Source organism: Mesorhizobium sp. M1399, from assembly GCF_040317735.1.
Classification (GTDB): Bacteria; Pseudomonadota; Alphaproteobacteria; order Rhizobiales; family Rhizobiaceae; genus Mesorhizobium.
The window spans coordinates 113421-170799 of record NZ_JAMYKZ010000005.1 but is presented as its reverse complement, the minus strand read 5'-3'; the positions used below and the strand labels follow the sequence as shown (position 1 = coordinate 170799).

At 62.7% G+C, this 57379-nt stretch carries 49 protein-coding genes and 1 tRNA gene (2 of these 50 only partly in view); 23 read left to right on the top strand and 27 right to left on the bottom strand.

The annotated features are described in order from the left end of the window. On the top strand, nucleotides 1–387 hold the 3' portion of the coding sequence (locus tag NKH05_RS10140; protein ID WP_023718401.1) for a DUF1254 domain-containing protein. Its footprint begins 162 nt before the window's first position; the window shows 387 of its 549 coding nt (coding positions 163–549); its start codon lies off the left edge, out of view; the stop codon is at nucleotides 385–387. Nucleotides 388–401: 14 nt separating this feature from the next. Here the strand turns inward: NKH05_RS10140 and NKH05_RS10135 are convergent, their stop codons facing one another. Beyond that, a complete protein-coding gene (locus NKH05_RS10135) occupies nucleotides 402–593 on the bottom strand; it encodes a hypothetical protein (RefSeq protein ID WP_031193791.1) in 192 nt (63 codons plus the stop codon). Nucleotides 594–780: 187 nt separating this feature from the next. Between NKH05_RS10135 and NKH05_RS10130 the strand changes: the two genes are divergently transcribed. Next, nucleotides 781–1791 carry a DUF2336 domain-containing protein gene (locus NKH05_RS10130; protein WP_023718402.1) on the top strand — a complete coding sequence of 337 codons (1011 nt, stop codon included), beginning with the start codon at nucleotides 781–783 and terminating at the stop codon, nucleotides 1789–1791. Between the two features lie 4 nt (nucleotides 1792–1795). On the opposite strand, the gene NKH05_RS10125 is transcribed toward NKH05_RS10130, so the two are convergent. From NKH05_RS10125 to NKH05_RS10115, 3 genes are all read right to left on the bottom strand, one after another. Continuing rightward, a complete protein-coding gene (locus NKH05_RS10125; protein WP_023718403.1) occupies nucleotides 1796–2143 on the bottom strand; it encodes a DUF1491 family protein in 348 nt (115 codons plus the stop codon). Nucleotides 2144–2237: 94 nt separating this feature from the next. Then, complete coding sequence (locus tag NKH05_RS10120; RefSeq protein WP_023718404.1) at nucleotides 2238–3005, bottom strand: peptidoglycan-binding domain-containing protein; 768 nt, start codon at nucleotides 3003–3005, stop codon at nucleotides 2238–2240. Then, nucleotides 2980–4725: an ATP-binding protein gene (locus NKH05_RS10115; protein WP_352588876.1), complete on the bottom strand. Its 1746-nt coding sequence runs from the start codon at nucleotides 4723–4725 to the stop codon at nucleotides 2980–2982. Before NKH05_RS10115 ends, NKH05_RS10120 begins: the two co-directional genes overlap by 26 nt. A gap of 518 nt (nucleotides 4726–5243) precedes the next feature. On the opposite strand from NKH05_RS10115, the gene NKH05_RS10110 reads away from it, so the two are divergent. Further along, nucleotides 5244–5612, top strand: a complete 369-nt coding sequence (locus NKH05_RS10110; RefSeq protein WP_352494881.1) for a DUF5330 domain-containing protein — start codon at nucleotides 5244–5246, stop codon at nucleotides 5610–5612. Between the two features lie 113 nt (nucleotides 5613–5725). Then, on the top strand, nucleotides 5726–6154 hold the full coding sequence (locus NKH05_RS10105) for a SufE family protein (RefSeq protein ID WP_023718407.1): 429 nt from the start codon (nucleotides 5726–5728) through the stop codon (nucleotides 6152–6154). Between the two features lie 113 nt (nucleotides 6155–6267). Here NKH05_RS10105 and NKH05_RS10100 read toward each other — a convergent pair whose 3' ends face one another. Both NKH05_RS10100 and NKH05_RS10095 read right to left on the bottom strand, forming a co-directional pair. Then, complete coding sequence (locus tag NKH05_RS10100) at nucleotides 6268–6693, bottom strand: Ros/MucR family transcriptional regulator (protein WP_023677844.1); 426 nt, start codon at nucleotides 6691–6693, stop codon at nucleotides 6268–6270. 413 nt (nucleotides 6694–7106) lie between these two features. Next, a complete protein-coding gene (locus tag NKH05_RS10095) occupies nucleotides 7107–7478 on the bottom strand; it encodes an SH3 domain-containing protein (RefSeq protein ID WP_353025348.1) in 372 nt (123 codons plus the stop codon). A gap of 115 nt (nucleotides 7479–7593) precedes the next feature. Between NKH05_RS10095 and NKH05_RS10090 the strand changes: the two genes are divergently transcribed. The 3 genes from NKH05_RS10090 (at nucleotide 7594) to NKH05_RS10080 (ending at nucleotide 10937) form a co-directional block, all read left to right on the top strand. Beyond that, on the top strand, nucleotides 7594–9705 hold the full coding sequence (locus NKH05_RS10090) for a S9 family peptidase (protein WP_352588760.1): 2112 nt from the start codon (nucleotides 7594–7596) through the stop codon (nucleotides 9703–9705). A gap of 79 nt (nucleotides 9706–9784) precedes the next feature. After that, a complete protein-coding gene (locus NKH05_RS10085) occupies nucleotides 9785–10411 on the top strand; it encodes a LysE family translocator (protein ID WP_352483644.1) in 627 nt (208 codons plus the stop codon). 142 nt (nucleotides 10412–10553) lie between these two features. Further along, a complete protein-coding gene (locus NKH05_RS10080) occupies nucleotides 10554–10937 on the top strand; it encodes an SET domain-containing protein (protein ID WP_023718410.1) in 384 nt (127 codons plus the stop codon). 12 nt (nucleotides 10938–10949) lie between these two features. Here NKH05_RS10080 and NKH05_RS10075 read toward each other — a convergent pair whose 3' ends face one another. From NKH05_RS10075 to NKH05_RS10060, 4 genes are all read right to left on the bottom strand, one after another. Further along, nucleotides 10950–11900 (bottom strand): cytochrome c, encoded by a 951-nt coding sequence (locus NKH05_RS10075; RefSeq protein WP_023718411.1) that lies wholly within the window; start codon nucleotides 11898–11900, stop codon nucleotides 10950–10952. A gap of 9 nt (nucleotides 11901–11909) precedes the next feature. Beyond that, complete coding sequence (locus tag NKH05_RS10070; protein WP_023718412.1) at nucleotides 11910–12353, bottom strand: c-type cytochrome; 444 nt, start codon at nucleotides 12351–12353, stop codon at nucleotides 11910–11912. 174 nt (nucleotides 12354–12527) lie between these two features. Continuing rightward, entirely contained in the window at nucleotides 12528–13124 is a 597-nt protein-coding gene (locus NKH05_RS10065) for a superoxide dismutase (protein WP_023718413.1), read from the bottom strand. A gap of 108 nt (nucleotides 13125–13232) precedes the next feature. Then, nucleotides 13233–14111, bottom strand: coding sequence for a branched-chain amino acid aminotransferase (locus NKH05_RS10060; RefSeq protein WP_023718414.1), 879 nt, complete (start codon nucleotides 14109–14111; stop codon nucleotides 13233–13235). A 151-nt stretch (nucleotides 14112–14262) separates the two neighbouring features. Between NKH05_RS10060 and NKH05_RS10055 the strand changes: the two genes are divergently transcribed. Next, a complete protein-coding gene (locus tag NKH05_RS10055; RefSeq protein WP_352856193.1) occupies nucleotides 14263–14925 on the top strand; it encodes a haloacid dehalogenase type II in 663 nt (220 codons plus the stop codon). 174 nt (nucleotides 14926–15099) lie between these two features. Further along, nucleotides 15100–15924: a L,D-transpeptidase gene (locus NKH05_RS10050; protein ID WP_352856192.1), complete on the top strand. Its 825-nt coding sequence runs from the start codon at nucleotides 15100–15102 to the stop codon at nucleotides 15922–15924. 341 nt (nucleotides 15925–16265) lie between these two features. On the opposite strand, the gene NKH05_RS10045 is transcribed toward NKH05_RS10050, so the two are convergent. Further along, on the bottom strand, nucleotides 16266–17756 hold the full coding sequence (locus NKH05_RS10045) for a gamma-glutamylcyclotransferase (RefSeq protein ID WP_352856190.1): 1491 nt from the start codon (nucleotides 17754–17756) through the stop codon (nucleotides 16266–16268). A gap of 347 nt (nucleotides 17757–18103) precedes the next feature. Further along, entirely contained in the window at nucleotides 18104–19642 is a 1539-nt protein-coding gene (locus NKH05_RS10040) for a helicase HerA-like C-terminal domain-containing protein (protein WP_353025346.1), read from the bottom strand. 276 nt (nucleotides 19643–19918) lie between these two features. Between NKH05_RS10040 and NKH05_RS10035 the strand changes: the two genes are divergently transcribed. The 4 genes from NKH05_RS10035 (at nucleotide 19919) to NKH05_RS10020 (ending at nucleotide 24162) form a co-directional block, all read left to right on the top strand. After that, nucleotides 19919–21361 (top strand): methylmalonyl-CoA mutase subunit beta, encoded by a 1443-nt coding sequence (locus NKH05_RS10035; RefSeq protein WP_353025344.1) that lies wholly within the window; start codon nucleotides 19919–19921, stop codon nucleotides 21359–21361. After that, on the top strand, nucleotides 21358–23481 hold the full coding sequence (gene scpA / locus NKH05_RS10030) for a methylmalonyl-CoA mutase (protein WP_353025343.1): 2124 nt from the start codon (nucleotides 21358–21360) through the stop codon (nucleotides 23479–23481). The genes NKH05_RS10035 and scpA overlap by 4 nt, the downstream gene beginning before the upstream one ends. A 73-nt stretch (nucleotides 23482–23554) precedes the next feature. Next, a complete protein-coding gene (locus NKH05_RS10025; RefSeq protein WP_023718425.1) occupies nucleotides 23555–23776 on the top strand; it encodes an AbrB/MazE/SpoVT family DNA-binding domain-containing protein in 222 nt (73 codons plus the stop codon). Further along, a complete protein-coding gene (locus NKH05_RS10020; protein WP_023718426.1) occupies nucleotides 23773–24162 on the top strand; it encodes a type II toxin-antitoxin system death-on-curing family toxin in 390 nt (129 codons plus the stop codon). Before NKH05_RS10025 ends, NKH05_RS10020 begins: the two co-directional genes overlap by 4 nt. On the opposite strand, the gene NKH05_RS10015 is transcribed toward NKH05_RS10020, so the two are convergent. Continuing rightward, on the bottom strand, nucleotides 24159–24632 hold the full coding sequence (locus NKH05_RS10015; RefSeq protein ID WP_023718427.1) for a GreA/GreB family elongation factor: 474 nt from the start codon (nucleotides 24630–24632) through the stop codon (nucleotides 24159–24161). The two genes, NKH05_RS10020 and NKH05_RS10015, sit on opposite strands and share 4 nt — an antisense overlap. Nucleotides 24633–24754: 122 nt before the next feature. Between NKH05_RS10015 and NKH05_RS10010 the strand changes: the two genes are divergently transcribed. Next, nucleotides 24755–26131 carry a TIGR03808 family TAT-translocated repetitive protein gene (locus NKH05_RS10010; RefSeq protein ID WP_352494815.1) on the top strand — a complete coding sequence of 459 codons (1377 nt, stop codon included), beginning with the start codon at nucleotides 24755–24757 and terminating at the stop codon, nucleotides 26129–26131. Here NKH05_RS10010 and NKH05_RS10005 read toward each other — a convergent pair. Together NKH05_RS10005 and NKH05_RS10000 are read right to left on the bottom strand one after the other, a co-directional pair. Further along, nucleotides 26124–27128, bottom strand: coding sequence for an asparaginase (locus NKH05_RS10005; RefSeq protein ID WP_352856801.1), 1005 nt, complete (start codon nucleotides 27126–27128; stop codon nucleotides 26124–26126). The two genes, NKH05_RS10010 and NKH05_RS10005, sit on opposite strands and share 8 nt — an antisense overlap. Before the next feature lie 130 nt (nucleotides 27129–27258). Continuing rightward, complete coding sequence (locus tag NKH05_RS10000) at nucleotides 27259–28425, bottom strand: acetyl-CoA acetyltransferase (RefSeq protein ID WP_352483649.1); 1167 nt, start codon at nucleotides 28423–28425, stop codon at nucleotides 27259–27261. Here NKH05_RS10000 and NKH05_RS09995 point away from each other — a divergent pair. From NKH05_RS09995 to betB, 6 genes are read left to right on the top strand one after another with little or no spacing between them, the layout of a single operon-like run. Then, entirely contained in the window at nucleotides 28424–28603 is a 180-nt protein-coding gene (locus tag NKH05_RS09995) for a hypothetical protein (protein WP_352483650.1), read from the top strand. The two genes, NKH05_RS10000 and NKH05_RS09995, sit on opposite strands and share 2 nt — an antisense overlap. A gap of 43 nt (nucleotides 28604–28646) precedes the next feature. Next, complete coding sequence (gene betI, locus NKH05_RS09990; protein ID WP_023718431.1) at nucleotides 28647–29237, top strand: choline-binding transcriptional repressor BetI; 591 nt, start codon at nucleotides 28647–28649, stop codon at nucleotides 29235–29237. Next, nucleotides 29234–30763, top strand: a complete 1530-nt coding sequence (betC, locus tag NKH05_RS09985) for a choline-sulfatase (protein ID WP_023718432.1) — start codon at nucleotides 29234–29236, stop codon at nucleotides 30761–30763. The genes betI and betC overlap by 4 nt, the downstream gene beginning before the upstream one ends. Beyond that, the gene (locus NKH05_RS09980; RefSeq protein ID WP_023718433.1) at nucleotides 30763–31770 is read left to right on the top strand and encodes a threonine/serine dehydratase family protein; all 1008 of its coding nucleotides are present in this window, start codon (nucleotides 30763–30765) and stop codon (nucleotides 31768–31770) included. The genes betC and NKH05_RS09980 overlap by 1 nt, the downstream gene beginning before the upstream one ends. Nucleotides 31771–31773: 3 nt before the next feature. Continuing rightward, a complete protein-coding gene (betA, locus tag NKH05_RS09975) occupies nucleotides 31774–33426 on the top strand; it encodes a choline dehydrogenase (protein ID WP_023718434.1) in 1653 nt (550 codons plus the stop codon). Nucleotides 33427–33483: 57 nt separating this feature from the next. Then, a complete protein-coding gene (gene betB, locus NKH05_RS09970) occupies nucleotides 33484–34947 on the top strand; it encodes a betaine-aldehyde dehydrogenase (protein ID WP_023718435.1) in 1464 nt (487 codons plus the stop codon). Here betB and NKH05_RS09965 read toward each other — a convergent pair. Together NKH05_RS09965 and NKH05_RS09960 are read right to left on the bottom strand one after the other, a co-directional pair. Beyond that, a complete protein-coding gene (locus tag NKH05_RS09965; RefSeq protein WP_352848163.1) occupies nucleotides 34911–37181 on the bottom strand; it encodes an AGE family epimerase/isomerase in 2271 nt (756 codons plus the stop codon). The genes betB and NKH05_RS09965 overlap by 37 nt on opposite strands. Before the next feature lie 15 nt (nucleotides 37182–37196). Continuing rightward, nucleotides 37197–38711 carry a phosphomannomutase/phosphoglucomutase gene (locus NKH05_RS09960; protein ID WP_502899438.1) on the bottom strand — a complete coding sequence of 505 codons (1515 nt, stop codon included), beginning with the start codon at nucleotides 38709–38711 and terminating at the stop codon, nucleotides 37197–37199. A gap of 205 nt (nucleotides 38712–38916) precedes the next feature. On the opposite strand from NKH05_RS09960, the gene NKH05_RS09955 reads away from it, so the two are divergent. Next, nucleotides 38917–38993, top strand: a tRNA-Pro gene (locus NKH05_RS09955). A gap of 70 nt (nucleotides 38994–39063) precedes the next feature. Here the strand turns inward: NKH05_RS09955 and NKH05_RS09950 are convergent. The 4 genes from NKH05_RS09950 to NKH05_RS09935 all read right to left on the bottom strand — a co-directional run bounded on the left by NKH05_RS09950 (nucleotide 39064) and on the right by NKH05_RS09935 (nucleotide 44478). Then, nucleotides 39064–40683 carry an ABC transporter ATP-binding protein gene (locus NKH05_RS09950; protein ID WP_023718438.1) on the bottom strand — a complete coding sequence of 540 codons (1620 nt, stop codon included), beginning with the start codon at nucleotides 40681–40683 and terminating at the stop codon, nucleotides 39064–39066. A 1-nt stretch (nucleotide 40684) separates the two neighbouring features. Further along, nucleotides 40685–41803 (bottom strand): ABC transporter permease, encoded by a 1119-nt coding sequence (locus NKH05_RS09945; RefSeq protein WP_023718439.1) that lies wholly within the window; start codon nucleotides 41801–41803, stop codon nucleotides 40685–40687. Beyond that, nucleotides 41796–42719, bottom strand: a complete 924-nt coding sequence (locus NKH05_RS09940; RefSeq protein WP_023718440.1) for an ABC transporter permease subunit — start codon at nucleotides 42717–42719, stop codon at nucleotides 41796–41798. The genes NKH05_RS09945 and NKH05_RS09940 overlap by 8 nt, the downstream gene beginning before the upstream one ends. Before the next feature lie 166 nt (nucleotides 42720–42885). Beyond that, the gene (locus NKH05_RS09935; protein WP_023718441.1) at nucleotides 42886–44478 is read right to left on the bottom strand and encodes a peptide ABC transporter substrate-binding protein; all 1593 of its coding nucleotides are present in this window, start codon (nucleotides 44476–44478) and stop codon (nucleotides 42886–42888) included. A 373-nt stretch (nucleotides 44479–44851) separates the two neighbouring features. Here NKH05_RS09935 and NKH05_RS09930 point away from each other — a divergent pair, with 373 nt between their 5' ends. Then, on the top strand, nucleotides 44852–45331 hold the full coding sequence (locus tag NKH05_RS09930) for a TadE family protein (protein WP_084642568.1): 480 nt from the start codon (nucleotides 44852–44854) through the stop codon (nucleotides 45329–45331). A 1-nt stretch (nucleotide 45332) separates the two neighbouring features. Beyond that, the gene (locus NKH05_RS09925; RefSeq protein ID WP_023718443.1) at nucleotides 45333–47117 is read left to right on the top strand and encodes a pilus assembly protein TadG-related protein; all 1785 of its coding nucleotides are present in this window, start codon (nucleotides 45333–45335) and stop codon (nucleotides 47115–47117) included. Between the two features lie 13 nt (nucleotides 47118–47130). Here the strand turns inward: NKH05_RS09925 and bglA are convergent, their stop codons facing one another. From bglA to glgB, 6 genes are all read right to left on the bottom strand, one after another. After that, entirely contained in the window at nucleotides 47131–48759 is a 1629-nt protein-coding gene (bglA, locus tag NKH05_RS09920; RefSeq protein WP_023718444.1) for a beta-galactosidase BglA, read from the bottom strand. After that, nucleotides 48749–50752, bottom strand: a complete 2004-nt coding sequence (gene glgX / locus NKH05_RS09915) for a glycogen debranching protein GlgX (RefSeq protein WP_352856949.1) — start codon at nucleotides 50750–50752, stop codon at nucleotides 48749–48751. The genes bglA and glgX overlap by 11 nt, the downstream gene beginning before the upstream one ends. Before the next feature lie 253 nt (nucleotides 50753–51005). Next, nucleotides 51006–52634 carry an alpha-D-glucose phosphate-specific phosphoglucomutase gene (locus NKH05_RS09910; protein WP_353025341.1) on the bottom strand — a complete coding sequence of 543 codons (1629 nt, stop codon included), beginning with the start codon at nucleotides 52632–52634 and terminating at the stop codon, nucleotides 51006–51008. A 3-nt stretch (nucleotides 52635–52637) separates the two neighbouring features. Beyond that, nucleotides 52638–54083, bottom strand: coding sequence for a glycogen synthase GlgA (gene glgA / locus NKH05_RS09905; RefSeq protein WP_352856951.1), 1446 nt, complete (start codon nucleotides 54081–54083; stop codon nucleotides 52638–52640). A 3-nt stretch (nucleotides 54084–54086) separates the two neighbouring features. Then, nucleotides 54087–55352: a glucose-1-phosphate adenylyltransferase gene (gene glgC / locus NKH05_RS09900; protein ID WP_023718448.1), complete on the bottom strand. Its 1266-nt coding sequence runs from the start codon at nucleotides 55350–55352 to the stop codon at nucleotides 54087–54089. Nucleotides 55353–55387: 35 nt separating this feature from the next. Further along, nucleotides 55388–57379 carry the 3' portion of a 1,4-alpha-glucan branching protein GlgB gene (glgB, locus tag NKH05_RS09895; protein ID WP_352483653.1) on the bottom strand. 222 nt of this gene lie beyond the right edge of the window, so 1992 of the gene's 2214 nt are visible here — the last part of the coding sequence; its start codon lies beyond the right edge, outside the window; it ends in the stop codon at nucleotides 55388–55390.

Genomic DNA, 57379 nt, shown 5'->3' with positions numbered 1-57379 from the left:
GGCGGCGCGCCGGTGGTGAAATCGGTCGATCCGCTGTTTTATGCGGCGGCTTGCCGCTTCGACCTTGCCGAGGGGATGGTGCGGGTCAAGGCGCCGGGAAAGGTGCCGTTCTGGTCGATATCGGTCTATGACCGCGGCGGCCACAACATCTACTCGTTCAACGACCGCAGCGCGACCGCAGGCGTGCTCGACACCGTGGTGCTGACGCCGGCGCAGATGATCGAGGTCCGCAAGAATCTTCCCGCGGAACTGCAAGGGGCGATCTTCGTCGAAGCGCCGATAGCGGAAGGCATGTTCGTCATCCGCTCGTTCGTGCCCGACGACAGCTGGAAGCCGATCGTCTCGCGGTTTCTCGAACAGAGTTCCTGCGAACTGCAGGATTTTTAACCCACTTCCGATGCTCAGTGATGCGGTACCGGCAATGTCCCCGAAGGTCCCGGCTTATCGGGGCCGACCGGCCGCGTCTCGCCGGTCAGCGGCCGCTGCTCGTAGCGGACCCCGGGAAAGATGATCACCGCCGCCGGCGTTCCCGCGGTTTGTTGTGCTCGATTGGTTGCCGCCGTTCGCGGCACGAAAGACAGTACCATGCCCATGGTTCGCGTATTCCTCTCGGTTGCCCCGGAGCACAACGCAACGCCTCCATAGTCGATTAAGGAGGCAGTAGGTTAACGGAGCGCTAACGGATCGCCGCTAAATTGATCTTTGTTCTTGGGAAACGCGAAACCGGTACAGCCCGGCAGAGCGCAGTCCAGATCGTGTCGAGTGTCGGGCGTATCCTTCGTGTCAGCTTCGGATTTCAGGCAAATCGCAGCAGGAGCTGAATCGGGAAAGGCCGAGAGGCTGTTCCGCGCCGCGGTGTCGGCGTTCTGTTCGCTCACCCGACCTTCACGCCGCGAGATCGCGCAGCTCGAAGACCTGACGCTGCCGCTTTTCGACAATGTCTCGGTCGAATCGCGCCGCTACGTCGCGGCAGCCCTTTCCGAATGCGAATATGCACCCGCCGCGCTGGTGCGGCGGCTTTGCCAGGAGCGGGTCGATATCGCCGCTCCGCTGCTCATCCGCTCGCGTGCCCTCAGCGACGTCGACCTCATCGCGCTGATCGGGCGCCACGGGCTGCCGCATGCCCGTGCCATTGCCCGCCGCAAGGATCTCAATCAAACGATCGCGGATCTCATCAAAGTGCTCGAAAGGCCGACGCTGGTGCGGTCGCAACAGCAGCCGGAAACAACCGCCAAAGCCGCGTCCGAAAACGCCGAAGTGGTTGCGAGCGATGCCAACAGGCAAGAGGCTTCCGATGCCGCCGAAACAGTACGCCGCCGGTTGCGATCCATGATGCGCGCCGAGAGCGGCACCGCTATCGGTCCGTTCGTCGAGCCGCAAACCTATGTCAAGCTGCGCGAGACCGCGCTGACCGGCAATGCGGCATTCTTCCAGACAGCGCTCGCCGATGCGCTCGAAGTCGATTTTTCAACGGCGCGGACGCTCACCACGAGCCAAAATTACACACCGCTGCTGGCCGCCTTGCGCGCGCTCGACCTCAGCGAAGACAAGGCGTTCCTGATCACGGCCACCATCTATCCGACCGAGTTTCCGCACCCGCAGGCGATCCGCATCTTCCTCGACCGCTACCGCCTGCTGCACCGCGACGCGGCGTTGGACAGGCTCCGCGGCTGGAAGGCCGACACCGTGTCGAAAATCGTTCGCAAGCCCGGGCGCGTCGCCGCAAACGCCGACCTGCGCAAGCCGAACAGCGCCGATGTTGCCGCTGTCCCAAAGGCGCGTCGCGTCTGAAAAGTTACGGCAACTTGACCGAGATAAGCTCCTCAACGGGAATGGCGCCCGCCTCGACCTCGACCACCCAGATATCGGGATCGAATTTCTTCTCGCGCTCCAGCCGCGCGTCGAAGATGGCGGCATCGTCGCCCTCGCCGAGAAGGCTGAAGAAACGGTCGTCCGGCCTGGCCGAATCGTAGCTCGTCTGCGGCGCCGGCCCGAACAGCGCCATCTCCCCCAGCCTGCCCCGCGCCAGCACGAAAACCGCGCCGGCTTCCGTCGCGCCGCGCTTGACCACGGCGGCAAAGCCGCCGGCGCTGAAAACCCGACGCAACAGCGCCGATACCCACAGGTCGGTGGTTACCCGCATGGAGAATTCCTGGCCATGCGGCGGTCCTTACAGCATTGGCCGGAAGACTGTAACCGGTCTTTGCCGAGCGACCGGCGTGCGGCCGTCACGACCCTCAGTTGGTCAGGCCGATCTCGCGCATCTTGACGTAGACGATCTCGTCGGGCTCGCCGGTCTCGGGCAGGCCGAAAAGCGCCTGGAATTCCTTGATCGCGGCCTTGGTGCGTGCGCCGACGACGCCGTCCAATTGCATGTCGTCATTGCCGAAAGCTTTCAGTCCGGCCTGGATCTTGACGATGCGGGGATCAGGTGCCGCCGCATTTGCCGGTGCGGACGCTGGAATGGCGGCTGGAACAGCGGCCGTTTCGACCGGCCGCGGCACGGGATGCGGCACCACGGCCGCGGTCGTCGGCGTGGCACCCAGTTGATCCAGCAGAATGCTGTCGATCTCGCCGGAGGCATTCAATCCGACCTTCTGCTGATAGGCCTGGATGGCCTTGCGCGTATTCGGTCCGGGAATGCCGTCGACGGTGCCGGAATAGAAATCGAGATCCTTCAATATGCCCTGGACCTGCTCGACGACCGGGTCGCTCTTGATCGGCGCAGCCGCCGGACGCACGATGTTGATGGTGGTTTCGGGCTCGTCGCTGTCCGCCCGGGGAAAGCGCTCGATGCTCCTGGTGACGAAAAACGCGCCGGCGTGCGGAAAGGGCTGGTACCAAAGAGCGTTCGCCGAGACGTAGAACAGCGTCACCAGGAATGCGGTGGAGCCGCCGACCACAACTGGATTGCGCGAGATCAGGCTGCCCAGAGCCATCGCTCCGTGCTCGAAGGCATTGCCGCGGCGTTTGACCGCCTTAGGCTGTTTTGCGGAGCGACCCATTGCTCTCCCCTTTGCCACCGTCCGCTCTGGCTTTGGCCGCGGACATCGGCACCACGCCGGTCTTCTCCGCCGAGTGGCCCGTCGGGCCGTTCACGGGAAGGCTGATCGTTACCGTGGTGCCCTCGCCCGGCATGCTTTCGATCGACATGGTGCCGTCGTGCAGCGCCACCAGCCCCTTCACCAGCGAAAGCCCGAGCCCGGTGCCTTCGAACCGGCGGGTATAGTCGTTCTGTATCTGCATGAACGGCTTGCCGAGATTGGCAAAATCTTCCTCGGCGATGCCAATGCCGGTGTCCCGGACCCAGAAATGCAGCCGCGAGCCGATCCGCTTGGCGCCGATGACGACGTTGCCGCCTTCGGGCGTGAACTTGATCGCGTTGGAGACGAGATTGATCAGGATCTGCTGCACGGCGCGACGGTCGGCATTTATTTCACCTGCGTCCGGCGCGATCTGGGCCTGCAGATCAATGGCTTTTGCCTCGGCTTGCAGGCGCATCATCGACTGGCACATCTCGACCGCTTCGCGGAAGCGGAACGGTTCCGGTTCGGTCGCATAGGCGCCCGATTCGATCCGCGATACGTCGAGTATCGAGGTGACGACGGCAAGCAGGTGCTGGCCCGAATCCCGTACCAAGCCGACATATTCCTTCTGGCGCGGATCCTTGAAGGTGCCGAACATCTCGTGCAGCAGCATGTCCGAAAAACCGATGATGGCATTGAGCGGGGTGCGCAGCTCGTGGCTGACGACGGCAAGGAAGCGTCCTTTCGCCACCTCGGCCGAGGCAGCCGCTTCATTGGCGGCGGCAAGCTCCTGGCGCAGTCCGGCCAGTTCATCATTCTCGCGCAGAACGAGCGTGAAGACAGTCTCCTGCCCCGGCGCGCGCATCATCTCGAGCGAGAACGGCCGGTAATTGTCGGCCGTCACGCCGCTGTTCTGCGGCAGCCGGACGCGAAGGTCGAGCCGGCGCGACAGAGCGCCATCGCGCATATCGGCCAGCGCGCTGAGATACGGGACGCGGTCGGACAGATGGATGCGATCGAAAAGCCCGGCGCCGAAAAGCAACTCCGGCGGCAGCCTCAGCATGGTGCGCGCCTTGGTCGAGGCGTCCAGAACCTCGCCATGCGCCGCTATTCGCAGCACGACAGCGTCGATCAGGTCTTCGAGCCGGTCGCTGCCGGCAGGATCGAGCTGTGCGTTGGCGGCGCCACGAAGTGGAGCGACACGCGGAAAGAGCGTGAGCGCCCAGGCCAGTGGTACCAGCCAGTGCCATGCGGCGATTTCGGTCTGGCCGAGCGGCAAGACGGAACCGGCGAAAGGCTGCAGCAAGACTGCGACAAGGGCCGATATGGCGCCCCAGATCACGGCACGGCGCGACTGGCCGATCCACCAGGCTTCAAACGGCAGCGCCACCGCAAGCACGGCAACCGGCGAGGCCACACCGCCGGCGGCAGCGACAAGGGAACCCAGGGCAACACTGCTCACGACCAAGGCTAGTTGGCCGGCCAGAGTGATCTTACCCGATGCAGCCACCAGCAGGGCGGCGAACCAGCAAAGGCCGAACGCGGCAAAGATCGCAGCCACAGTCACGGCCGCGCCCATGCCCGACGTGACCAGCGTCACCGCCGCACCTGCGCTGAAGAAAGGAGCCGCCAGCATGACGCCAATGAACCGGCTGTGGCGGCGTCGGTCGTCCTGGCCGAGGACGGACGGATGAACCATCCGTTCGCAACCGGCGGCTATCGCGCCCGGCAACTCGGCGTATCTGGCCTTGATCGCACTCAACTCAACGCACCCGGTCGTGAACGGCCCTGCTTTGCAGGTGGCTTTTGTCGATCCGAAACTCGCATCCAGCATTTAAGGAATGGATAAGGCTGGGCCGATCGTCCCCCGGCCGGCTGCAAATATCGGGATACCGGCGGCGAAAAACCGGGGCAATTGCCGCCATAGTAAACGGAGCGTTATCCGGACCGCCCGCGCCTGGACTTGGGCCGAGGGCATCAAACTGTCGCCGGGTCAAAAAACGAGCAGGAAAAACAACAGGTTGGATGGTTACCCTTTGCTGAATAAAATCTGTGCCTTTCGAGGCAAATGAATTTCAAAACACTTCGTTTCGAATCTGCCTAAAATTTGAGGAAAACTGTTGCTTTCGGGACAAGCCGTCCTTTGCGCGTCTGTGCCAATATCGCGGTACAAGGGTTGTGCGGTTCGGATGCATGACCGTCATAAAGGACAGACAGATGGGCTTTCTGATAAGAGCTGCTTTCTGGTTTTCGCTGGTGCTTCTGGCGCTGCCGCTGGGTGTCGGCTCCGATGATGCGGGCCGCGGAAGCGTCGGGCCGCTCCAGGCGCTGTTTGCCGCGCGCGAAGCCGTCGGCGACATCGCCGGCATCTGCGAGCGCAAGCCGGACGTCTGCGAGACCGGCAAATCGGCAATGCACACCATCACCGCCCGGGCAAAGGAGACCGCCAAGATCGCGGCCGCCATGCTGGACGACAAGGCCGCTGAACCCGATACGGTGACGACCACCGGCAGCGTGCCCGAGGAAATCGTCTTGCCGGCGAAAGTCGATTTGCCGGCGAAAGTGCACTTGCCGGCAAAGAACTGAGACTGTTTCGGCCGAATCCATCGCTAAACCGCAGGGCGCCCCGCTCTCGGCGCCTGCGGCGTTTCTCCTCTTTTTCCGTGACGCGGCCGCGCCGGATGACTATATCCGGGGAAATGACCACGACGATCCAGACCATCCGCGACGACTTTTCCCTGCTCGACGAGTGGGAAGACCGCTATCGGTATGTGATTGAACTGGGTGAAGCGCTGCCGCCATTTCCCGACGAGCAACGCATACAAGCCAACAAGGTGCCCGGCTGCGTCAGCCAGGTCTGGCTGACCACCGAGCAAGGCGAGGGTGCCAATCCCGTTATTACCTTCAAGGGCGATTCCGACGCCCATATCGTGCGCGGCCTGGTTGCCATCATGCTGGCGCTGTTTTCGGGACGGCCCGCCAGCGAAATCCAGAGGACCGACGCAGAGGCAACGCTAAAGGCACTCGGACTTGACGAGCACCTGTCGCCGCAGCGCGCCAATGGTCTTCGCTCGATGGTCAAGCGTATCAAGCGTGACGCCGAGGCAGCGCTGAAGCAGACCGCCTGACCGGACGGCAATTACCAGCAGTATGAAGAACTGGCGGCCCGAGCTTGGTCTCCCCCCAATACAAAACGGCGCCCGAAGGCGCCGCTTGAGTGTCAAACCGGAAGAGCCGCTTGTCAGCGTCCCTTGCGCTTGCGACCGAGACCCATCTTCTTGGCGAGCTGCGAACGGGCGGCCGCATAATTGGGCGCAACCATCGGATAGCTCGGGTCCAGGTTCCACTTTTCGCGATACTGGTCGGGCGTCAGATCATAGTGGGTCATCAAGTGACGCTTGAGCGACTTGAACTTCTTGCCGTCTTCGAGACAGATGATGTAGTCGTCATGCACCGAACGCTTCGGATTTACCGCCGGCTTCTGCTTGTCGGCAGGCGGCTGCTCGGCGGCCCCGCCGACGCGCCCGAGAGCGGCATGGACATCGGCGATGAGGTTCGGCAATTCGCCGACCGGCACGGGATTGTTGCTGACATAGGCGGCCACCACATCGGCGGTGAGCTCGATCAGCGCGTCACTGTTTCTGGAAGGTGTTTCGGTAATATCCATGGCGTTCAGGCCCCAACGAGAATTGTTTCTGTTTGCGCCCGTTTCGATAGTTGGGCATCGCGCGAACTTGTGCAGGAAAAAGCCTCCGCGATTCGCGTCGCGCCATCTTAATGGGCCTGAGCGTCAAGTAAGTCAATTCGCTTCTTGCGCTCTATTCAGCGATACAAGTCAAATCTTTCATATTCAGCTTCACTCTTTCGTGCAGAGTGTAACTTTGCCGTTTTTTCTGGTCAGACCAGCATCGACTGACGCCGCGGCAAGCAGCCATTACACAGACGGCAGCAGGTAAATAGAGCTCAATGCTTGATCCTGCCCGCAGCATTACAGCCTGGCCGATCGGCGGATTCAGTAAAATCATAGGTTGCGAAGCGTTACTGTTGCTCGTGAGCCGTCGGCCGGAGCGGCGTGCTGCGTCACTGAAACGGGGTGATGTATTTTCCGTAGACCCAGCCGGTGACGAACTGGCCGCTCTGTGCCGGATCGTGCCAGACTTCGCACCAGCGATGGCGGATCTTCTGTTTCTGCTGCCAGTAGGTTTGGCTGGTCATGTCGAGCAGGTTTATCCCACCGGTGCATTTGCCGGTCATCTGCAGAACCGTCCCGTTGGGATAGGCGGCCTGCTTCTGCGAAGTTCCTGAAGGATATTTGCGCACATTGAGCGTGTCGCCGAACGGCACATTGGCCACTTGCCAAGCCGCAAAGGCAGTTGCATGAGATTGACCGGCATTGGCCAGGGTCATCGCAGCGACGGCGAGGGCCGCGGCAATCCGAGAAAAAATATTCATTGTCCTCTCCTCCAGCCCGTCCTCTTGAGCCACCACGACAATAGATCGTAGCCCTTGAACCCGCGCTGATCGGCGTGTTCATTCGCCATTCAAGTAACTTCCACAGCGAGACGCAATGACCAGAACTCCAGTGTTTCCGACCGCCACCCCGCCGCAGCCGGAGAAGCGGCCGATCTTCGACACGCATCACGGCATGACGCGGACGGACGACTATGCCTGGCTGAGGGCCGTGAATTGGCAAGAGATGTTCAGGGACCCGTCGCTGCTCGACGGCCAGATCCGCGCCCACCTCGAAGCCGAGAATGCTTACCAGGCGGCGCTGATGGCCGATACGGTCCAACTGCAGAAACAGCTTTTCGCGGAAATGAAGGGACGCATCAAGGAAGACGATTCTTCCGTGCCGATGAAGGACGGGCCTTACGCCTACGGCTCCTCCTTCAAGCTTGGCGGCCAGCAGCCGCGTTATTTCCGCACGGCGCGCGACGGCGGCGACAAGCAGATCTTGCTCGACGGCGATGCCGAGGCCGAGGGCAAGCCCTATTTCCGCCTGGGCGGCGTCGATCATTCGGACGACCACCGCAAGCTGCTCTGGGCCTTCGACGACAAGGGTTCCGAATTCTACACGCTGCGCGTCCGCGATTTCGCCGGCGGCAACGATCTGACGGACAGGGTCCCCGACACCGGCGGCGGCGGTGTGTGGGATGCCGGCAATGACGGTTTTTTCTACACCCGCCTCGACCCCAACCACCGTCCTTCCAAAGTGCTGTTCCATGCGCTTGGCGATAGTCCTGAAAACGACCGGCTGATCTACGAGGAAACCGATCCGGGCTTCTTCATGGATGTCGGCGGCACACGCTCCAACGAGTGGATCATGATCGGCATCAACGACCATGAGACCTCGGAATATCGCATCATGAACGCCAACGAACCGTCCGCAGAGCCGAAGCTGGTTGCGGCACGCCAGACCGGCTTGCAGTACGACCTTGAGGAAGGCGGCGACATCTTCTTCATCCTCACAAATGCCGACGGCGCCAAGGACTTCAAGATCATGACGGCGCCGGCCCATGATCCGGTGCGCGCCAACTGGCAGGAACTGGTGCCGCACGAAGCGGGCCGGCTGATCCTTTCGGTAATCGGCTTCAAGGACCACATGGTCCGGCTGGAGCGCAAGGAAGGCCTGCCACGCATCGTCGTGCGCGATCGCAAGAGCGGCGAAGAGCACCTGATCTCCTTCGACGAGGAAGCCTTCTCGCTCGGCCTGTCCGGCTCCTACGAATACGACACCGAAATCATGCGCTTTTCCTATTCGTCGATGACGACGCCGGCGCAGGTCTTCGATTACAACATGCGCACCCGCGAGCGCGTGCTGCTCAAGACCCAGGAAGTGCCGTCCGGCCATGACCCGGAGCACTATGTCACGCGCCGGCTGATGGCGCCTGCCGCCGACGGCGAACTGGTGCCGATCTCGCTCCTCCACCACCGCGACACGCCGCTCGACGGATCGGCGCCTTGCCTGCTTTACGGCTACGGATCTTACGGCATAGCCGTACCCGCCGCGTTCAACACCAATTTGTTTTCGCTGGTCGACCGCGGCTTTGTCTACGCGATTGCCCATGTCCGCGGCGGCAAGGACAAGGGCTATGGCTGGTACGACGACGGCAAGCGGGCGAACAAGATGAATACGTTCACCGATTTTGTCGCTGCCGCCCACCACCTCGTCGCCGAACGCTATACGCAGCATGACCGCATCGTCGCGCAAGGCGGCTCGGCCGGCGGCATGCTGATGGGCGCGGTCGCCAACATGGCGCCGCAATGCTTCGGCGGCATCGTCGCCGAGGTTCCCTTCGTCGACGTGCTCACCACCATGCTCGACGCAAGCTTGCCGCTGACGCCGCCGGAATGGCCGGAATGGGGCAACCCGATCGCTTCGGCGGAGGATTACCGGACCATCGCCGCCTACTCGCCCTACGACAATGTCGCCGCACTCGACTATCCACCGATCCTGGGGCTGGCCGGCCTGACCGACCCGCGCGTCACCTATTGGGAGCCGGCCAAATGGGTGGCGCGGTTGCGCGACCGCAAGACAGGGGGGAATCCGGTTCTGTTCAAGATCAACATGGATTCAGGCCACGCCGGCGCCTCCGGCCGGTTTTCCAGGCTGGAGGAAATCGCGTTCACCTATGCCTTCGCGCTCAAGGTAACAGGCAAGGCCGAACCAGCCGCGTGAAGTCGGGGGAGAGCGGTCATTGCCTTCCGTTCCGAGACGTGGCTTTCATTCGCGGTAAGAGTTGCGGAGACGCCCACCAATGATCGATCTCGCCACATTGATTGCGTATGTCGCGGTTGTGCTTGGCTTTGTCTTCATCCCCGGTCCGGCCACCCTTCTGACCGTGGCGCGGGCCACCAGTTCCGGAACCAGGGTTGGCATCGCGACCGGCGCGGGGATCGCGGCCGGCGACGTGGTTCACACCTTCATGGCGATCGTCGGCATTTCGGCGATCATTGCCACGTCGGCGGCGCTTTTCAGCATCGTGAAGTACATCGGCGCAGCCTACCTCATTTATCTCGGCATTCGCGCGATCATCGAGAAAACGCCTGCCTATCCGGCCGCCGGCGCACTTGCGATCCCCGCTACCAAAGCATTTCGGCAGGCTGTTTTGACCGAGGTTCTCAACCCCAAGACCGCGCTTTTCTTCCTTGCATTTCTTCCGCAGTTCGTGCGGCCTGAAAACGGATCGGTGATGCTTCAACTGGCGACATTGGGCGTGATCTTTGTTCTGTTGGGCCTCATCAGCACGCTGGTTTTCGCCGTGGGTGCGGGCGGCCTCGGTGCATTCCTGCGCCGAAACCCGACGGTGCTGAGATGGCAAGGCAAGGCTGTCGGCGGCATCTATTGCGCCTTGGGCATCCGGCCGGCGCTGCAACAGCGCTAGGACCTCGACAGGCGACGCCGTATGAGGCTTCGGATAATGGGCAGGCACAGCTGATTTTCCGCTCGCAATTGCAAAGGCCGCGCGCTACCCAGTGCGCGGCTTTTCACAGCCGCGCCAACACACAATCACCCAGGGATCTGCCATGTTGCTCGTCGATGTCTATCTCGACAAATCGCCCATCCAGGGCATCGGCGTCTTTGCCAAAAACCACATTGCCCGCGGCACGCTGGTCTGGAAGCTCGACCCGAAATACGACCGGCGCATCGAGGTGGAGACCTACGAGCGGGAAACCGGGCCGGTCAAAACCTATCTCGACCGCTACGCCTATCCGGACCGGCGCGACCCGAATTACATCGTCTTCGAAGCCGACGATGCGCGCTACATGAACCATGCCGACAGCCCGAATTGCGACGTCTCGCAGCCGGAGGAGACCTATGCCTTGCGCGACATTGCGCCCGGCGAGGAAATGACCTGCGACTACAATCACTTCTTCGAAACCGGCTTCGACTTCCTCGGCGACCGCTGACCCAACGGCCCGTCAGCTCGCCGGCTTCTTGCGCGCCGGATAGCCGTTGGGATGCGGCGGCACGGCTTTCAGATAGGCGGCGATCGCCGCGCGGTCCTCCCGGGTCAGCACGGCCATGTTCCGTTGCACGTCGACCATCGCGCCGCCGACCGTATCGAAGTCCGGCGTGAAGCCGGTTTCGAGATAGTTGGCGATGTCGGCTTCCGACCAGTCGGCGATGCCGCCCTCGCCCGACGTGATGTTGGGCACGATGCCGCTGCCTTCCGCGGCCGCGGCGCCTGCCAGCCACTGGCTCTTCCTGGTACCGCCGGTAAGGTCCCGCGGCGTGTGGCATTCGCCGCAATGGCCGGGGCCTTCGACCAAATAGCGGCCGGCCTGCACCGGCTGTGGCGTGCCTTCGGGAAAGGAAACGACCGGCTTGTCGCTCAGATAGAGCAATTTCCACAGACCAAGGCCGCGTCGGACGTTGAAGGGAAACCCCAGCGAATTGGCGGGTGCCTTGCCGGCGACCGCGGGCAAGGTCTTCAGGAACGCATAGAGATCGGCAATGTCGGCCGGCTTCATGCGCGCGTATGAAATATAGGGAAATGCTGGATAAAGATGCTCGCCCGACGGCGACACGCCCTTCAGCATGGCGTTGGCAAAGTCTTCGACCGACCAGGCGCCGATGCCGTCCTTGGTATCCTGCGAGATATTCGGCGGCACGAAGGTGCCGAATGGCGTCTTGAGCTCGAGGCCGCCGACCAGCTGAAGGCGAGCGTCGCCTTGCGAGCCAGGCTTGGCATGACAGGATGTGCAGCCGCCAGCGTAGAAGATGCGCTTGCCCCTGTCAGCGTCACCGGGGCCAAGCTGCGCCAGCGTGGCGGCACCGAGCCTGACCGGAGCCGACAGGAACCAGCCGGCAATCGCGGCGACGCCGCCCAGAACGAGGGCGGCGCCGACGAGTTTCTTCAGCAAGGGCATTGCCCGCTATCAGCCTTTTTTCACCCTGTAGCTTTGATGACAGTTGCCGCAGCCGCCGCCGATGGTGTTGAACTGTGCCTTCAACGCGTCGGCATCCGCAGGTGCCGCGGCGACCGCCGCCTTGACGTCGGCGAGGTACTTGCCTTCAGCCGTCTTGAAGCCGGCCATGTCCTGCCAGATCTTGGGAGACGCCGTGGTGTCGCCGATGTCGCTGCCCGCCGGGAACAGCGCGTCGACGCCGGCATGGAATTTCTCGGCATTGGCCTGCAGTGCCTGCAACGCCGTCAGCACCGAAGCTGCGTCGTAGGGCGTCTCGCCCTTGACCACTTTCGACAAGCCGGCGGCGATCTTGCCACGTTCCTTCATCAGGGCCTGCCGGTCAGCGACCGGGTCGGCAAATGCCGCCGAACCGGCGAAGGCGAGCATCGAGATGGCGAGGATAAGCTTTCTCATTCACTTGGCTCCATGTTGAAGGCAATTCAGGGTGCGGTCCCACCCCGATGACAAACGGCAAGGATGGCTTAAAAATTCCGACGCTTCGCCTCACGCTTGCGTGAAATTTTTGCAACTGTCGTTCTGATGCTGAAAAAGAAAAGCCCCGGTTCTGCCGGGGCTTTCTGGAACGGATCAGGCCTTTTCGTAGAGTTCGAGCACATAGTCCCAGTTGATGAGACTGTCGACGAAGGCTTCGAGATATTTCGGCCGGGCGTTGCGATAATCGATGTAGTAGGAATGTTCCCAGACATCGACGCCAAGGATCGGCGTCGCGCCATGGACGAGCGGGTTCTCGCCATTCGGCGTCTTCGAGATCGCCAGCTTGCCGTCCTTGACCGAGACCCAGGCCCAGCCCGAACCGAACTGGGTGGTGCCGGCGGCGATGAAGTCGGCCTTGAACTTGTCGTAGCCGCCAAGATCGCTGTCGACCGCTTTTTGCAAGGCGCCCGGCAGCTTGTTGCCGCCGCCGCCCTTCTTCATCCATTTCCAGAAATGGATATGATTGTAGTGCTGGGCGGCATTGTTGAAGAGCCCCGCATTCTTGCCGAAGGACTGTTTGACGGCCTCTTCGACCGACAAATCGCCCAGGCCCGCCTCGGCGGCCAGCTTGTTGCCGTTGTCGACGTAGGCCTTGTGGTGCTTGTCGTGATGATATTCCAGCGTTTCCTTGGACATATAAGGCTGCAAAGCCTCGTAATCATAGGGCAAGGCGGGCAATTCAAAAGCCATCGGTCGTACTCCCTCGTGGAAAAATCCGGTGTCGATACCGGACTAACATAGGACTGGATTGGTCTGGAACAACTCCGGAAACGAAGCGCCGGGCCGCTTTTTAGCGGGTCAGCCGGGCGAAGTCGAATGCGCCCATTCCCAATAGAGTTCGCGCGCCTTCTTGGCCACCGGCCCGGGCTGCAGATTGCGATCCTCGATACGGGTGACCGGCACGACTTTCGAGTGGTTTCCGGTCGAGAAGATTTCGTCCGCCTCCAGGAAATCGCGGATCGACAGCGTCTTTTCCGTCGTCGTGAAACCGTACTCGCCAAGCAGGGCCATGGTGCGCGCGCGAGTGATGCCGGACAGGAAGGTGCCGTTCGGCGCCGGCGTCAGGACATGGCCGTCCTTGACCAGGAAAATATTCGAGGTCCCGGTCTCGGCGACATTGCCCAGCATGTCGAGCACGAGCGCATTGTCGAAGCCGCGCATCTTGGCTTCGAGGATGGCCCTGCCGTTGTTGGGATAAAGGCAGCCGGCCTTGGCGTTAGTCGGCATGGTTTCGATTGTCGGGCGGCGGAACGGCGACACCGTCACCGAAAAACCCGCTGGCGAGATCATCGGCGATTCATAGAGGCAAAGGCAGAAACGCGTCGAGGCCGGGTCGGCCGGCACGCCCATATAGCCGCCATGCTCGGCCCAATACATCGGCCTGATGTAGACCGCTGTGTTGCCGTCGAACTTCTTCAGCCCGTCCCAGGTCAGGCCGACGATCTTGTCGGTGCTCATCGTCGGTTTCAGGCCGAGCGCGATCGCCGAGGCGTTCACCCTTGCTGCATGGCGATCGAGGTCGGGAGCGACGCCCTCGAACCAACGGGCGCCGTCGAACACGCTGGTGCCGAGCCACATGGCATGGCTGCGCGGCCCGAGGATGGCGACGTTGCCCTCATACCAGTCGCCGTCGACGAAGGTCCATGTCGCGGATTGCGCCGCAGTCGCCAGTGTCATTGCCAGGTTCCGTTCGATGCTTGTTGCGGCGCATTGGAAGATGCTTTGGCGGCCGCCGTCAACCGGTTTGGCTGAGATTTGTTGAGGCCAGCGGGCTGGCGGACTGCAATCAGCGCTTGCGCCTTGCCTTGCGCAGCCTCAAAACTGTCGCATGCACCATGCAGCTTACGTTTTCGACGCCTATGGCACGCTGTTCGACGTGCACGCGGCCGTGCGCCGTCACGCCGACCAGATCGGGCCGGACGGCCAGTTGCTGTCCGAGATCTGGCGCGCAAAGCAGCTGGAATATTCCTGGGTGCGGACGCTGATGGGGGCCTATGCCGATTTCTGGCAGCTCACCGAGCAGGCACTCGATTTCGCCCTGCGCAAGGTTCCGTCCGCCGATGCCGGGCTGAAGGCGAAGTTGCTCGAGGCCTATTGGCGGCTGGACTGCTATCCGGAGGTGCCGGCCGTGCTCAAGGCGCTCAAGGCATCGGGGGCAAGGCTGGCGATCCTGTCCAACGGTTCGCCTGAAATGCTGGAGGCGGCCGTCAAGTCCGCCGCGCTCGACCAGGTCCTGGACGACGTCTTTTCCGTCGACAGCGTCAGGCGCTTCAAGACCGACCCGTCGGTCTACGACATAGTCACCACGGGCTGGCGCCTCTATCCAGGCGCTGTCTCTTTCCAGTCCTCCAACCGCTGGGACGTCGCCGGCGCCACCAAATTCGGCTTCCGGACGGTGTGGATCAACCGCGCCAATCACCCAGAGGAATACCGGGATTTCCCACCGGCCCTGATCCTGCCATCCCTCGATGGTCTGGTTGCCGCGGTTTGACACCGGAAATGTTGCGTCGGCGCAACAGTGGCGATCCGGTCACAGCTTTGCCTTTGTTTGTCCACCCTGCGGCCAGAATTGGAACCGCCTATCGCGCCGAGCATTGCTCGAGCACCTGCGCACAACCGGACGCATTCATGCTTTGTTGCGATTTGAGACTTAAAAAAGGCAATCATGTTCACACCTCCATCGTCCTCTCTGCGCCTTAGCCGTCGCGGTTTCCTCAACGCCGCAGCCCTTGGCGCCGCCTCGGTCGCGGTCTCCAGTTGCACCACGCTGTCGCAACAGCCGGTCGAGCCACCGCCGCCGACCTATGTCGAGCCGGCGCTCGGCGACTATATGACGATGTATGGGCCGATGTCTGATGGCGGCTTCGAGCTGCCGGCGATACCGGTCGACAAAATCGACCCGCAGTTCCTGCGCCAGATCGTGGACGATCCGACCGGGCAGCAGCCGGGCACCATCGTCGTCGACACCACCAATCACTTCCTCTACTTGGTGCGCCCGGGCGGCCAGGCTATCCGCTACGGCGTCGGCCTCGGCCGCGCCGGCTTCGAATGGTCGGGCGATGCCGTGGTCCAATGGAAGCAGAAATGGCCGAAATGGACGCCGCCGGATGAAATGATCTCCCGGCAGCCGGAGTTGAAGCCGTACAGCGCCGATAATGGCGGCATGCCCGGCGGGCTCAAGAACCCGCTTGGCGCGCGGGCGCTCTATCTCTTCCAGGGCAACCAGGACACGCTCTACCGCTTGCACGGTTCGCCGGAATGGCGGTCGATCGGCAAGTCGGTGTCGTCGGGCTGTGTTCGCCTGATGAACCAGGACATTATCGATCTCTACGACCGTGTGCCGAACAAGACCCCGGTCGTGGTGACGGCCGATATCGGCCAGCCGATGGTGGCGACCGCAAACCGCAAAGCCATTCCGATCGACGCCGGCGTGCCGGAAGGATCGATCCTGCTCGGCCCGATAAAATCGATCACAAACTCGATCTTCTGAATTGGTCGAAAGCGCTGGAGCGGGATCTTCCTCGCTCCTGCTGATTTTGCTGCGCGTTGGCTTGCCCGTGCCGGTGCCCGCCTTCAGGTCCGATGTTTACGCCGAGCAGCGGATTTTGCCGCGCTCTGTGCAGACGCCGCCGGTGGACAGCTCATGACCCAAATACGTCTTCCGCAGGCCAGGTCGGATGACCGCTTTGCGCCGCGATGCCGGCAGCAACGACGTTGATTGCGGTTGCCCAAAAGCAGACATCTGAATGCGGCGTCGCGTTGGACGCGTTGCGCTATAAGCGGACATCGGGTCCGCAGTCTGGACCGGGAACTCGCACCGACACCACAGTCTCACCGACCGAGACTTCCGAGCGTGGCCCGCTGCTTATTGTCCCGTGTCTTGTCGGGATCTTCGATCGCCTCAACCGACTGGATGTATTCGGCAATATACTCCGGCGACAGGGCGTGTTCCCTGCCACCTGCAAGGACAAAGTCCTTATACCAGCTATAGGGTTTGAGACTGTCGTCGATGTAGTCGGGGGTGGCGAGATAGGTAAGGACCTTTCGCCTGCGACCTTTGGCGTTAATGACCGTGACCGTCGCATGCTCGTAGCCGCTTCCGACGCCTTCGGCCTTATCTAGCTCGGCACGTTCGGCAGGATCGAAGCTGAACAGGACTCCGATCACGCTATTCTCATTGCCAGTGGCCAATGCGTTGCACTTCCCGGACTTGTCCACGCTTCGTTTATGAAAACGGAGCGCATGACCCGGCAAGGTAGCGATGCCGAGTGACTTGCAGCTCGGCATGCGTTCGCGCAGCCGGGCGGTCGACATGTTGGACCCGTAGGCAAAATAGACGACGTGCTCTGGGGGGCCGGTCTCTGTGTTCTTCAGCGCCTCGATGGTGGGATTTCCCGGCCTCAGGATCGTGCGTAGCGGTACCGTCATTATGCTGCACTCTTCGGTTTCTTCGCCTTCGCGTGTGATGATGGGCTGTCCATCCTGGAGGTCGAGGATTGGAACCGGCCTGCCGGCCCATCCGCAGTCGGCGCAGCGCGGTCGTTCCCAGAGTATACCGGGTGCCTCAGTATTCTCGCCATGTTCGGGTTCGAGATGCGGCGAGCCGCAGTTCGGGCATTCCCGAGGCACCCCGCGTAATTCGCGAATGATCAATGATGTCGCCATGCCGATGGCGTGTTGGATCAACGAGTGCGCCATCTCGGCATCAATCCAGGTGGCCGACTTTGAATGCGTCAGCCAGTTTGAAAACGTCCATGCGGACTCAAGCGCACTCTTGAGGGCCCCGCGACGCTCTTTGTTGGTGTCGCCCGGCAGAAGATCGTTGCAGATGATCTCCGTCCACGCGCGGAAGTTCGCACGTTGTGGCGGTGTATCTGTCCATATTGCCGAGTCCTGCGCGACGCCGATCAGTTCGAGAAGCGCCTCACGGCAGCGGACGCCTACGGCCTGATAGTCCGCGAGATTATGCGCCTGTGTCACGGCGGTGCCGGCTTCTTCCATCTTCTCGAATACGGGACCGAACGGGAGTATGCGTAGATCGTCTTCCTGTTGTTTTGCCGTACGCGGGATGCGAAGCATCAGGCCAATATGGAAGGTCAGAGCAAGGTCCATATTTGGGAACTGCTCCTGAGAGTAGAGGTTTGTGCCGCCGGTTATGACCCACCAGCGATCCTTGTTGGTGTGAATGTCCCACACGTCGTGACGGGTATTCAGGACGACTTCCGAGTAGACCTTCTGCATAAAGGTCACTTCGAGGTCGGGCGCCTGCCATTCAAAGTATTCTCGGACTTCCTCGACCTCCTCTTCGGTAACTTTCAACATGATCGTCTCCCGCGAAGGCTCGTCGCGCCGCGCTGCAAAGGATTGCGAAAGCCTCAACAATAGCCCGATGTCGCTAACTTTCAAAATCCGGCACGGCTACGCGGGATGTCCGCTTTGGGCTAATTCTGAGACGTTGTTCCGACCGGATTCAGCGTCCGTTGCCCCTTGCGGAGGTGCTGGAACCTGCCGGTCCGCTTCCGGCCCCGATCAAGACCTTCGGCGCATCGCCGCCAAGCGGCCGCTCTTTCCGCATAGCCCCTGTCCGCTGTCCTCCAGATCTGGCTACTGGCGCTTGATGCCAAGACAGAAGTTGCCAACACTGATCCCGCCCGTCGGTCCGATGCCCCTCACCGCCCCCTGGACAGGCTCCCCAAAATCCCGCGGACGATCGCCCGTCCGACCGACGAACCGACCGAGCGCACCACCGACTTGATTGCCGCCTCCGCCACCGTCTGGCGGTTGGATGGCCGCGGCGCCCGCCGGCCACCGCTGGGCTGAGGAGCGGGATCGTCATTGCCGAAGCCGGGAATGGTCCAGCGCGAACGGCCGCTCTCCTGCTGCTGCGCTTGTGCCTCCTGGGCGTCCTTGGCCTTTTTTTGCAGCATCTCGAAAGCCGATTCGCGATCGACGGTCTGGTCGTACTGTCCCGAAACCGGGCTCTCAGTGATCAGCTTGCGGCGCTCTTCGGGCGTGATCGGGCCAAGCCGCGAGGATGGCGGGCGGATCAGCGTGCGCTGTACCATGGACGGCACGCCCTTGGCTTCCAGCGTGGAGACGAGTGCCTCGCCGGTGCCGAGCTGCGTGATCACGGTTGCACAGTCGAAATCGGGATTGGGCCTGAACGTCTCGGCCGCCGTCTTGACGGCCTTCTGTTCGCGCGGCGTATAGGCACGCAGTGCGTGCTGCACGCGGTTGCCCAACTGCGCCAGCACCGTTTCAGGGATATCCAGCGGATTTTGCGTGACGAAATAAACGCCGACGCCCTTCGAACGGATCAGCCGGACCACCTGTTCGACGCGGTCGATCAGCACCTTCGGCGCGTCGTCGAACAGAAGATGCGCCTCGTCGAAGAAGAAGACCAGCTTCGGCTTGTCCGGGTCGCCGACCTCGGGCAGTTCCTCGAACAGTTCCGACATCAGCCACAGAAGGAACGTCGCATAGAGCCGCGGATTCATCATCAATTTGTCGGCGGCGAGCACGCTGATGGCGCCGCGTCCATCGCGCGTGGTGCGCATGATGTCGGCGATCCGCAATGCCGGCTCGCCGAAGAAATTGGCAGCGCCCTGCTGCTCCAGGACCAGCAGCGTGCGCTGGATCGCGCCGACCGAAGGTTTCGTCACATTGCCGTAGCGGGCGCCGATCTCTTCGGCGCGGTCGGCGATGTTGGCAAGCAGTGACTGCAGGTCCTTCAAGTCGAGCAGCAAAAGGCCTTCCTCGTCGGCGATGCGGAAGGCGATGTTCATAATGCCTTCCTGCGCCTCGGAGAGGTTCATCAGCCGCGACAGAAGCAGCGGCCCCATCTCCGAGATGGTGGCGCGGATCGGGTGACCCTGCTCGCCGAACAGATCCCAGAAGATGACCGGAAATTCCTGGAACTCATAGGGATCGAGCTTGACCTGCTCGGCCCGCTTGACCACAAAATCCTGCGCTGTGCCCATCATGGCGATACCCGACAGATCGCCCTTGATGTCGGCGCAGAATACCGGCACGCCGGCATTGGAGAAACCCTCGGCCAATATCTGCAGGGTCACCGTCTTGCCGGTGCCGGTCGCGCCGGTGACCAGGCCGTGACGATTGCCATATTGCAGCAAAAGCCGTTCCGGCCGCTGATAGCTGTCGTCCGGCTTGCGGCTGGCTCCCATGAAGATACTGGTGTCGTCGGCCATGTGTCCGGTCTCCGCAAACCTATAGGGTTGAATGCCCTGATCCCCTTGAAGAAAAGGGAGGCCCGCCGCAGGTATAGTGAGGCCATTGCGCAGCGACAATGGGCATCGTCGAAAATGGCTTTTGGAGCTTGCGGAACCTGCCCATGTTTGGCAAGCGGTTGACGGTCACCGTCACGGAAGGCGAGTTGCACGGCATGTGTGCTGCATTGTGATATGGGACCGGGGACCGTAGACTGACATAGTAGGCTGACACGGCCACTAGAACGAGGAGAACGGATGGGCGCCGGTGCCTTGACCCATGATGCCGACCTTCCGAGCGCCGACCGGCAACGATGGCTGGCGCTGGCGGAGAAGGCGCTGGCCGGCGGTTCCTTCGAGGAAAAGCTCGTCTCGCATACGGACGACGCCATCCGCATCGAGCCGCTCTACGAGCGTTCGGTGACCGTCGAGCCTGTCGTGCGCGCCAACCCTGGATCACCGTGGATCGTCAGCCAGCGCATCGACGATCCGGATATAGGCCGCGCCAGGGCGCAGGCGCTGGAAGACGTCGCGCAGGGTGCCACCGGACTGTCGCTTGTCTTCGAAGGCGCGCCGAACGCCTTCGGCTATGGCTTGCCGAGGACGGCCGAGGCGCTGGAGAGCGTGCTCGACGGCGTGCCGCTCAACCGCATCCAGATCCGCATCGATGCCCATCCCTGGAGCCGCGCCGTGGCCGACTGGCTGGTGGCGTTCTTGACCAAGCGCCGGTCCGACCCGGCAAAGCTCAACCTCTCCTTCGGCATCGATCCGGCGGCGATATTTGCCGGGACCGGCAGGCTGCGCATGTCGATCGAGGCTTTGCAGGCTTCGATGCCGCAGTCGCTGGCGCATTTCTTTTCGATGGGGGTGCCCGGCGTGCTGCTGGAGGCCGACGGGCGGGTATTCCACAATGCCGGCGCCACCGAGGCGCAGGAGCTTGGCACTATGCTCGCCTCGGCCGTCTCCTATTTGAGGCTGTTCGAGAAGGCGCGCCAGCCGCTCGTCTACGCGGCGCCGCATATCGGTTTTGCGCTCAGCGTCGACCAGGACCAGTTCGTTTCGACGGCCAAGGTCAGGGCGTTGCGCAGGCTGTGGGCGCGTGTCCAGGAGGCCTGCTCGATACCGCCCTCCACCGCCAGCATCCATGCCGAAACCTCCTTCCGGATGATGACGGCGGCCGACCCGGAAACCAACATCCTGCGCACCACCATCGCCGCTTTCGCGGCTGCCGCCGGCGGCGCGGATTCGATCGCCATCCTGCCGCACACGATAGCGCACGGCCTGCCTGCGGGTTTTGCCCGCCGCGTTGCCCGCAACGCGCAACTGATCATGGCCAATGAAAGCCACATCGACCACGTCGCCGATCCGGTTTGCGGTTCGGGTGCGGTCGAAGCGCTGACTGCGGAGCTCTGCGCCGCGGCCTGGCAGGAGTTCCAGCAGATCGAGGCGGAAGGCGGCGTGCTGACCAGCCTTGAGCAAGGCCACATCCAGAGGCGCGTCCAGGCAGCTTCCGCCCGCCGCAACGCAGCCTACCAGGCGGACGAACGGGCGATCGTCGGCACGACGCTGCACCCGTCGAAGACCGAGCGTCCGGTCGAGACGCTGGCGGCGGAGCGGCGGCCTGCCTTCACCGAAGGCGTTGCGGTGTGCGAGCCGCTGTTTCCGATCCGCATCGATCAGTCGATCGGAGCCGTGCCATGATCCCGGATTTCAGCCAGATCGCCTGGTCGCCGCCACGGCGGGCGCCGGTCGAGGTCAAAGGCCAGCGGATGACGCCGGAAGGCATCGCCGTCAAGCATCTCTACAACCAGGGCGATCTCAAGGGCTTGCCGCATCTCGATACCTATCCGGGCCTGCCGCCCTTCGTGCGCGGCCCCTATCCGACGATGTATGTCCAGCAACCCTGGACGATCCGGCAATATGCCGGCTTCTCGACGGCCGAAGAGTCCAACGCCTTCTACCGGCGCAACCTTGCCGCCGGCCAGAAAGGCCTGTCGGTCGCCTTCGATCTCGCCACGCATCGCGGCTACGACAGCGACCATCCGCGCGTCGCTGGCGATGTCGGAATGGCCGGCGTCGCCATCGATTCCATTCTCGACATGCGCCAGCTGTTCGAGGGCATCCCGCTTAACGAGATGACGGTATCGATGACGATGAACGGCGCGGTGCTGCCGATCATGGCGCTCTATATCGTGGCGGCGGAGGAACAGGGCGTCGCGCAGAAGGACCTCATTGGAACCATTCAGAACGACATCCTGAAAGAGTTCATGGTGCGCAACACCTACATCTATCCGCCCAAACCTTCGATGCGAATCGTGTCGGACATTTTTTCCTACACGTCGACGCATATGCCGAAGTTCAATTCGATCTCGATCTCCGGCTACCACATGCAGGAGGCGGGAGCGACGGCGGACCTCGAGCTCGCCTACACGATTGCCGACGGTATCGAATATGCCCGCGCCGGCGTCGCGGCCGGCCTCGACATCGACCGTTTCGCGCCGCGCCTCTCGTTTTTCTGGGCGATCGGCATGAATTTCTTCATGGAAGTCGCGAAGCTGAGAGCAGCGCGCCTTTTGTGGGCCAGCCTGATGCTGAAGAACTTTTCGCCGAAGGACGAGCGCTCGCTGTCGCTGCGCACCCATTGCCAGACTTCGGGCTGGTCGCTGACGGCGCAGGACCCCTACAACAACATCATCCGCACCATGATAGAGGCGATGGCGGCGACTCAAGGCCACACGCAGTCGCTGCACACCAATTCCTTCGACGAGGCAATGGCGCTGCCGACCGATCATTCGGCCCGCATCGCCCGCAACACACAGCTCATCCTGCAGAAGGAATCCGGCACGACCCGGAGCATCGACCCGTGGGGCGGCTCTGCCTATGTCGAGCGGCTGACGCATGATCTGGCGGCGCGCGCGCTTGCCCATATCGAGGAGGTCGAGAGCCTCGGGGGCATGGCCGCGGCGATCGAAAAGGGCCTACCGAAGCTGCGCATCGAAGAGGCTGCCGCGCGCACCCAGGCGCGCATCGATTCCGGCGAACAGATCGTGGTCGGCGTCAATGCCCACCGTCCCGGCACGGACATCGAAGTCGACGTGCTGAGGATCGACAACGCGGAAGTCAGGGCGCGGCAATTGTCGAAGCTGCAGCGGCTGAAAGGCACGCGTGACGTCGCCGCCGTCGAGAGCGCGCTCGATGCGCTGACCCGTGCTGCCGGGAGTAACGAAAACCTGCTGGAATTCGCCATCCGGGCGGCGCGCGCCAATGCCACGGTCGGCGAGATTTCGCTGGCGCTGGAAAAGGTCTTCGGCCGCCATGTCGCCTCGGTGCAGACGATCTCCGGCGTCTATCGCAACGCGCTTGGCGACAATCCGGTGGTCGACCGGTTGCAGGACAAGGTCGTAGCGTTCGAGGAGAAGTCCGGCGGCAAGCCGCGTATTCTGGTCGCCAAGATGGGGCAAGACGGCCATGATCGCGGCCAGAAAGTGATCGCCACCGCCTTTGCCGATCTCGGCTTCGACGTCACCGTTGGGCCGATGTTCCAGACGCCGGACGAGATCGCCAAGCTGGCGGTCGAGCATGACGTGCACATCGTCGGCGCCTCGTCGTTGGCGGCAGGCCATTTGACGCTCATTCCCGAACTCAAACAGGCGCTGAAGAAGCTCGGCCGCGACGACATGCTGATCGTCGCCGGCGGCGTCATTCCACCGAAGGATTACGATGCAGTCCGGCAGGCAGGCGCAGCGGAGATCTTCCCGCCCGGCACGGTCATCCCGGAAGCGGCGGAGCGGCTGATGGACCGGCTGCTGCAGGCGGGCTGACGCTTTGTTATAATGCCCGTTGCAACGACCGACACGCTGAGTTATAATCAGCGTTGCAACAGGATGTCTCACCATGAACACGACCATTCGCAAGATCGGCAATTCCGAAGGCGTGATCCTGCCGAGGGAGATTCTCGATCGTCTGAACCTGAAGGCCGGCGACCAGCTTCAAATCGTTGAAACAGGTGACGGTCTTGCGCTGAAGCCGGTGGACGACAGCTTCGAGCGGCAAATGAAAGCTGCCCGCGAGGTCATGGACAAATACAAGGTCGCGCTTCAGAAGCTCGCCGAATGAGCTGGGAGTTTCTGACGCGGCGTGCAGTCGAAGCGATGCACGCCGAGCAGTTGCGCCGACACGGCGGAGCACAAGGCTTGAGGGATGAAAATGCCATTGAATCGGCGCTCGCCCGTGCGGAGAACAAAGCCAACTACGGAGACCCGTCGGTTGAAGAACTCGCCGCCGTCTATGTCTTCGGCATCGCCCGAAATCATGCCTTTGTCGACGGCAACAAACGCACCGCCATTGTCGCTGCCGGCGCATTTCTGATTGTGAATGGTTATGCCCTGTCGGCCAATGACGGCATGCTTTACGAATTCGTCATGGGCGTCGCCGCCGGCGAAATCGACGAGGCCGGTGCCGCGGCGTTCTTCCGCGACCATGTCGTCAAGCTCGAAGACTAACTATCGGAGAGCTTGACGATCTCCCATTCCTTGCCGTTAACCACGGCAATTTCGCCGACCTTCTTGCCGAACAGCGCCATCGCCATCGGCGACATATGGGAAATTGACCCTTTGGCCGGGTTGGCCTCATCCTCGCCGACGATCTTCCAGTGCACCTTCTTGCCGTCGTCGCTCTCCAGTGTGACGCCCATACCGAAGCGAACCATGTCGCTGCCCGGTTCCGGCACCGAAAGCTCGGCGCTTTCACGCCGCGCCGTCCAATAGCGGAGATCACGCGACACCAGCGCGATGCGCTCGCGGTCGGCCCTCTTTTCGGCTCTGCCCAGTTCGTCGCGCAGAGCGGCCACCTCCGCATCGATCAGCGCCAGGCCGTGTTCCGTCACCAGATTGCGGTGATGGCTGATCGGCCGCTCGCCGATGCCGGCAATGGCGTTTTCGCTGTCTTCCTCGCGGGTGAAGGCCCTGCTCATCCGATGAACTTAGGCCCGGCGCGACGACTCCACAAGCCATAGCCGGCAAACCCGACCTCGGGGCCGATCCCGTCTGGCACGAATCCTGCCGCGTGAGCGTTGGACGCAAGGGATCTGTGCCGATGTTGAACAGAAGAACGCTGCTTACGCAGACCGCCGGCTTTGCCGTCATGGGGCTTTCGCTCGGCAAGGCAGCGGCGGAAAACCTGCACGGCATCGACAAAGCCGCGATGCGCGGGGCGATCAATGCGACCGATCTCGGCGTCCGGCCCGGCGCGCTTGAGGACCAGAGCAAGGCTTTCACCAAGCTGCTGCGCGAAGCGCACGTTCGCGACATGCCGGTGTTCCTGCCGCCGGGGACCTATATCGTTTCCAACCTGTCGCTGCCCGGCCGCGTGCGCCTGTCCGGCGTGGCGGGCGCATCGCGGATCGTCTATGGCGGCAACGGCCATCTCATCATGGCGGAACAGGCCGAGCATATCGTACTCAGTGGACTGGTGTTCGACGGCAGCAACCACTGGATGGGCGATTATACGCAAGGCCTGCTCGATCTGCGCCGCATCGCCCATCTCGTCGTCGACAATTGCCAGCTTACCGGCAGCGGCAAGAACGGTCTGGCGCTCGAACACGCCTCGGGCCGTATCGAACGCTCGGAGATATCCGATGCGGCCGATGCCGGCATCTATTCGGTCGAGGCCGATGGCCTGGAAATATCAGGCAATAGCGTCTCCGACTGCGCCAATGGCGGCATTCTGGTGCACCGCTGGCAGGCGGCGGAAGATGGTACCATCGTCAGCGGCAACCGCGTCGAACGCATCCAGGCGCGCAGCGGCGGAACCGGCCAGAACGGCAACGGCATCAATGCCTTCCGCGCCGGCAATGTCATCATCTCCGGCAATATTGTTTCGGATTGCGCGTTTTCGGCTATCCGCGCCAACAGTGCCAGCAATTTGCAGATCACCGGCAACACCTGCTCGCGCTCGGGCGAAACAGCCGTGTATTCCGAATTCTCATTCGAAGGCGCCATCATCAGCAACAACATCGTCGATAGTGCTGCGAACGGTATTTCGATCGTCAATTTCAACGAAGGCGGCCGCATGGGGGTCTGCTCCGGCAACATCGTCCGCAACCTGTCGACCAGCGGCCCCTACCCTGCCGATGCGCCCGGCTTCGGCGTCGGCATCAGCGTCGAGGCAGACACCACCGTTTCCGGCAATGTCGTTGAGAATGCGCCGCTCTACGGCATGCAGATCGGCTGGGGACCGTTCATGCGCAATGTGGTCGCCACGGGAAACGTCATCCGCAAGGCCGGAACCGGCATCGTCGTCACCGTGGTCGAAGGTGCCGGAACGGCAATCATTTCCGACAATGTCATCGACGGGGTCCAGAAGGGCGCGATCGTCGGCCAGCGCTGGGCCGAGCCGGTGACCGGCGACCTCGCCGCGTCAGGCAATGCCGGCTATGCGCATTTGACCGTCGAGCGCAATCACGTCAGTTGAGGGCGGCGGTGGGCCGGAGCGCGCCGACTTTGGCGCCGATCCGGCTTTCGATAGGCGGATTTGCCTGTTCGATCAGCTTTCCCGCCAGCGGCTGGTCTGCGTGCAAAAGCTTTGACAGCACGACCGCGAGCATGACTTCAGTTGCGCGGCCGGCGCCGTCGTCGCATTTCAGCGCGATGCCAAGGCCAAGCTCTGGAAGGGCGGCACAATGGACGCCCTCGGCGCCCCCCTTGGCAAAGATCCGGCCGGGCGCGGCCTCCATCATCGCGACGTCGGACCTGCCAGTGCCGGCGACGAAAAACGGCTCAGCCATGCAGGCGGAAAGCAGCCGCTTCGCCGCCCGGGCGCGCACCGGCTCGAAGCTGGCGCCTGTCGCCATGCGGGCAAAGCCAAGCGCAAAGCTGCGCAGCGGCACGGCATAGGTCGGAATCGAGCAGCCGTCAGTGCCACGGTGATCGGCGTCATGGGCAGCACCGGTCACCGCCTGCATCGCTTCGCGCACCATCTCCTGCGAAGCATGGCCAGCCTTGACGTAACCGCGATGGGCGATGCCGCTGTGAACGCAGGTGCATAGGAAGCCTGAGTGCTTGCCGGAACAATTGTTGTACAGCGCGTTCGGCACGCTGCCGGCGCGGGCAAGCGCCAGCGTCGCCCCATGGCTCGACGGCCAATGCGCGCCGCATTCGAGTGCCGTCTCGTCCAGGCCGGCCTTCGCCAGCATAGCCCTCGCGAGCTCGACATGTGGCGGCTCGCCGGAATGCGAGGCGCAGGCCAGTGCCAGCTCCCGGTCACCGAAGCCGTAGGCATCGGCAGCGCCGCTCTCGACCAGCGGCAACGCCTGGATCGCCTTGACCGCCGAACGCGGGAACACCGGTTGTGCCGTGTCGCCGATCTCCCAAACAGGCTTGCCGTCGGCGTCGAAGACGGCAACAGCGCCGCGATGCGCGCTCTCGACGATAGCGCCGCGCAAAACTTCGACCAGAACCGGATTTGTCATGAATTCCCCGCTAGCGCATGATCTCGAAACTCGGAATCAATTTTCGAAAAGGATCATGCGCAAAATCAAAGCGATATAGCGCCCTTTTGCGCGCGCGAAGCGGCGCGCGCGCTGTAATGCGGGGCCGCTTTTATCTGATCCGGTCGAGAATGGAAACGTAGTTGGCGACCGCCGCGCCGCCCATGTTGAAGATGCCGCCGAGCTTTGCTCCCGGCACCTGGATGCCGCCCGCCTCGCCGACGAGTTGCATGGCGGTAAGCACATGCATCGATACGCCGGTGGCACCGATCGGGTGGCCCTTGGCCTTCAGCCCGCCGGACGGATTGACCGGCAGCCTTCCGTCTTTCGCCGTATCGCCATCCAAGGCCAGCTTGGCGCCCTCGCCCGGCTTGGCCAGGCCCATCGCCTCATACTCGATCAGCTCGGCGATGGTGAAACAGTCATGCGTCTCGACGAAGGACAGGTCGCCGAGCGTCACGCCGGCCTGCTTCAGCGCCTGATTCCAGGCCTGCTCGCAACCTTCGAACGCGAGGATGTCGCGCTTCGACATCGGCAGGAAATCCTGCACATGCTCATTGGCGCGGAAGGCGACGGCGCGGCGCATCTTCAGCGCCGTCGCCGTGTCGGCGAGGACAAGGGCGGCGGCGCCGTCCGAAACCAGCGAGCAGTCTGTGCGCTTCAGCGGACCGGCGACGAAGGGGTTTTTTTCGCTTTCCTGCCGGCAGAACTCGTAGCCGAAATCCTTGCGCATCTGCGCGTAGGGATTGTCGACGCCGTTCTTATGGTTCTTGGCGGCGATCATCGCCAGCGCATCCGACTGGTCGCCGTAGCGCTGGAAATAGGCTTGAGCGATCTTGCCGAAGACGCCAGCGAAGCCTGCCGGCGTGTCACCATCCTCCGGCAGATACGAGGCCTTGAGCAGGTTCTTGCCGATCTCAGGACCGGGCGTGGTCGTCATCTGCTCGGCGCCGACCACCAGCACGATACGGGCGGCATTTGCGTCGATGGCGCGGATGCCTTGCCTGACCGCCGCCGAGCCGGTGGCGCAGGCGTTCTCGACGCGGGTCGCCGGCTTGAAGCGCAGCCGGTCGTCTGCCTGGAGGACCAGGCTCGCGGTGAAATCCTGGGCGGAAAACCCGGCGTTGAAGTGGCCGAGCACGATCTCGTCGACGTCATCTGGACCGATGCCGGCATGATCGAGCGCCTCGACCGCCACCTTGGTGATCAGGCCCTCCAGCGTCTCGCCTTCGAGCTTGCCGAAGCGCGAATGCGCCCAACCGACGATGCATGCTGTCATGGCGATCTCCATCCTGCAGGCCCGGCTGCGCGATGTCGCGGCCGCTCGGCATTGTTCAAGGATGAACCGTTCCGCCGGTTTCGTGAAGGGGCCAGAACCGCACAATCGCTTGATCTTGATATCTGGTCATAACGCCTGGCATTTGCCAGCAAATCAGGCTGAATTTTTTGTTGATTGATGCGTCAATAAAAAATAAACTTACCCAACAGGCCGGAGCAAGAATGCCGAAACTCGGAATGGAGCCGTTGCGCCGCAAGGCGCTCATCGACGCAACGATCTCGGCGATCGGCGAGCGCGGTTCGCTTGATGTCACGATGTCGGAAATCGCCGGGCGCGCCGGCGTGTCCTCGGCGCTTGCCCACCATTATTTCGGCGCCAAGGACGAATTGCTGTTGGCGACGATGCGGCACATCCTGAGCGGGCTCACCGCCGATACGCGGCGCGCGCTTCGCACGGCCGGCACGGCGCGCCAGCGCGTCTCGGCAGTGGTCGCGGTCAATTTCTCCGACGTCCAGTTCCAGCCGGAAACGATCGCCGCCTGGCTCGCCTTCTATGTCGAGGCGCAGAAATCGGCAGCACTTCGCCGGCTGCTCAAGGTCTATGCACGGCGGCTGCATTCCAATCTGCTTAGCGGGCTGACCGGTATCCTGCCGAGAAGCGAGGCCGACCGGGTTGCCGAAGCGACGGCGGCGCTGATCGACGGGCTCTATATCAGGCGCGCGCTGAAGGACGGCGTGCCCGATGCCGCGACCGCGATCGCACTGGTTGAGGACTATCTCGAAATGAAGCTTAGCGGACGGCAGAAGCAGTGACATCCAAGCGACCCAACATCCTGATCGTCATGGTCGATCAGCTCAACGGAACGCTGTTTCCAGACGGGCCGGCAGACTTCCTGCACGCGCCACATCTGAAGGCGCTCGCCGCGCGTTCGGCGCGTTTTTGCAACAACTACACCGCCTCGCCGCTCTGCGCGCCGGGCCGCGCCGCATTCATGAGCGGCCAATTGCCGTCACGCACCGGGGTCTATGACAACGCCGCCGAATTCACCTCGTCGATCCCGACCTTTGCCCATCATCTGCGCGCCGCCGGCTATCACACCTGCCTCTCTGGCAAGATGCATTTCGTCGGGCCGGACCAGTTGCACGGCTTCGAGGAACGGCTGACCACCGACATCTATCCGGCCGATTTCGGCTGGACGCCGGACTATCGCAAGCCCGGCGAGCGGATCGACTGGTGGTATCACAATCTGGGCTCAGTGAGCGGTGCCGGAACTGCCGAAATCACCAACCAGCTGGAGTATGACGACGAGGTCGCCTTCCATGCGGTGCAGAAGCTCTACGATCTTGCCCGCGTCTCCGACGACGTCGCACATCGGCCCTGGTGCTTGACGGTTTCCTTCACCCATCCGCACGATCCCTACGTCGCACGGCGGCGCTACTGGGACCTCTACGAGGATTGCCCGGCGCTCGAGCCCGAGATCGGCTTCATTCCCTACGACAGGCAGGACCCGCATTCGCAGCGGCTCTACCGCGCCAGCGACTATGATAGCTTTGACATCACCGCGGAGCAGATCCGCCGCGCGCGGCGCGGCTATTTCGCCAATATCTCCTATCTCGACGACAAGCTCGGCGAGTTGCTGTCGGTGCTCGAGCGCACGCACATGCTCGACGACACGGTCATCCTGTTCTGCTCGGACCACGGCGACATGCTCGGCGAGCGCGGCCTGTGGTTCAAGATGTGCTTCTTCGAAGGTTCGGCGCGGGTGCCGCTGATGATCGCCGGCAAGAGCATACGCACCGGGCTGATCGACACGCCGGTCTCCAACCTCGACGTGACGCCGACGCTTTGCGATCTCGCCGGCATCGACATCAGCGCGATTGCGCCGTGGACCGACGGCCAGTCGCTACTGCCGCTGCTGAACGGAAGGAAACGCTCCGCGCCGGTGCTGATGGAATATGCAGCCGAAGGCTCGAACGCGCCGATGGTGGCGATGCGCGAGGGCCGCTACAAATTCATCCATTGCGAGATCGATCCGCCGCAACTGTTTGATCTTGAATCGGATCCGCTGGAATTGACCAACCTCGCCGCCGATCCGGCCAATGCGGCTTTGGTCGCGGCTTTCACCGGCAAGGTGCGGGAGCGCTGGGACATGGCGGCGTTCGATGCCGCGGTGCGTGCCAGCCAGGCACGCCGCTGGGTGGTCTACCCGGCGCTGCGCAACGGCACCCACTACCCTTGGGAATTCCAGCCGCTGCAGAAAGCATCGGAGCGCTACATGCGCAATCACATGAACCTCGACCTGCTCGAAGAGCAGAAGCGCTTTCCGCGAGGCAAATGATGGCAGACAGTCTCGTCCCCTCGCTCGACCATCTCAGGCAGGCCTATGCCGCCACCTCCAAGGCGACGCAGATCACGCCGCTGCTGGAATCGGCGGCACTCGCCCGCGAGACCGGCGCCGCCCGCTTCTTCGTCAAGGCCGAGTCGCTGCAATGGGCAGGATCGTTCAAGGTGCGCGGCGCCTACTGGCGGCTGAAGCGGCTGTCGCCTGACGAAGCCAAAAAGGGCGTCGTCGCCTATTCCTCCGGCAATTTCGCGCAAGGGCTGGCGGCGGCGGGCCAGGCGCTCGGCATTCCTGTCACCATCGTCATGCCGATCGACGCGCCGGCCGCCAAGCGCGACGCCACATCGGGCTACGGCGCGCACGTCGTGCTGACCGACCATGGCGAGCGCGCGCGTGAGGAAGTCGCTGCCGCCAGGGCGCGCGAGATCGCCGCGAGCGAAGGCCTGGCGCTGCTGCACCCGTTCGACGATCCGGAGATCGTCGCCGGCCAGGCCGGTGCCGGGCTGGAGGCACTCGACCAGCTCGCCGCCAGGCAAACCGAGGCCGATCTCTTGTTCTGCTCGGTCGGCGGCGGCGGCCTGATCGGCGGTGTTTCGCTGGCCTTCCACTACCTGTCGCCAGCCACGAAGATCATCGGCGTCGAGCCGGAAGGTTTTGACGGCATGGGCTCGTCGCTGGCACATGGCGCCATCGAAACCATGCCGATCGGGCCGAAATCGATCTGCGACGGGCTGATGTCGCGGCGGCCTGGCGACGCGCCGTTCGCAGCGGTGAAGACCGCCGGCGTTCGCGGCGTCACCGTCGACGATGCTTCGGTGCGGCGCGCTATGCGGATCGCCTTCGAGCGGCTGAAGTTGGTGCTCGAGCCTTCGGGCGCTGCTTCACTCGCGGCGTTGCTCGGCGGCAAGGTCGACGTGACCGGCAAGACCGTTCTCGTAGTGGCAACCGGCGGCAACGTCTCGCTGGCCGATTTCATTGCGCATATGAACCATGGGCGCGCATGAACCATGCTTGAAGCGGATTTCGTCATCATCGGCTCCGGCTCGGCCGGCTCGGCCATGGCCTACCGGCTGTCGGAGGACGGCAAGCATTCGGTGATCGTCATCGAATATGGCGGCAGCGATATCGGGCCGCTGATCCAGATGCCGTCGGCGCTGTCGATCCCGCTCAACATGAGCCTCTACGACTGGGGCTTTGCCAGCGAGCCGGAGCCGCATCTCGGCGGCCGCGTGCTGGCAACGCCTCGCGGCAAGGTCATCGGCGGCTCATCCTCGATCAACGGCATGGTCTATGTGCGCGGCCATGCCCGCGACTTCGACCATTGGGCCGAACAGGGCGCGGCCGGCTGGGGCTTCGCAGACGTGCTCCCGTACTTCAAGCGAATGGAGGACAGCAATGGCGGCGAGAATGGCTGGCGCGGCCATGGCGGCCCGCTGACTGTGCAGCGCGGCTCGCGGACCAATCCACTCTACGGCGCCTTTGTCGAGGCAGGCCGTCAGGCCGGTTTCGAGCTAACCGATGATTACAATGGCGCGAAGCAGGAAGGTTTTGGGCCGATGGAGCAGACCATTCGTGGCGGTCGCCGCTGGTCGGCGGCGAGCGCCTATCTCAGGCCGGCACTCAGGCGGAAAAATGTCAGCTTGGTCAAGGGGTTCGCCCGACGGGTAATCATCGAGAATCAACGCGCCACCGGAGTCGAGATCGAAGCGCGCAAGCGGATTCAGGTGATCAGAGCGCGGCGTGAGGTGATCGTTGCCGCGTCCTCGATCAACTCGCCCAAGATCCTGATGCTGTCCGGCATCGGCCCCGGCCAGCACCTCAAAGAGAACGGCATTCCGGTGATTGTCGACCGGCCCGGCGTAGGCCGCAATCTGCAGGACCACATGGAACTCTACATCCAGCAGGAATCGACAAAGCCGATCACGCTGAACTCCATCTTGAACCCGTTCTCGAAGGCATTGATCGGCGCGCAGTGGCTGTTCTTCAAGTCCGGCCTCGGCGCCACCAATCATTTCGAGGCGGCCGCCTTTGTGCGCTCGCGCGCCGGCGTCGATTATCCCGATATCCAGTATCACTTCATACCGGCAGCAGTCCGCTATGACGGCAAGGCGGCGGCGAAGGCGCATGGCTTCCAGGCGCATGTCGGGCCGATGCGGTCGAAGTCGCGCGGTTCGGTCACGCTGCGCTCGCCCGATCCCAAATCGAAGCCGGTGATCCGCTTCAACTACATGTCGCATCCGGACGACTGGACGGAGTTCCGCCACTGCATCCGGCTGACCCGTGAGATCTTCGGGCAAGCGGCCTTCGATCCTTACCGCGGCAAGGAACTGTCGCCGGGTTCGCACGTACAATCGGACGACGAGCTCGACGCCTTCATCCGCGACCACGCCGAAAGCGCCTATCACCCTTGCGGCACCTGCAAGATGGGCCGTGCCGACGATGCGATGAGCGTCGTCGATCCGGAATGCCGCGTCATCGGCGTCGAAGGGCTGCGGGTCGCCGATTCCTCGATCTTCCCGCGCGTCACCAATGGCAATCTCAACGCGCCGTCGATCATGACTGGCGAGAAGGCCGCCGACCACGTTCTCGGGCGCTCGCCGCTGGCGCCGTCCAACCAGGAACCATGGATCAATCCGCGCTGGCAGGCGTCGGACAGATAGGCCATGATCCGGCGGACGCACATTCCGCCTGCCGCGAAAGACGATTGGAGAACAGTCATGCGCGCCCAGCCAACGGCATCGCATTATGTCAACGGCCGCTATATCGACGACGAGCGCGGCGCGCCGCTGCCGGTCATCTATCCGGCGACCGGCGAGACCATTGCCATGCTGCGCTCGGCGACGCCGAACGTGCTTGAACTCGCGATCGAAGCCGCGCGTGCGGCACAGCCGGCCTGGGCACGGCTGAAGCCGGTCGAGCGCGGCCGCATACTGCGCCGTGCCGCCGACATTTTGCGCGCCCGCAATGCCGATTTGGCGCGTATCGAGACGCTCGACACCGGCAAGCCGATCCAGGAGACGCTGGTTGCGGACGCCCCTTCGGCGGCGGATTGCCTCGAATATTTCGGCGGCGCGGTCGCCGCCTTTAATGGCGAGGCCGTCGATCTCGGCGGTCCCTTTGCCTATACCAGGCGCGAGGCGCTCGGCGTCTGCGTCGGCATCGGCGCGTGGAACTACCCGATCCAGATCGCCGGCTGGAAATCCGCACCCGCCCTCGCCATGGGCAATGCGATGGTGTTCAAACCGTCGGAAAACACGCCGCTTTCAGCGCTGGCGCTCGCCGAAATCTACACCGAGGCCGGGCTGCCCGACGGGCTGTTCAATGTCGTGCAAGGTTTTGGCGATGTCGGCGCCGGCCTTGTCGGCCATGAGGTCGTCGCCAAAGTCTCGGTGACCGGCTCAGTGCCGACCGGCCGCAAGGTGCTGTCGCTCGCCGGCTCGAAGATGAAGCACGCGACGATGGAGCTCGGCGGCAAGTCGCCGCTGATCGTCTTCGAAGACGCCAACCTCGAAAACGCCATCGGCGGCGCGATGCTCGGCAATTTCTATTCGACCGGTCAGATCTGCTCCAACGGCACACGGGTCTTCGTGCAGCGCAGCATCCATGACCGTTTCGTCGAAAGGCTGACCGAGCGGACCAAGAAAATCCGCATCGGCGACCCGCTCGACCAGGACACGCAGATGGGGCCGCTGGTCTCGAAGGCGCAGCACGACAAGGTCGTCTCATACATCGAGGCCGGCAAGCAGGATGGTGCGGTGCTCGCCTGCGGCGGCAATGTGCCTTCGCTGCAGGGTTTTCAGGGCGGCTTCTTCGTCGAGCCGACGGTGTTCACCGGTGTCACCGACACGATGCGCATCGCCCGCGAGGAGATTTTCGGGCCTGTCATGAGCGTGCTGAAGTTCGACAGCGAGGACGAGGTGATCGAGCGCGCCAACGACACCGAATTCGGCCTCGCTGCAGGCGTGTTCACGCGCGACCTGGCGCGCGCCCACCGTGTCATCGCCGAATTGCAGGCCGGCACCTGCTGGATCAACGCCTACAATCTGACGCCGGTCGAAATCCCGTTCGGCGGCTTCAAGCAGTCCGGCATCGGCCGCGAGAATTCGCTCGCGGCATTGGCACTCTATTCGCAGCTAAAGTCGGTCTACGTCGAGACCGGTGATGTCGCCAGCCCGTACTGATCCTTGCGGGCCGTACCGTCCAGATACTGCGTCAGCGCACAGACCAGATGGTAGAAGATGCTGGCCGGCACCTCGCTTGCCAGCGAGCGGCCACGCTCGTCGATGCGGTCGATCCACAGGCCGAGCGGTGCCGGATTGATGTGCCAGCGGAACAGCCGGCCGACACGCGCCTCGATTTCCGGCTTCAGGTCGGGACCGCCCGAGCCGTCCAGCGCGATCGCTGCCTTGATTGCTTCGGCCTGCGGCCAACTGCGCGAGACGCGGTCGAGCGGCAGCCCTTGCCGCGAGACGGCGCCGTAGGCGAGGCCTGTGGCGCGGTTCAGGCCATTGGCAATCGCCGACGCGTAGAGTTTCCTGGCGAGGCCGGTCAAGCCGCTTTGGCCGCTGCGGCCCGCGAAGTCGACCAGCAGCGAGGCCCATTCGAAATGATGGCCCGGTTCGGTCCACGTGCCTTTCTCGCCAGGGGCTGGCCGCCATTCATTGTCGAAATACTCACCCAGCGTCCAGCTTTCCGGGTCGAAGAAATGGCTGCGGAACAGATCGACGATGCGCGCGGCGCGGCGAAGATAGGCGCGCTCGCCGGTCGCCTGATGCCAGGCCAAAAACGCCTCGAGCAGATGCATGTGCGGGTTGGAGCGGCGTTCGCCCTCGCCGCTCGAGGTCTCGCGGAAGCCGGTCAGGCGTTCGTCCTCGAGATGCGCGTCGATGAACGCAAAGGTCTCCTCGCCAAGCCGCAATGCATCCGGATTGCCGCACATATGGGCATGCGCCAGCGCCAGAAGCACGCAGGAATGGTCATAGGCATCCTCGGCGGCATCGGCGACGGTGCCGTCGACGTTGAGCGTGCGCACCCAGCCGCCATTATCGGTGCGGCCGTTCCTGGCCATGAATTCGAGGCCGTGGCTAATCAGCCGATCGGCCGGGCCGTTCCAGCCGCGCGCCTTGGCGACGGCGAAGGCATAGATCTGCCTGGCCTGCGTGCGCATGCGCTTGGGTTTCATCAGCGGGGTGGCGTCGAAACCGAGCGCCTCATGGAACCCGCCATGGCGCTCATCGACGCCGATCGTCGACCACAGCGGCACCGTCTCCTCGAACAGCCAATGGTGCACGCGGCGTTGCCAGGCGCCGCTTTCGATGACGCGATCGTCGGCGGGCGTGAACCTGGTCTCCAGGCGGCCGCTCTTTTCGAGCTGCTCGACGATCTTCTTGACGTTCTGGCTGTGGCTGACCGGCGCGACGAAAGTGGCGTCGGCGGTCGAGACGATGGCGACGTCCTTCAGGCCAATGGCCGACAGCAGGCGGCCGTCGCTGCGGATATAGGAGTTCTCGCAATCGATGGCGACGACGTCGCCGACAATGACGTTGCCCTGCTTGTCGGACGGCCCGACATCGAGCAGCGATTGCCAGGAACCGAGATCGTTCCAGCGAAAGCCGGCCGGCACCATGGCGATGCCGCTGGCGCGCTCCATGATCGCATAGTCGATCGATGTCGAAGGGATGGCGGCATAGAGCTCCAGAGGCATGTAGAGGCCGGAAAGATCCGATGTCGCAGCCTGGTAGGCAGCCTCTGTGGCGCTCCAGATGTCTGGCTGGAAAACGATGAACGCGTCGCGCATGGCACTGGCGCGAAACAGGAAGATGCCGGTGTTCCAGTAGAAATTGCCGGCCTCAAGATAGCTCTGCGCGGTGGCGAGATCGGGTTTTTCGACGAAACGCGAGACATCGCAGATGCCATCGCGCTCGCCTGCCACCTCGATGTAGCCATACCCGGTCTCCGGTTGGGTGGGCTTGATGCCGAACACCACCAGCCTGCCTTCGCGCGCCGCCGCCGTGCCGGCCTCGACGCTCCGCCAGAATTGCTGCGCGGTCGCGATCTCATGGTCGGACGGCACCACCAGCACCAGGCTGTCGCCGAATTCGGACAAAGTGCGCAGGCTTGCCAAAGCGACGGCCGCGGCAGTGTTGCGTCCGGTCGGCTCGAACAGCGGGCCGCCGCCGGAAAGCTCGTGGCCGGCAATGTCGGCATGAACGCGGTCGGCGTGCCTTTCCGAGGCAATCAGGAAAACCGGCGTTTCGCCTTCCGGCCGCGCAGTCAGCCGGCGTAGCGTCTTGGCCAGCATCGAGCCGTCGCCGGAGAAATCATGGAACTGCTTGGGATTGTCCTCGCGCGACAGCGGCCACAGCCGCGAGCCGATGCCGCCGCTCATCACAAAACTGACGATCCGTTCGGTCATGAAAATAAGTCCCGCTCAAAAGGTCTGATTGTAGGCGCCGACTTCCGGGCTGCGGCGCAGCACCGCGTCGACGGCTTCGAACATCTGGCGACGCCGCTCGGACGATACCGGGCTTTCGACCACCACCACAAGCTCCGGCTTGTTCGATGATGCCCGCACCAGCCCCCAGGTACCATCCTCCGCCACGACCCTGACGCCGTTGACGGTGATCAGCTCGGCGATCTTCTGGCCGGCGAAGACCGCGCCCTCGTCCTTCATCTTGCGAACATCGCCTACGACCCGCTCGACGACGCCGTATTTGAGCTCGTCGGCGCAGTGTGGCGACATAGTCGGCGTGCCGAACGTCAGCGGCAGATCGCGGTAGAGGTCGGCCATGCTGCTTTGCGGGCTGCGATCCAGCATCTGGCATATAGCAATGGCCGTGACCAGGCCATCGTCATAACCGCGGCCAATCGGCGGATTGAAGAAGAAGTGGCCCGATTTCTCAAAACCGGCGACAGCGCCGAGCTCGGCGACGCGCCGTTTGATGTAGGAATGACCGGTTTTCCAATAGTCGGTGACCGCGCCATTTTCCCGCAACACCTTGTCGGTCATGAACAATCCGGTCGACTTGACGTCGACGACGAAAGTCGAGCCGGGATAGAGGTGTGAGATGTCGCGCGCAAGCATGACGCCGACCTTGTCGGCGAAGATCTCGTTGCCTTCATTGTCGACCACGCCGCAGCGGTCGCCGTCGCCGTCGAAGCCGAGCCCGACATCGGCGCCAGTTTCCAGCACCTTGTCGCGAATGGCGTGCAGCATCTTCATGTCTTCGGGGTTGGGATTGTAATTCGGAAACGTATGATCGAGCGCGACGTCGAGCGGAATCACCTCGCAGCCGATCCTTTCCAGTGCCTCGGGAGCGAAAGCCCCGGCGGTGCCGTTGCCGCAGGCGGCCACCACCTTGAGCTTCCTCGAGATACGCTTTCCCGCTGTCAGATCGTCGAGGTAGGTTTTGCGGAAATCCGCAACGAAGTCATAGGAGCCGCCACCGACAAGGTCGAAATCGCCTGAGAGCACGATCGCCTTCAGCGCGCTCATCTCCTCCGTACCAAAAGTCAGCGGGCGCGCCGCGCCCATCTTGACGCCGGTCCAGCCATTCTCGTTATGCGAGGCGGTGACCATGGCGACGGACGGCGTGTCGAGCGCGAATTGGGCGAAATAGGCCATCGGCGACAAGGCCAGCCCGACATCCTTGACCCGCGCGCCGGCGGCCATCAGCCCGGAAACCAGCGCCAGCTTGATGGCAAGCGAATAAGAGCGGAAATCGTGACCGGTGACGATGTCGGGTCCGGCACCCAGACGGCGGATCAGCGTGCCGAGCCCCATGCCGAGCGCCTGGACGCCGATCAGATTGAGCTCCGGCGGCTCGTTCGAACCGGGATGGCCAAACCACCAGCGCGCATCATATTCGCGAAACCCGGATGGCTTGATCAACGCCGAGGTTTCGAACTCAAAAGTGTTTGGTTTGACATCGCTAACGATCTTCATCGACAAGGCTGCAACTCCAGGCGGCTGAATCAGATGCTTCGAGGCAAGTGGACGGTTACCTAGAAGCCCCTTTAAGCCGTGTTTGTGCGACAGGAAACTGAAACCTGTATGACGTAGCGGCTAAAGCGAAAGAAATGCGACGGAAGCGCTGCCATTGGCGCTTGCAGTAACCAAATGCGGCGGCTATAAGCCCGCGGTCTGGTCACGGAGTGTAGCGCAGCCTGGTAGCGCACATCGTTCGGGACGATGGGGTCGCAGGTTCAAATCCTGCCACTCCGACCAGAAAAAACAGCGGCTTAGCTGTTCTTGTTCCCGAAACAACCACCTTCCGCCGCAGTTCTGACCAATCGCGCTATGCGCTCAGGCGAAATCGCGTCACATCGATGGCCGCGGCCATCAGTGTCTGCGTATAGGTTGCCTGCGGATTGCTGAAGATCGCCTCGGACGGCCCCTCCTCGACGATCTTGCCCTGCTTCATGACGATGATGTAGTCGGCCATGGCGCGCACGACCGCGAGATCGTGGCTGATGAACAGATAGGACAGTTCGTGGTCGGCCTGCAGCTTGCGCAGCAATTCGACGATCTGCTTCTGCACGGAGCGGTCCAGCGCCGAGGTCGGCTCGTCCAGCACCACCACTTTCGGCTTCAGTATCATGGCGCGCGCAATGGCGATGCGCTGCCGCTGACCACCGGAGAATTCGTGCGGATAGCGGTTGCGCGTGTTCGGGTCGAGCCCGACTTCGAGCAAGGCATCGACGGCGCGGAGATCGCGCTGCCTGCCCGACAGATTGGGCTCGTGGACCAGGAGCCCTTCGGTGATGATCTGGCCGACGGTCATGCGCGGCGACAGCGAGCCGAACGGGTCCTGGAAGACCAGCTGCAATTCGCGCCGCAGCGGCCGCATCGCCTGGCGGTCGGCGTGGGAGATGTCGCGGTCGCCAAGCCGGATGATGCCGTCGCTGGGCAGGAGCCGCAGCAAGGCGCGGCCGAGCGTCGACTTTCCCGAACCGGATTCGCCCACGATGCCGATGGTCTGGTTGCGCTTCAGCCGGATCGAAATGCTATCGACAGCGCGCAATATCAGCGGTTCTCCACCAAGAAAGCCGCCGCCGATCTTGAAGGTCACTTCGACGTTCCTGCCTTCGAGCAGGACGGGGGCATTCGGAGGCGGCGGGGCCTTGGTGCCGGTCGGCTCGGCGGCAAGCAACATCTTGGTGTAGGCGTGCTGCGGGTTGACGAAGATTGCTTCCGCCTCGCCCTCCTCGACGACCTCGCCATAGCGCATCACATAGACCCGGTCGGCAAAGCGCCTGACGATTCCGAGATCGTGGGTGATGAAGACGATCGCCATGCCGAGCTTGCGCTGCAGTTCGGCGAGCAGCATGAGGATCTGCGCCTGGATGGTCACGTCGAGCGCCGTCGTCGGCTCGTCGGCGATCAATATGTCGGGGTCATTGGCCAGCGCCATGGCAATCATGACGCGCTGGCGCTGACCGCCCGACATCTCGTGCGGATAGGATTTCATCCGCCGCTCCGGATCTGGAATATGGACCAGCCGCAGCAGCTTGAGCGCCTCTTCGCGCGCCTCGGCGGCGCCAAGCCCGCGATGCTTGCGGATCGGTTCGATCAACTGGCTACCGATCGAATAGAGCGGGTCGAGCGAAGTCATCGGCTCCTGGAAGATCATGCTGATCTTGCGGCCGCGGATCTTGTTGAGCTCGGGCTTGCTCAGGGTCAAAAGATTGCGGCCGCGGTAGTCGACGCTCCCGGTGGCTTCGCCGTTCGAGGCCAGCAGGCTCATCGCCGCCATCATCGTCTGGCTCTTGCCGGAGCCGGATTCGCCGACGACGGCTACCGTCTCGCCTGATTTAACATGGATATTGATGCCCTTCACCGCCTCCACCACGCCGTCGAGCGTGCGGAAGCGGACGCGAAGATCCTTGACGCTGAGAATGGTTTCGGAAGCAGCCATCTCAACGATCCCTCGGGTCGAGCGCGTCGCGCAGCCCATCGCCGACGAAATTCAGCGCGAACAATGTCGAGACGAGAAAGAAGGCCGGGAACAAAAGCAGCCAGTTGGCCGAGCCGATATTCTGGGCGCCGACCGAAATCAGCACGCCCCAGCTGGTCATCGGCTCCTGGACGCCGAGCCCGAGGAACGACAAAAAACTCTCCAGGATGATGACCTGCGGCACCAGCAGCGTCATGTAGATCACCACCGGCCCGAGCAAATTGGGGATCACATGGCGCAGCAGAATGCCGCGCTGCCCGACGCCCATCGCCTCCGCCGCCTGGACATATTCCTGCCGGCGGATCGATAGCGCCTGTCCGCGCACGATGCGCGCCATGTCGAGCCACAGCACGGCGCCGACGGCCAGGAACATCAGCACGAAGTTCCTGCCGAAGAACACCACCAGCATGATGACGAAGAAGATGAACGGCAAAGAATAAAGCACGTCGACGATACGCATCATCACCTCGTCGACCCTGCCGCCGGCAAAGCCGGCGGTGGCGCCATAGAGCACGCCGATCACCACCGCCACAATGCCGGCAAGCAGGCCGATGGCCAGCGATATGCGCCCGGCCATCAGCGTTCGCGACAGGAGATCGCGGCCGGTATTGTCGGTGCCGAACAGGAAATATTGCTGCTTGATCGATGCACTCATCACCATTTCGAGACCGTCCGGCGATTTGCTCTCGATCTTTGTGTCATCGAAGGTATCGGAACGATCAAGGTAGCGAATGTTGCGGTCGTCGATCGGCTTGGACGATCTGACGGTAACGAACACACGGCTGCCCTCCTGCCGCCACTCCTTGATGTCGACGCGCATACGCCTGATCGCCTCGTCGAGAGCGCCTTCGATCATGTCGGCCTTTGGATAGGCGGAGAAGCTCGGCGGCGTGCGGACATAGTCGCCATAGATGGTGGTGTATTGGTGCGGCACGAAAGAGGGTCCAAACACGCTGATGACGGCGATGAAGGCAAGATAATAGAGGCTGAACATGGCCGCGCGGTTGGCCTTGAGGCGCGCCCACGCATCCCCCCACAGGGATCGGCCGACGACCGGTGCTGCAACTGCGATATCAGTCATAGCGCACCCTCGGATCAACGACACCATAGAGGACGTCGACGATCAGGTTGAAGACAATGGTGAAGAGCGCGATGACCACCACCGTCCCCATCACCAGTGTGTAGTCGCGATTGAGTGCGGCAACGACAAAATGGCGGCCGATGCCCGGGATAGAGAAGATGGTCTCGACGATGATCGAGCCGGTGAGAAGGGCTGCGGCCGCCGGACCGGTGAAGGAGACGATCGGCAGGATGGCGCCGCGCAGCGCATGCTTGACGACGACCGACCAGTTCGACAACCCAAGCGCGCGGGCGGTGCGGATGTGATGCGAGTGCAGCGATTCGATCATCGAGCCGCGCATCAATCGAGCGACGATGGCGATCTGCGGCAGAGCGAGCGTCAGCACCGGGCCGACCTTATTGATGACGGCTCCATCGCCCCAGCCGCCGATCGGCAGCAGCTTCCAGGTCAATCCGAATACAAGCTGGATCACCGGAGCGATGACGAAGGTCGGAATGGTGCTGCCGGCGGTCGCCAACGCGATCACCGAATAGTCGGCAAGCTTGTTCTGGTTGAGCGCGGCAACAGTGCCGAGCACGCTGCCGAGAAGCAGCGCCAGAACGAGCGCCGAAGCGCCGAGTTGGATCGAGATAGGCAGGCCTTCCCTGAACAACTCGCCGACGGTGAAATCCGGCATGTTGTAGCTGGGGCCGAAATTGCCGCGCAGAAGATTGCCTAAATAATGGAGGTACTGCAGCCAGAGCGGGTCGTTGAGCCCGAACTGGGCTTCGAGATTGGCCCTGATCTCGGGGCTCAGGCCCCGCTCCTGGTTGAACGGGCCGCCCGGCGCGACGCGTATCAGGAAGAACGCTATGGTCACGATGACGAACAGCGTCGGGATGGCGGTCAGCAGCCGCCGAAATACGTAACGCAGCATCGGTGCCCCGCTTGATCCAGAGCAGCGCGCGTCCAACTGGACGATTGCGCTCTAGCCTTCAAATCTTCGCACCGACATTGTCGAAAATCGAATCCGGTTCCCGGGCCGATGCGATGGCAAACCAGCGCCGCCGCGCATCGAGTTGCGCGGCGGCCTGGCTAAGGGATCAGTCCTTGCTGATGAAGCGGGACGGATGGATGTCCATCACATTGTCGTCGAAGCCGTGCAGCTTCGAGGAAACGATGTCGTGGTAGCTGTAGTAGAGAAGCGGGATGTTACCGACATCGTCGACGAGGATGCGCTCGGCCTTGGCGAGTTCCTTCATGCGCTCTTCGGGCTTGCCGCCGGCGGCGGCGGCCTTGTCCATGGCCTCTTCGTATTTCGGGCTGACGTAGCTCGAATAGTTGTTGCCGCTGGCCTTGCGGGTGATGCCAAGGAAGGTTTCCGGATCCTTGTAGTCGGCGATCCACGCGGCACGCGCCACATCATAGTCGCCCTTCTGCTCAAGGAAGGAGTAGTGGGTCTTGGTATCGGTGTTGAGCAGCGTGACCTCGACGCCAAGCGGCTTCAGCTGTTCCTGGATGGCGACAGCGGTGTTCTTGTGGTTTTCCGAGGTGTTGTAGCGGATCTGCATCTTCAACGGATGCTCGGGCGTATAGCCGAGCTTCTCCAGGATTTTCTTGGCTTCATCCTCGCGGTCGATCTGCGGCATGTCAGCGTATTTGGCCAGTGCCGGCGTGTAGCCCTCGATGCCCGGAGGCACCATCGAATAGCCGGGCAGCATCGAATTCTGCCAGACTTTTTCGGCGAGAAAGTCGCGATCGATCGCCATCGAGATGGCGTTGCGCAGTTCGACATTGTCCCACGGCGCCTTGTCGGTCTTGATCGCATAATAGTAGGTGCCGAGATATGGCCCGACACGGACCTGGTCGCCGAATTTGGACTTGAGATCGGCGAGCTGTTCCGTCGGCAGGTCACCGTAACTGTCGAATTCGCCGGCCTCGAAGCGCTTCATCGCAGACGAGCGATCCTCGGTCGGGATGTAGTTGACCACGTCTAACTTGACGCTGGCGGCGTCCCAGAATTTCGGATTCTTCACCAGCTTGAGATGGTCGTTGGGAATCCACTCCGCCGCTGTAAAGGCCCCGTTGGAGACCAGCTTGCCTGCCTTGATCCAGTCGGCGCCAAGCTTTTCGATGGACGCCTTGTTAACCGGAAAGGTCGCCTGATGGGTCAGCATCTCCAGGAAGTAAGGCGTTGGCGCCTTGAGGGTGACTTCGAGGGTATTTGCGTCAATCGCCTTGACGCCCATATCCTCCGGCTTTCCCTTCTTGGTGTTGACTTCCTCGGCACCCTTCACCGGATAGAGCATGGAAGCGTATTCGGCAGCGGTGGCCGGATCTTCCAGCCGACGGAACGAATAAACGAAGTCGTCCGCCGTCACCGGGCTGCCATCCGACCAGAGGCCGTCCTTGCGCAGCTTGAAGGTGTAGACAGTGCCGTCGTCGGACACCGTCCAGCTTTCGGCTGCGCCCGGAATGAGGTTCGTCTTCTGGTCATGCATGACGAGGCCCTGGAACAGGTCGCGTATGATATCGGCTTCGTAGACCGTCGAGGTCTTGTGCGGATCGAGCGTCTCCGCTTCGGCGGCGGCTCCGCGGTTGTAGACGGTTTCGGCGAAAGCCGGCGTGTAGAACGTACCGGCGGCCAAGACCATGGTCGTGGCGAGTACCGTCGCCTTCAGCACATGTTTCAGCATGGAGTTCTCCCTAATGACGTCGCCCTTCAGCTACGTCTCTAAGTGTTGACGCCCCGAAACCGATTGGCTGGTTCCTTTCGAGCGCGCAGCCGGTTCCCTTTCCGGCAGCTGGTGGCCAAACAGTAACGTGGAGATTTTTTATTTCAACAGACTCTCGGGGTCACCCAAAGTAAGGGGGCCGGGGCAGCCGCTTTGCGAACCGCCAATCAATGATCGAAAGCATGAGTTTGGCTGGGTTTCCTGGCCAGAACGCCGATAATCTGGCTGATCATTTCAGTTTACCGGAATGTATTAATTGGTTCTTAGGCAACCAAGGGTTACAAATCCCGATGGGTTCGGCACATCGACCTTTATGGTCCAACGGGCAAGGGCAATGAACAAGATAGACAGTAATACTGTCACATTAAAGCGTAAAATATTGCGCCCAATAAGGGCAAATCTACGCAAAATTGGAGAAGAATCCGGAACTTCCGCGGTCGAATTCGCCCTGCTTTCCCCGATCTTTATCCTGCTCGTACTCGGAATGGTTGCATATGGTATCTATTTTGGTGCAAGCAACTCGTTGCAGCAAATCGCCGCCGATGCCGCCCGTACTGCAATTGCCGGATTGAACCAAACCGAGCGCCAGGCGCTGGTGGCGGGTTTCGTCAAAAACAATGCCAGTGGATACCCGTTCGTCGATTCCGGCAAGCTGACCTATCAGGCGACGGACAGCACGGCCGACGGAAATCAGTTCGTCGTGTCGATCCAGTACGATGCCAGCAACCTGCCGATCTGGAACCTGTTGCCCAGCCTTGCGATGCCGCAAACCACGATCTCGCGCAGGTCTACCATCAGGATTGGAGGCATTTGAAATGTCGCAGTTCTTGCTGAGGGGCATCGGGCGGATCGCTCGCTCCATCGTTGGCGACAAGAAGGCGAACTTTGCCGTCATGACTGCGCTGATAGCGCCATTCGCGCTGGGGCTGGCGGCCTTCGCTGTCGACGAAGGTTCGATCTACACGGAGCGCAGGGAAGCCCAGGCGATGACCGATCTGGCGGCGATCACCGCGGCGTCGAACATCAACAATATGGAAGCCGCGGCGGTAACCACGCTCAGTGACAACCGAATGCCCGGCATCATTGTTCAAAAGCCGGGTGAGACAATCGTTCCCACGGTTGGGAAAACCGTCGTGTCCGTCACCGGCGGCCGATACTCAGCGGCGTCCTCGGTCGGGGTCGACAAGCGCTTCGAAGCCGGTAAAACGCCTTACAACGCCGTTCGCGTCACTCTACACAAAATCCCCGCCCGGTATTTCGCCAGTTCGCTCATCCCTACTCCGGTTGTCGGCACCGAAGCCATTGCCAGCATGACGCCGCAAGCGATGTTCTCGGTCGGATCCAGGCTTCTCAGCGTCAACGGCGGCATCCTCAACGCGCTTCTCAGTAAGCTGCTGGGCGGAAACATCTCGCTCAGCGTCATGGACTACAACGCGCTGATTTCGGCCGACGTCAACGTGCTTTCGTTCGTCGATGCCCTTGCGGTGCAGTTGCAACTGACCGGCGTCAGCTATTCCGAAGTGCTGGCCTCGAAAGCGACGGTAGGCCAGATCGCGACCGCCATGGCCAATGCTTCGGGGACGGGCAGCGCCAGCAAACTTGTCCTACAGACAATCGCGTCGAGGGCTACCAACACGGCCAAGATACCGCTCAATCATCTTGTCGACCTTGGTTCGATCGGCAAGCTCGGCCTCGGACAAAAGTCTCCAGGCTTTTCCGTCGACGCAAGCGCGATGGGCATGCTGGGTGCCGCCGCCTCGCTGGCCAATGGCTCAAACCAGGTCCAGGTCGATCTCGGCGCCACTATTCCGGGACTTACCTCCACCACGCTCGCCGTCGCCATCGGTGAACCGATGCAATATTCACCCTGGCTGGCCGTCGGGGAAAAAGGCACCGTGGTGCGCACTGCGCAGACACGAATCAAGCTGGTCACCACAGTCGGCATCGGCAATTCCAATCTCGGCGGCGGCATCAGTCTGCTGTCCGTCAACCTGCCTCTGCATGTCGAAGTCGCCTATGCGGAAGCCAAACTAACCGACATCAGCTGCCCGACGGGCCGGCCGGATAGCATCAAGGTCTCGATCGCCGCGCAGCCTGGCGTGGCCTCGCTGCACCTTGCCGCCAGCGACGCCGACAACAACCCATCGGCCTTCGCCGATTTCAGCAATCCGCAATCGTTCTCCGATGCCACGATTGCACAGGTAAGCGTGAAGCTCCTGCTGCTCACCCTCAATCTGCTCGATGTGAAGGGTTCTTCAGCACTTGCGATCACCAACAACGATCCGACCACATTGACGTTCGACAGCACCGATATCGCCAACAAGACGATAAAGACGGTTTCGACGAAGAACCTGACGCAATCGCTCACCACGTCACTGGTCAGCGGGCTGTCGCTCTCGGTCAATGCGCTGGGCCTCGGGCTGGACGTGACGGCTCTGCTCGGAACGGTGAAGCCGGCGGTGGTAACGGTTCTGAACGGCGTGACGGCGCCTGTCGACGCACTGGTTTATAACGTTCTTGCAGCGCTTGGCGTGCATGTCGGCGAGGCCGATGTCCGGGTTGTCGGCGCGACTTGCGGGCGCTCCGTACTCGTTCAATGAGATCAAATAGAGATCAGCCGATCCGGCCGAGAAAGCAGCCGAGCGGCGGCAGGGATAGAGCTCCTTCCTGCAAGACGCCGGTAGTACTGCCAAGATCTATCGGCTCTATCACATCCAGATCCGGCGGCGATTGCCAGCCGGCCGGCTCATCGGCAAAATTGAAGACGCAGAGCAGCTTTTCGTCACCGCCTTCGCGAATGAAGGCAAGGACGTCGCCCTCAGCATCGAGAAACCGGATCGAGCCTCGAACCAGCGCCGGATGCTGCTTGCGCAAGGCCAGCATCGCCCGGTAGCTCGCCAGGACGGAGGTTTGCTCGCCGTCCTGGACATCGACCGCGCGGGCGCGATGGTTTGCCGGGACCGGAAGCCACGGCTTGCCGGTTGAAAAGCCGGCATTATCGGCGCCAGCCTCCCAGACCATCGGCGTGCGGCACCCATCCCGCCCCTTGATCTCCGGCCAGAAGCGGATGCCGAAAGGATCGCGCAAATCCTCGAACGCCAGCTCGGCCTCCTCCAGCCCGAGCTCCTCGCCCTGATAGAGGCAGATCGACCCGCGCAGGCAAGAAAGCAGCACGATTGAGAATTTCGCCACCCTGTCCGGATCGCCGCCCGGCCTTGTCCAGCGGCTGACATGGCGCACGACATCGTGGTTGGAGAATGCCCAGCAAACCCAGCCGTCGAACACCGTACTCTCGAAGGCCTCGACACAACCGCGCACATGCGCCGCGGAGAATTGCGGGCCAAGCAGGTCGAACGTGTAGGACATTTGGAGCTTGTCGCCGCCGCCCGTGTAGGCGGCAAGCGTCTGCAACGAACGGCTTTCGTCACCAATCTCGCCGACCGCGGCGCGGCCTTCGTACTCGTCAAGCAACGCCCGGAAGCGCCTGAGAAAAGCAAGGTTTTCCGGCTGCGTCTTGTCGAACAGATGCTCCTGGTAAAAATAGGGGCTGGTTGCCGTATTGGTGCCGGCGACGCTTTCCGCCAAAGGCGGGTTGCTGCGGAGCCAGCGGTCGTGGACGTAATAGTTGACCGTATCCAGCCGGAAACCGTCGACGCCACGCTCGAGCCAGAACCGCACCGTTTCCAGCAAGGCGTCCTGCACCTGCGGATTGTGGAAATTCAGGTCCGGCTGCGAGGCGAGGAAATTATGCAGGTAATATTGCCTGCGCGTTGCGTCCCATTCCCAGGCGGGGCCGCCGAAAAGCGACAGCCAGTTGTTGGGCGCGGTGCCGTCGGGCTTCGCATCGGCCCAGACGTACCAGTCGGCCTTGGCGTTATCGCGGCTCGTTCGGCTTTCGACGAACCATTCGTGCCGATCCGACGAATGTGACAAGACCTGGTCGATGATCACTTTCAGGCCGAGCCGGTGCGCCTCTGCAATCAGCGCGTCGAAATCCTCTGATGTGCCGAACATCGGATCGACGGCGCAGTAATCCGATACGTCGTAGCCCATGTCGGCCATTGGCGACTTGAAGAAAGGCGACAGCCAAACGGCGTCGACACCGAGCGATGCGACATGGGCAAGCCTCGAGGTGATGCCGAGGAGATCGCCGCTACCGTCGCCTGTCGTGTCCTGGAAGGAGCGCGGGTAGATCTGGTAGATGACGCAGCCGCGCCACCATTCGGCATTGTCACCCATCATGGCTCTCCCCTGCGCCCGCCTGCGCGGCCCTGCTTTCGATCATGAATATGACCATTCGCCCCAAAACCGGCCGTGAGATATCGCCACTATCCGTTTCGATGGCTGGGCACCAATGAAAACCCGCCCGTTCCGGCAGCGTGAACATGCAGGCCCGACGGTCACCATTGATGATCACGGCAAGGCGACCGTCCTCATCGCCGAGAACCATGACCAGCCGATGCCGCCTAGGATCGTGCCAGGCTGCTTCGTCGAGCGGCACGCCGGTTTCGCTCAGCCAGACGACGTCAGCTATTTCCGAGCCGGCCGCAGGCTCGCCGGTGAGAAAGCTTGCGTCCAAAAGCGCCGGCGCGGCACGACGCATCTTGGCGAGCAGAGCCGTGTACCGCTCCAGCGCCCGGTCGCGCCCGGCCCAGTCGAGCCAGGTGATGTCATTGTCCTGCGCGTAGGCGTTGTTGTTGCCGCGCTGCGTGCGGCCGAATTCGTCGCCGGCCGTCAGCATGATCGTGCCGCGCGAGGCAAAGAGCGTCGCCAGCAGTGCGCGTTGGTCATCGAAACGGGCCGTAACGATTGACTGGTCGTCGGTCTGGCCCTCGACGCCATTGTTCCAGGACAGGTTGTCGTCGTGGCCGTCGCGGTTCTGTTCGCCATTGGCCTCGTTGTGCTTGTGTTCATAGGCAACGATGTCGGCCAGTGTCATCCCGTCATGTGCGGCGATGAAATTGATGCTGCGGACCGTTGCCTGGCCTGGTTTGGCAAAGACATCGGACGACCCCGCAAGCCGCGTCGCCAGCGCACCGATCATGCCGCCGTCGCCGCGCCAGAAGCGGCGGATATCATCACGGTATTTGTCGTTCCATTCGAGGAAGGGCGGCGGAAAATTGCCGAGCTGATAGCCATCCGGTCCGATGTCCCAGGGCTCAGCGACCAGCACACGGTCGGCAAGAACTGGGTCGTTGCGAATGGCGTTCAGCAGCGGCGCATCGGCGTCGAAAACGCCGTCGACGCGGCCAAGGATCGGCGCCAGGTCAAAGCGGAACCCGTCGACACCGGCGTGCTGGACAAAGTGGCGAAGCGTGTCGAGGACCATTTCCCGGACGACCGGATGATCGCAGGCAACCATATTGCCGGTTCCGGTGTCATTGACCAGAGCGCCGTCGGCCTCGTGCCGGTAGTAGGCGCGGTTGTCGAGCCCGCGCAGCGACAATGTCGGGCCGAGCCGGTCGCTTTCGCCGGTGTGGTTGAACACCAGGTCGAGAATGGTACCGATGCCGGCCTCGCGCAGCGCGGCGACCGTTTCGCGCAGCTCAGCCAGACCGCCGGGCGCTAGTCGCGGATCCAGCGCCATGAAGGTCACGGGATTGTAGCCCCAGGCGTTGCCCAGCCCGAGCGGCGGCAAATGCCGTTCGTCGATCGATGCAGTCACCGGCATCAACTCCACGGCTGCAACGCCGAGTTTTTGCAGATGCTCGACAACAAGAGGATGAGCGAGGGCTGCAATGGTGCCGCGTTGCTTCTCGGGAATGTCGGGATGCAGCTTTGTGAAGGCGCGCACCTGCACCTCGTAGATGAGGCCGCCGGGCCTAAACAGAGGCGGCAAGGCGGGCAAGGGTTCCGGCAAGGCGCCGGCAATGGCCTTCGGCATCAGCGACGCCGTGTCGCCCCCCTCGCCCTGGCGTGCGGCGAGCCGGCCGTCATAGGCATAGGGTCTGTCGATCTCGACGGCATAGGGATCGGCCAGCAGCTTGTCGGGATCGAACCAGAGCCCCTGTTCCGGCGCGTAGTCGCCATCGGCGCGGAACCCGTATCGGGTGCCGGCGGCGAGACCGGCAACAAAAAGCGTATGCACGCCGTCGCCCTCGGGCTGCAGTTCAAGCCGGTCGATCTCGCGCCTTCCTCGCTCGTCGAAAATCGAGACCCAGATGCGCCGAGCCGACGAGGACCATACGGCGAAGCGAATGCCTTCTTTGGTGATGGTTGCGCCGAGTTGGCTCACGCGCGCTCACAGCAGCAGGTCGTAGACAGTTTGAGGCGTTGCCAGGTTAGCTCCCCCTTCTCCCCTTGTGGGAGAAGGTGTCGCCGAAGGCGACGGATGAGGGGTGCTCCAGCTTGGCGCGGACGGCATTCCTTCCAACACCCCTCATCCGTCTCGGCGCTTCGCGCCGATCCACCGCCCGGGGGCGAGCCACGGGTCTCGCCCCGTCCTTCGGACCCCACAAGGGGAGAAGGAAAGGCGCGCCGCTCCAAGCTCACGTAATCACGCTCGGCTTGGCGCGGCCGGTATGGCTGCGAATCCAGGCAATGTCGTCGGCCGCCGCAATCAGATCGGCAAGCGCCTCCTGGGTGTCGAGATCGTGGCGGCTCTTGTCTGGCTCGTAGCGCTCGAAATAAAGGCGCAGCGTCGCGCCCGAGGTGCCGGTGCCGGACAGGCGGAAGACGACGCGCGAGCCGCCTTCGAACAATACTCTTATGCCCTGGTTCTTGCTGACCGAGCCGTCGACCGGATCGTGATAGGCGAAATCGTCGGCGCTGGCGATTGTCATGCCGCGCACGCTGGTGCCCGGCAGCGAGCCAAGTTTGCCGCGCAGTTCGTCGACAAGCGCATTGGCGCGATCGGTCTCGACCTCCTCGTAATCGTGGCGCGAATAGTAGTTGCGCCCATAGGCCGCCCAATGCTCGGTGACGATCTGCCTGGCGCTTTCGCCGCGCGCGGCAAGGATGTTGAGCCACAAAAGCACGGCCCACAGGCCGTCCTTTTCGCGGACATGATTGGAGCCGGTCCCCGCACTCTCCTCGCCGCAGATCGTCGCCATGCCGGCATCGAGCAGATTGCCGAAAAACTTCCAGCCGGTTGGCGTTTCATAGATGCCGATGCCGAGCTTTTCGGCGACCCGGTCGGCAGCACCGCTGGTCGGCATCGAACGGGCGATGCCTTTCAGCCCGGCCTTGTAACCCGGAGCCAGATGGGCATTGGCGGCGAGCATCGCCACCGAATCCGACGGGGTGATGAAAATGCCCTTGCCGATGATCAGGTTGCGGTCGCCGTCGCCGTCGGAGGCCGCGCCAAAGTCGGGCGCATCCGGCCCCATCATCTCGTCGTAGAGGTGTTTTGCATGCACCAGATTGGGATCGGGATGGTGGCCGCCGAAATCCGGCAGCGGGATAAAATTACGAGCGGTGCCGTTCGGCGCCCCTAGCCGGTTTTCGAGGATCTCCTTGGCATAGGGGCCGGTCACCGCATGCATGGCGTCGAAGCGCATGCGGAAGCCTGATTTGAACAACGCCCGCAAGGCATTGAAATCGAACAGGCTTTCCATCAGTTCGGCATAGTCGGCGACCGGATCGATGATCTCGACGGTCATGTCTCCTGCCTCGACCGTGCCGATCGTGTCGATGTCGACCGGTCGGATATCGGCGATCTTGAAGCTCGAAATCACCTTGGTTTTTTCGAAGATCGCGTCGGTCAGCTTTTCCGGCGCCGGGCCGCCATTGCCGGCATTGTACTTGATGCCGAAATCCTCATGCGGGCCACCCGGATTGTGGCTGGCGGACAGGATGATGCCGCCGAAGGTCTTGTATTTGCGGATGACATGCGAAGCGGCCGGCGTGGATAAGATACCGCCCTGCCCGACCATCACCTTGCCAAAGCCGTTTGCCGCGGCCATGGCGATGGCCTTCTGGATGACCTCGCGGTTATAAAAGCGGCCGTCGCCGCCGATCACCAGGGTCTTGCCTTCGAACCCGTCCAGCGCGTCGAAGATCGACTGGATGAAGTTCTCGGCATAGTGCTCCTGCTGGAACACCGGGACCTTTTTACGCAGCCCGGAGGTGCCGGGCTTCTGGTCGGGATAGGGTTTGGTGGCGACAGTGCGGATCATCAGTCAGGCAGCCCTTTTCGAAAGCAACAAGCGATAGAGTCGGACATATTTTTCGGCGCTTTTGTCCCACGACACGTCGGCCTTCATGCCTTGCCGCTGCATCGACGCCCACACCGCGGGATTGGCATGCGCTTCGACAAGGCGGCGGATGGCGTGCAGCAGGGCGCCAGCAATGGGGGGCGCAAACTGGAAGCCGGTCGCCACGCCGGCAGAGATGGCGGCTTCGTTGGCATCGATAACCGTGTCGGCAAGGCCGCCGGTACGCGCGACGACCGGCACGCAGCCATAGCGCAGGCCGTAAAGCTGCGTCAGCCCGCAAGGTTCGAAGCGCGACGGGATAATGATGGCGTCGCAGCCGCCCTGCATGGTGTGGGAGAGCCCCTCGTCATAGCCGACGACGACGCCAATGCGACCACGATGGCGGGCTGCGGCGGCAAGCAACGCGCCTTCGAGCCCGGCGTCGCCAGACCCAAGGATTGCCAGCCGTGCACCTGCCGCGACGATACCGTCGACGGCGGCCGCCAATATGTCCATGCCCTTTTGCCAGGTCAGCCGGCTGACAACGCAGACGATCGGGCTGTCATCGCGATCGAGGCTGAAACGGTCCTCGACCGCGGCCTTGTTGGGCATTCGCGCCTTAAGCGTCTTTGCCGTGTAGTTGGAGACCAGATGCGTGTCGGTTTCCGGGTTCCAGATCTCGGTATCGATGCCGTTGACGATGCCATGGAGATCGACGGAGCGCATGTTGATCAGGCCGTCGAGGCCCATGCCGAATTCGGGCAAGCGGATTTCCTGCGCATAGGTCGGGCTGACCGTGGTGATCGCCCAGGCGGCCTGCAGGCCGGCCTTGAGGAAGCCGACGCCGCCATAATATTCGACGCCGTCGAGCGCCATCGCCGCCGCCGGCAGGCCAAGCTCGCCAAAGATGCCGGCGCCGAACTGGCCCTGGAAGGCGAGGTTATGGACGGTGATCATCGACGGCGTGCCGACCGCCTTGCCGTAGCGCATATAGGCGAGTGTCATTGCCGACTGCCAGTCATGGGCATGGACGATATCGGGCAGGTAGCCGGAGATGGCGCCGGCAGCAATATCACCGCCGACCTGGCTCAAGGCCGCGAACCGCCGCCAATTGTCCGGCCAGTCGGCGCCGGTCGCGTTGCCGTACGGGCCGCCGGGACGGTCGAAAAGATGCGGCGCGTCGAGCACAAACAGGTCGAGCCCGGCGATCTGGACGGCATGCACCGAAGCCTTCCCACCCTGCAGCAATGGATATTGCTGAACCGCCTTCTTTTTCCTGAAGGCGCCCATCACCTGAGGATAGCCGGGGACGAGCGTGCGCATGTTGACGCCGTTGCCGGCCAATGCCACGGGCAAGGCGCCAGTCACGTCGGCGAGCCCTCCGGTTTTGACCAGCGGAAAGATCTCGGGCGCCACCGACAGAACCTGCATGCACTACGATCCCAGCCTGTTGACCATGTCCTGCGTGACCAGGCAGATGCCTTTTTCCGAAACGCGGAAACGCTTGGCGTCGAGGACAGGATCCTCGCCGACCACCAGCCCCTCCGGGATCCTGACGCCGTGATCGATGACCACGCGCTTCAGCCTGGCGTTGCGGCCGACATGGACGTCGGGCAGCATGACGACCTCCTCCAGCGTCGAATAGGAATTGATGCGCGCGCCGGTGAAGATCAGGCTTCGCTTCAGCGAAGCGCCCGAAACGATGCAATCGCCCGACACGAGAGACGACACGGCCGACCCGCGGCGGCCATCTTCGTCATGCACGAACTTTGCCGGCGGCTTCAACTCGGCGTAGGTCCAGATCGGCCAGTCGCGGTCGTAGAGGTCGAGTTCCGGCGTGATGTCGGTCAGGTCGATATTGGCTTCCCAATAGGCGTCGACCGTGCCGACGTCGCGCCAATAGGCTTCGTTCTCGGCGGTCGAGCGCACGCATGATTTGGCGAAGCGATGCGCGATCGCCTTTCCGTGTTCGACGATGTAGGGGATGATGTCCTTGCCGAAGTCGCGGCTGGAGCCGGGCTCCGCCGCATCGCGACGCAATTGCTCCATCAGGAACTTGGTCTTGAACACATAGATGCCCATCGAGGCCAGCGCAAAATCCGGCTTGTCGGGAATGCCCGGCGGATCGGCGGGCTTTTCGATGAAGGAGATGATGGTGTCCTTGGTGTCGACATGCATGACGCCGAAGCCGGTGGCTTCCATGCGCGGCACTTCGAGGCAGCCGACGGTGACATCGGCGCCGGCCTCTACATGCTGGCGCAGCATCAATTCGTAATCCATCTTGTAGACGTGGTCGCCGGCCAGGATGACCATGTATTCCGGCCCATAGGCCTCGATGATGTCGATGTTCTGGTACACGGCGTCGGCGGTGCCCTCATACCACTGTGTTTCCGACACACGCTGGCTGGCCGGCAAGATGTCGAAACTCTCGTTGCGCTCGGGCCGCAGGAAGTTCCAGCCGCGCTGCAGGTGGCGGATCAGCGAATGCGCCTTGTACTGGGTGGCGACGCCGAGGCGGCGGATACCGGAATTGAGCGCATTGGACAGCGCGAAATCGATGATGCGGGTCTTGCCGCCGAAATAGACCGCCGGCTTGGCGCGGCGGTCGGTCAGTTCCTTGAGCCGGCTGCCACGGCCGCCGGCCAGCACATAAGCCATGGCGTCGCGTGCCAGCGGCTGTGTTCGTTTTGTTTCAGCCATTCCTATCCTCCCAGGTTAGATGCTCCAGACATAGCTCAGTCCGGGACGAATTCGAGCATGATCGTCGACAGCGGCGGCAAAAGCATCGTCGCCGAAATGCCTCCTCCTTCCGCCCGAGCCTCGACGAGGCCGCTGTTGCCCTTGCCGGAACCGCCATAGTCCGTGGCGTCGGTGTTGATGATCTCGCGCCATTTTCCGGTCTGCGGCAACGGCACGCGGTAATTGTCGCGCGGCACCGGCGTGAAGTTGGAAATGACGGCGACCGGGTTGCCGCCCGGCGCGCTGCGCAGCCAAGCGAACACCGAATTCGCGCTGTCATCGACGATCAGCCAGGAAAAGCCCTCCGGCTCGCAGTCGCGGGCATGCAGCGCCGGGCGCGAGCGGTAGAGATAGTTGAGATCGCGCACCGTCTGCCAGACACCACGGTGGAGCCGGAAATCGAGCAGGTTCCAGTCGAGCGCGCGCGCCTCGCTCCACTCGCGGCGTTGCGCGAACTCCTGGCCCATGAACAACAGCTTCTTGCCGGGATAGCCCCACATGAAGGCGTAATAGGCGCGCAGCGTCGCGAATTTCTGCCAGTCGTCGCCGGCCATCTTGTTAAGCAGCGTTCCCTTGCCGTGCACCACCTCGTCATGGGACAGCGGCAGCACGAAGTTCTCGCTGAAGGCGTAGACCAGGCCGAAGGTGATGTCGTTGTGGTGATGCTTGCGGAAGATCGGCTCCTTGGAGAAATACTCCAGAGTGTCGTGCATGAAGCCCATGTTCCACTTGAAACCGAAACCCAGTCCGCCCTCGTGCACCGGCTGCGAGACTTTCGGCCACGAGGTCGATTCCTCGGCGATGGTCATCACACCCGGATGGTGGCCGTAGACCTCCTTGTTCATCCGTTGCAGGAAGCTGACCGCTTCCAGGTTCTCGCGCCCGCCCCTCTCGTTGGGAATCCATTCACCAGCCTTGCGCGAATAATCGAGATAAAGCATCGAGGCGACCGCATCGACGCGCAGACCGTCGACGTGATATTTCTCTGCCCAGAACAGCGCATTGTTGACAAGAAACGAGACCACCTCGCGACGACCAAAATTGTAGATCGCGGTGTTCCAGTCGGGATGGAAGCCCTTGCGCGGATCGGCATGTTCGTAGAGTGCGGTGCCGTCGAACTTTGCCAGACCGTGTTCGTCAACCGGGAAATGCGCCGGCACCCAGTCGAGGATGACGCCGATGCCGGCGCGGTGGGCACCGTCGACGAAGCGGGCAAAACCGTCCGGATCGCCAAAGCGGGCGCTCGGCGCATAGAGACCGGTCGTCTGGTAGCCCCAGGACGGGTCATAGGGGTGTTCGGAGATCGGCATGAATTCGATATGGGTGAAACCCGTCTCGACCACATAGGGGATCAGCCGGTCGGCGAGCTCGTCCCATGACAGGAAGCTGCCGTCGTCGTGAAGCCGCCATGAGCCGGCATGGACCTCGTAGATCGATACGGCTTCGCGCCTGTGGTCGGCATTGCGCCAGTAGTTCCGGTGCGCCTCGTCGCCCCATTCATGCACCGGCGGCAGCGCCGTCACCGAGGCGGTAGCCGGGCGCAGTTCGGATTTGAAGGCGAACGGATCTGCCTTGAGCGGCAATCTCACGCCATCCGGCCCGATGATCTCGTATTTATAAGGGCGGCCGGCGCCGATGTCGGGAATGAACAGCTCCCAGATACCGGTATCGCGGCGGTCGCGCATGGTGTGCCTGCGGCCGTCCCACTCGTTGAAGTCGCCGACCACCGAGACACGCCTTGCATTGGGCGCCCACACCGCAAAATGTACGCCCGATGCACCCTCATGGTCGATGAGATGAGCGCCGAGCTTGTCGAACAGCCTGAGATGCGATCCTTCGGCGATGTAATAATCGTCCAGCGGGCCGAGCACGGGGCCGAAGGAATATGGATCGGTCAGCCACCAGTCGCCGCCGGCGTTCCTGGCGTGATAGCGCAGCGGCTGGCGTTTGCGCAGCGACAGTTTGCCCTCGAAGAAGCCGCGATCGTC

Coding starts and splice junctions, on each gene's coding strand:
- NKH05_RS10000 (WP_352483649.1), bottom strand. CDS start 28,425: ATGACAGCATGCATCGTCGGTTGGGCGCATTCGCGCTTCGGCAAGCTC.
- bglA (WP_023718444.1), bottom strand. CDS start 48,759: ATGATGGGTGACAATGCCGAATGGTGGCGCGGCTGCGTCATCTACCAG.
- betA (WP_023718434.1), top strand. CDS start 31,774: ATGCTTGAAGCGGATTTCGTCATCATCGGCTCCGGCTCGGCCGGCTCG.
- NKH05_RS10075 (WP_023718411.1), bottom strand. CDS start 11,900: ATGCCCTTGCTGAAGAAACTCGTCGGCGCCGCCCTCGTTCTGGGCGGC.
- NKH05_RS10065 (WP_023718413.1), bottom strand. CDS start 13,124: ATGGCTTTTGAATTGCCCGCCTTGCCCTATGATTACGAGGCTTTGCAG.
- NKH05_RS10125 (WP_023718403.1), bottom strand. CDS start 2,143: ATGCGGGTAACCACCGACCTGTGGGTATCGGCGCTGTTGCGTCGGGTT.
- NKH05_RS09945 (WP_023718439.1), bottom strand. CDS start 41,803: ATGACTGATATCGCAGTTGCAGCACCGGTCGTCGGCCGATCCCTGTGG.
- NKH05_RS10115 (WP_352588876.1), bottom strand. CDS start 4,725: ATGGTTCATCCGTCCGTCCTCGGCCAGGACGACCGACGCCGCCACAGC.
- NKH05_RS10120 (WP_023718404.1), bottom strand. CDS start 3,005: ATGGGTCGCTCCGCAAAACAGCCTAAGGCGGTCAAACGCCGCGGCAAT.
- NKH05_RS10050 (WP_352856192.1), top strand. CDS start 15,100: ATGTTCACACCTCCATCGTCCTCTCTGCGCCTTAGCCGTCGCGGTTTC.
- NKH05_RS10005 (WP_352856801.1), bottom strand. CDS start 27,128: ATGACAAATCCGGTTCTGGTCGAAGTTTTGCGCGGCGCTATCGTCGAG.
- NKH05_RS10135 (WP_031193791.1), bottom strand. CDS start 593: ATGGGCATGGTACTGTCTTTCGTGCCGCGAACGGCGGCAACCAATCGA.
- NKH05_RS09930 (WP_084642568.1), top strand. CDS start 44,852: ATGAACAAGATAGACAGTAATACTGTCACATTAAAGCGTAAAATATTG.
- NKH05_RS09995 (WP_352483650.1), top strand. CDS start 28,424: ATGGCGATCTCCATCCTGCAGGCCCGGCTGCGCGATGTCGCGGCCGCT.
- NKH05_RS10070 (WP_023718412.1), bottom strand. CDS start 12,353: ATGAGAAAGCTTATCCTCGCCATCTCGATGCTCGCCTTCGCCGGTTCG.
- NKH05_RS09965 (WP_352848163.1), bottom strand. CDS start 37,181: ATGACCGAACGGATCGTCAGTTTTGTGATGAGCGGCGGCATCGGCTCG.
- NKH05_RS10100 (WP_023677844.1), bottom strand. CDS start 6,693: ATGGATATTACCGAAACACCTTCCAGAAACAGTGACGCGCTGATCGAG.
- NKH05_RS09950 (WP_023718438.1), bottom strand. CDS start 40,683: ATGGCTGCTTCCGAAACCATTCTCAGCGTCAAGGATCTTCGCGTCCGC.
- NKH05_RS10090 (WP_352588760.1), top strand. CDS start 7,594: ATGACCAGAACTCCAGTGTTTCCGACCGCCACCCCGCCGCAGCCGGAG.
- NKH05_RS09980 (WP_023718433.1), top strand. CDS start 30,763: ATGGCAGACAGTCTCGTCCCCTCGCTCGACCATCTCAGGCAGGCCTAT.
- NKH05_RS10040 (WP_353025346.1), bottom strand. CDS start 19,642: ATGGCCGACGACACCAGTATCTTCATGGGAGCCAGCCGCAAGCCGGAC.
- glgC (WP_023718448.1), bottom strand. CDS start 55,352: ATGGCTGAAACAAAACGAACACAGCCGCTGGCACGCGACGCCATGGCT.
- NKH05_RS10105 (WP_023718407.1), top strand. CDS start 5,726: ATGACCACGACGATCCAGACCATCCGCGACGACTTTTCCCTGCTCGAC.
- NKH05_RS10060 (WP_023718414.1), bottom strand. CDS start 14,111: ATGACACTGGCGACTGCGGCGCAATCCGCGACATGGACCTTCGTCGAC.
- NKH05_RS10020 (WP_023718426.1), top strand. CDS start 23,773: ATGAGCTGGGAGTTTCTGACGCGGCGTGCAGTCGAAGCGATGCACGCC.
- NKH05_RS09940 (WP_023718440.1), bottom strand. CDS start 42,719: ATGCTGCGTTACGTATTTCGGCGGCTGCTGACCGCCATCCCGACGCTG.
- NKH05_RS10055 (WP_352856193.1), top strand. CDS start 14,263: ATGCACCATGCAGCTTACGTTTTCGACGCCTATGGCACGCTGTTCGAC.
- NKH05_RS10045 (WP_352856190.1), bottom strand. CDS start 17,756: ATGTTGAAAGTTACCGAAGAGGAGGTCGAGGAAGTCCGAGAATACTTT.
- NKH05_RS10085 (WP_352483644.1), top strand. CDS start 9,785: ATGATCGATCTCGCCACATTGATTGCGTATGTCGCGGTTGTGCTTGGC.
- betB (WP_023718435.1), top strand. CDS start 33,484: ATGCGCGCCCAGCCAACGGCATCGCATTATGTCAACGGCCGCTATATC.
- NKH05_RS10035 (WP_353025344.1), top strand. CDS start 19,919: ATGGGCGCCGGTGCCTTGACCCATGATGCCGACCTTCCGAGCGCCGAC.
- NKH05_RS10110 (WP_352494881.1), top strand. CDS start 5,244: ATGGGCTTTCTGATAAGAGCTGCTTTCTGGTTTTCGCTGGTGCTTCTG.
- glgA (WP_352856951.1), bottom strand. CDS start 54,083: ATGCAGGTTCTGTCGGTGGCGCCCGAGATCTTTCCGCTGGTCAAAACC.
- betI (WP_023718431.1), top strand. CDS start 28,647: ATGCCGAAACTCGGAATGGAGCCGTTGCGCCGCAAGGCGCTCATCGAC.
- NKH05_RS09910 (WP_353025341.1), bottom strand. CDS start 52,634: ATGATCCGCACTGTCGCCACCAAACCCTATCCCGACCAGAAGCCCGGC.
- NKH05_RS10010 (WP_352494815.1), top strand. CDS start 24,755: ATGTTGAACAGAAGAACGCTGCTTACGCAGACCGCCGGCTTTGCCGTC.
- NKH05_RS10025 (WP_023718425.1), top strand. CDS start 23,555: ATGAACACGACCATTCGCAAGATCGGCAATTCCGAAGGCGTGATCCTG.
- scpA (WP_353025343.1), top strand. CDS start 21,358: ATGATCCCGGATTTCAGCCAGATCGCCTGGTCGCCGCCACGGCGGGCG.
- NKH05_RS10095 (WP_353025348.1), bottom strand. CDS start 7,478: ATGAATATTTTTTCTCGGATTGCCGCGGCCCTCGCCGTCGCTGCGATG.
- NKH05_RS09935 (WP_023718441.1), bottom strand. CDS start 44,478: ATGCTGAAACATGTGCTGAAGGCGACGGTACTCGCCACGACCATGGTC.
- NKH05_RS09960 (WP_502899438.1), bottom strand. CDS start 38,711: ATGAAGATCGTTAGCGATGTCAAACCAAACACTTTTGAGTTCGAAACC.
- NKH05_RS09925 (WP_023718443.1), top strand. CDS start 45,333: ATGTCGCAGTTCTTGCTGAGGGGCATCGGGCGGATCGCTCGCTCCATC.
- NKH05_RS10080 (WP_023718410.1), top strand. CDS start 10,554: ATGTTGCTCGTCGATGTCTATCTCGACAAATCGCCCATCCAGGGCATC.
- NKH05_RS10015 (WP_023718427.1), bottom strand. CDS start 24,632: ATGAGCAGGGCCTTCACCCGCGAGGAAGACAGCGAAAACGCCATTGCC.